Genomic DNA, 55,395 nt, shown 5'->3' with positions numbered 1-55,395 from the left:
GGTGCGCGACAACCTCCGCATGATGACGTTCACCGGCCGCGACCGCGCGGAGATCGAGGACATCGCCTACGAGCGCTTCCCGGTCCTGGGCGAACGCGCACGCCAGGCGGCGGGCACCCTCTCCGGCGGCGAACAACAAATGCTCGCTCTGGCCCGTGGACTGGCCACGGACCCCGCGGTCCTGCTCCTCGACGAACTGTCGATGGGTCTGGCGCCCCTGGTCGTCGGCGAACTGTACGAATACGTGGCGGAACTGGCCCGCCAGGGCGTAGCGGTCCTGGTGGTCGAGCAGTTCGCCACCGCCGTCCTCAAGATCGCCGACCACGCGGCCGTCCTCGTCCGCGGCGGCGTCCAGTGGCAGGGCCACCCCGACAGCTCCCTGCACGCCGAACTGTCCTCCTACTACCTCGGGAGCGCCGCATGACCGCACCGTCCGACCCGACCGCCGCCCGCGCCGACCGCTTCGTACGGGACCTGGCGGCCCTGAAGATCCCCGATCCGGCCACCGCCCGCAACACCCTGTGGCTGCGCGCCGGAGCGGCCCTCCTGCTCGTGGGCCTCGTCCTCGGCGTCCTCACCTTCCCGCTCACCCACGCCACCGAGGACCCCCTCGCCCAACGCGACGCCCTCGCCATCGGGTTGACCGGGGTGGTGTGCGCGGTGGTGGGCGGTGCCGTCTACCTGCGTTACTCCCTCACCGGCTTCCTGAGGTTCTGGCTGGCCCGGCAGTCGTACGACCTGTCGACGCTGGGGGAGCGGATCGCGGACGACGGCCCGGGTGAGGTGCCGGTGGAGCGGATCGCCGTGGACGGCGCGGAGGTCGCCCCGCGCCCGTGATCACCCGGGCGCGCGCAGGACGGGCGGCGGTCGACCTGCGCGCCCTCAGACCGTATAGCCGCCGTCCACCGCCAGATGCTGCCCGGTGATGAACCCCGCCCGGTCCGAGGCGAGGAACGCCACCGCCTCCGCGATGTCCTGCGCGCTGCCGAAGCGGCGCAGCGGGATGTTGCGGCGGGTGACCCGCAGGGCGGCGTCGTCGAGTTCGCCGTCCTCGATGAGGCGGGCCGCGATGCCGTCCGTGAGCATGCCGGGGCCGACGCAGTTGCAGCGCACGCCGTAGCGGCCCTCCTCGGCCGCGAGCGCCCGGACCACCGCCTCCACCGCGCCCTTCGTGCCCGAGGACAGGCCGTCGCGGACGGGGTAGCGGTGGGTGGCCGCGGTGGTGACCGCGACGACGCTGCCGGCTGTCTCCCTGAGCGGTTCGAGTGCCGGGTGCACGAGGTTGTAGAAGGCCTGTGCGTCGGTGTCGAGCTGTCGGCGGTACTGGGCCGGTGGGACCCGGCTGAGGTGCACCATCGGGACGTGCGGGCCCGCCGCGTAGACGAGTGTGTGCAGTGCGCCGAAGCGGTCCACCGCGGAGCGCACCGCGGCTGCGGCCTCTCCCTCGTCCGTCAGGTCCGCCCGCACGGAGTCGACCTGGGCGCCGTCCGCGCGGAGTTCGGCGGTGAGGGCCTGGGCCGCCTCCGCGTTCGAGCGGTAGGTGAACCGCACCGCGCTGCCGCGCCGGGCCAGCGTCCGGACGACCGCCGCGCCGATGCCGCCGGTGCCGCCCGCGACGAGCGCGGTGCCCTTGCGGTCGCCGAAGTCCCGCTCGTTCTCCGTCACCGTGCCAACTCCTTTGCGGTCTGCGGTCTCACAGGCCCAACGACTTCGCGACGATCACCTTCATGACCTCGCTCGTACCCGCGTAGATCCGGGTGATCCGCGCGTCCGCGTACAGCCGGGCTATCGGGTACTCGCGTATGTAGCCGTAACCGCCGAAGAGTTGAAGGCATCGGTCCACGCAGCGCGCCTGCATCTCTGTGCAGAACAGCTTCACGCGCGCCGCGTCCGCCCCGGACAGACGTCCTGCCACCAGCTCCGTGATCGCCCGGTCGAGCAGCGCCTGCGCCGCCTCCACCTCCGTGGACACCGCGGCGAGTTCGAACTTCGTGTTCTGGAACGAAGCCAGTGTGTTGCCGAAGACCTGGCGGTCCTTGGCGTACGCGAGGGTCGTGTCGAGCGCCGCGCGGGACTGGGCCACCGAGCCGACCGCGACCGTCATGCGCTCCTGCGGCAGGTTCCGGCCCAGGTAGGAGAACGCCTTGCCCTCCTCGCCGAGCCGGTTCGCCACGGGGACGCGTACGTCGTCGAAGGCCAGCTCCACCGTGTCCTGCACCCGGATGCCGATCTTGTCGAGCTCGCGGCCCTTCGTGAAGCCCGGCATGCCTTCCTCCACCACCAGGAGGGTGAGCCCCGCCCGGCGGTTGTCCGGGTCGGAGGACGTACGCGCCACCACGATCACCAGGTCGGCCAGCAGGCCGCCCGTGATGAAGGTCTTCGCGCCGTTCAGCACGTAGTCGTCCCCGTCCCGCACCGCCGTCGTGCGGATGCCCGCCAGGTCCGAGCCGGTGCCCGGTTCCGTCATGGCGATCGCCGTCAGGAGGCGCCCGGCGGCCAGCTCGGGGAACCAGCGGCTCCGCTGCTCCTTGTTCGCGTACGCGAGGAAGTACGGGAGGATCACGTCCAGTTGGGTGCGGACCGTGCCCAGCGTGACCAGGGCGCGCGACGCCTCCTCCTGGAGGATCGCGTTGTAGCGGTAGTCGTCGGTGCCCGCGCCGCCGTACTCCTCGGGGATCGCCAGGCCCATCACACCGATGTCGCCGAGCTGCTCGAAGATGTGGCGTGGCATGCGGCCCGCCCGCTCCCACTCCTCGTAGCCGGGCACGACCTCGCGCGTGACGAAGTCCCGCACCAGTTCCCGGAACGCCTCGTGGTCGGCGGTGTAGATGTCTCGGCGCACCCTGTACCAACTCCCGTACTCAGTCCAGCAGTTCCACGATCGTCGCGTTCGCCGTTCCGCCGCCCTCGCACATCGTCTGCAGGCCGTAGCGGATGCCGCGGTCCCGCATGTGGTGGATCAGGCGTGTCATCAGGACCGCGCCGGACGCGCCCAAGGGGTGACCGAGGGCGATGGCGCCGCCCAGCGGGTTGAGGCGGGCGGGATCCGCGCCGGTCTCGGCCAGCCAGGCCAGTGGAACGGAGGCGAAGGCCTCGTTGACCTCGTAGGCGCCGATGTTGGAGAGGGCGAGGCCGGCCCGGGTGAGCACCTGCACGGTCGCCGGGATCGGGCCCGTGAGCATCAGCACCGGATCGGCGCCCGTGACCGCGCCCGCCCGGTAGCGCACCAGCGGCGTCAGGCCCAGCTCCGCGGCCCGCTCCGGCGTCGTGACGAGCAGGGCCGCGGCTCCGTCGGATATCTGCGAGGCATTGCCTGCGTGGATCACACCGTTCGGGTCGAAGGACGGCTTGAGGCGGGCGAGGGTGTCGGCGGTGGTGCCCCTGCGCACCCCTTCGTCGGCGGTGAGCGGGTTGTCGGGGAACGGGGCGAGCTGGGCGTCGAACGCGCCCGAGTCCTGTGCCGCCGCCGCCAGCTCGTGGGAACGGGCGGCGTACTCGTCCAGTCGCCGCCGCGAGAAGCCCCACTTGCGGGCGATCCTCTCCGCCGACTCGCCCTGGTTGAAGCTGAAGTGGTCGTAGCGCTCCAGCACGCTCTGCGTCCAGGGCGCCCCGCCGCCGCTGCGTGCCGCTCCCAGCGGCACCCGGCTCATCACCTCGACGCCGCCCGCCACCACCATGTCGTACTGGCCGGACAGCACGGCCTGCGCCGCGAAGTCGAGCGCCTGCTGGCTGGAGCCGCAGGCCCGGTTCACCGTGGTCGCCGGCACCGTCTCCGGCCAGCCGGCCGCCAGCAGTGCGTAGCGGCCGATGTTCCCCGACTGGTCGCCGACCTGCCCCACGCAGCCCCAGATCACGTCCTCGACGTCGGAGGGGTCGATGCCGGTGCGGGCGACGAGTTCGCGCAGGATGTGTGCGGACAGCTCGCCGGGGTGGACCTCGGCGAGCGCGCCGTTCCGCTTGCCGACGGGGGTTCGGACGGCCTCCACGATCACGGCTTCACGATGGTCGCGTGTCACTGTTCACCCTTTCCGTGGTCGAGTCGTCGTCGGCGACACCGAGTTCGCGCAGGATGGCCTCCGTGTGCTGGCCCAGCGCGGGCACGTCGCCCATCGGGGGCGGTTCCCGTCCCGCGAAGACAGGTGGTGGCAGCGGTGCCGTGGTCCGGCCGCCCGGTGTGCCGATCTCGCGCCAGCGGTCACGGGCCGTGTGCTGCGGGTGTGTGAGGACTTCGCTGGGCGTGTTGAGCTTCGCGTTGCCGATGCCGGCGGCGTCGGCGGTCGCCTGGATGTCGTGGAGGGTGTGCGCGGCGCACCAGGCTGTGATCTCCGTGTCGAGACGCTCGCGGTCCGCGACCCGGTCTGCCGTCGTGGCGAGTGCGGGGTCGTCGGCGAGGTCGGGGCGGCCCAGGAGGTCGCGGGCGTAGCGCCGCCACTCGCGGTCGTTGGTCGTGCCGAGGACGACGGTGTGGCCGTCGGCGGTGGCGTAGGCGCCGTACGGGGCGACGGCGGGGGAGCCCATGCCCACCGGCTGTTGGTCGATGCCGGTGTGCCGGGTGTATGTGAGCGCGTACCCCATCAGCTCGGTCATGGTGTCGAACATGCTCAGCGAGACGGCGGCCGGAGCGGGCGACCGCCGAGGCCGTGCGCGTTCCGCCAGCAGTGCCGTGATGGACAGTGCCGCGTACAGGCCGGTGCACACGTCGGCCATGGGCGGTCCAGGCTTGGCGGGTGCGCCAGGGAGTCCCGTGATCGAGCAGGCTCCCGCCTCTGCCTGGACGAGGAGATCGTAGGCGCGCTTGTGGGAGAGCGGGCCGCCGGGACCGTAGCCGTCGATCTCCATGGTGATGAGATCTGGATGACGGGCCGTCAAGTCGGCGGCTGAGATGCCGAGTTTGCCGGCGGCGCCCGGAGCCAGGTTCGACACGAAGACGTCCGCGCGGTCGAGGAGCCGGTGCAGGACATGTGCGCCGTGGGCCGACTTCAGGTCGAGGGTCAGCGACTCCTTGCCGCGGTTGACCCACACGAAGTGGGCGGCGAGGCCGTGCACCACATCGTCGTAATAGCGGGTGAAGTCACCTACGGGCGCCTCCACCTTGATGACACGCGCGCCCAGATCGCCGAGCGCCCGCGTGCACAGCGGCGCCGACACGGCCTGTTCGACCGAGACGACGGTGACACCTTCCAGGGGCCCCGTCATGCGTCGTCCTCCTGGTAGGACGCGCGCAGTTCGTGCTTGAGGACCTTGCGGCTTGCGTTGCGCGGCAGGGCGTCGACGAAGCGGACGTGCCGTGGCACCTTGAAGTTGGCCATGGTGGCGCGCGACCAGGCGATGACATCGGCGGCCGTGGCCGTCTCGCCAGGCCGGAGCACCAGGTAGGCGCAGCCGACCTCGCCGAGGCGCTCGTCGGGCACACCGATGACGGCGGCCTCGGCGACCGGGCCGTGGTCGAGCAGCAGGCGTTCGATCTCGGCGGGGTAGGCATTGAAGCCGCCGACGATGAACATGTCCTTCTTGCGGTCGACGACCGCGAGATTGCCGTCGGCGTCCAGGCTGCCGATGTCACCCGTGCGCAGCCAGCCGTCGTCCCCGATCGCGGCCGCCGTGGCCTCCGGCTCGTCCCAGTAGCCGCTGGTGACGGTGTAACCGCGGACCTGTATCTCGCCCGTGTCGCCCGCCGGGACGGGCTTGCCCGCGTCGTCGGCGATCCGCACGTCCACGTCCGGGATGCGCCGGCCGTTGGTGCGGGAGACGGTGGCCGGACTGTCTCCGAGACGCGTGGTCGTGACGAGCGCGGAGGCCTCGGTCAGCCCGTACGCGCTCATCACGATGTCGAAGGACAGCTCGTCCTTCATCGCATGGATCAGCTGCTCGGGAATGGTGGTGCCGCCCGTCATGGAGATCCGCAAGGAGGAGGTGTCACGGCGGGCGCGGTCCGGTGCGGCGATCAGGTCCTGGAAGATCGTCGGCGGGCCAAGCATGACGGACACCCGTTCCCGCTCGATGAGTTCCAGGGCCCGGCCCGCGTCGAACATCGCCATCGGGACCACCGTCACCCCGTGCAGGAACGAGGCGAGCCAGCCCGCCTTGTAGCCGAAGCAGTGGAAGAAGGGCGGCACGACCAGGAAGACGTCCCCGGCGCGGAACGTGTACGTCTGAGCCATCCACCCGTACGCGCGCAGCGACTGACCGTGGGTGAGCACCACGCCCTTGGGGTGTCCGGTCGTCCCGGAGGTGAACATGATGTCGGAGACGGTGTCGGGCCCGACCCGGTCGATGGAAGCGTGGGCGGCGCTCTCGTCGACCGTTCCCGCACCCTGCGCGAGGAAGTCCTGCCAGGACAGGTCGGCGTCCCCGCGCTCGGAGCGCAGTGACACGGTGGTGCGCAGGGCGGGCAACTCGGGCTCGTGCTTGCGCAGTTCGGCCACGTAGTCGGTGTCGAGGAACGGCGCCGCGAACAGCGCCTTCGCCCCCGACTTGCGCAGAATGTAGGTGAGTTCGGCCGCCTTGAAGCGGGTGTTGAGGGGGACGACGATGCCGCCCGCGCCCTGGACGGCGAGCGCCGCCACGATCCACTCGGCGCAATTGGGCGCACAGATGCCGACCCGGTCACCAGGGGCGATGCCCAGCGCGAGCGCGGCGCGCACCGCCTGGAGCATGCGCTGTTCGAGGTCGCGAAAGCTCCACCGCGTCGTGCCGTCCACGAGGGCGGGCGCGTCGCCGTGCCGCGCGGCGGCCCGGCGGACGACGTTCGGGATGCTCAGGTAATCCTGGTCGTAACGCATCACGGGCTCCGTTTCCGGCACATGAAGACCACTCATGACACTCGCGAGGCCGACGGCAGGCGCAGCAGCCGTTTGGCGATGATGTTCCGCTGGATCTGGGAGGTGCCGCCGTAGACCGACGCCGCACGCGAGTACAGATACTCGCCGTACACGGCCCCGCCGGCGTCGTACAGCTCCTGCGGCAGGACCTGCAGGGCGGTCTCGTACAGGCGTTGCTCGGCGCGCGTCATCAGCAGCTTGTCGACCGACGACTCCGGACCGGCCGCCACACCTGCGAGGCGTTCGGCGGTGCGGCGGCGGGCATGCGCGACGAGCACCTGATAGTCGACGACACACCGCCCCACCGCGGAGACGAGGCCGTCGGGCAGGGCGCCTTCCCGCGTGCGGAGCTCCTGCCGCAGCCGCTCCAACAGCAGCCCGTACTTGGAGAGATGGCCGGTGTCGAGGGCGTTGCGTTCGTAGTTCACCGTCGTCATGGCCAGCCGCCAGCCGTCGCCCTCCGCACCGATCCGCTCGGCGGCCTCGATCGTCACGTCGTCGAGGAACAGCTCGCAGAACTCGTCGTCGCCATTGGCCGCCTTCAGCGGGCGTACGGTCACGCCGGCCCGGTCGAGCGGGAGCGCGAACGCGGTGATCGAGGTGTGTGCGGGAGCGTCGCGGTCGGTGCGGGCGAGCAGCAGGCAGTAGTCGGAGTACTGGGCGTAACTGGTCCACAGTTTCTGCCCGTTGACGGTGTAGTGCGTCCCGTCCGCGCTGCGCCGTGCGTGTGTTGCCATGCCCGCGAGGTCCGATCCCGCGCCGGGCTCGCTGAAGCCCTGGCACCACACGTCGTCGCCCGCGAGCATGCGGGGCAGCAGCCGGGCCCGCTGCTCGTGCGAGGCGAACTCCAGGAGGGCATGCGCGAGATAGCCGATGCGCGGCACGCCCGGGGCCCGGCAGGCGCCCAGCTCGTCGCTGACCGCCACCTGGTGCAGCGCGGTCAGGCCGCGGCCCCCGTACTCCTCGGGGACGTCAAGGCCCACCCAGCCGCCGGAGTGCAGCATGCGGTGCCAGCGGTGCAGGAAGAGGGCGGGTTCCTCGTCGGGGCGGCGCTCGGGGAGCGGGTGCCGGGCCAGCCAGGCACGCAGTTCCCGGCGCAGCCGCTCCAGACCTGACGGGTCGCCGAAGTCCAAGGGCGGTGCGTGCGTGGTCACTTCGCCTCCGTGGGCTCGGGCGAGGACAGGGCGAGGTCGGAGAGCAGTTCGGCGGTGTCCGTCAGGACCGTGGCGCCGAGGCGGATCCGGCGCAGGTACAGGTGCGCGACGTGCTCCCAGGTCTGGGCGATCCCGCCGAACACCTGCATCCCCGCGTACACCGCCTCCAGGGCGGACGCGTCGACCTCGGCCTTGGCGACGCGGGCGGCGGTGAGCGCGGAAGCGGGGGAGGAGTGGTCGAGGCACCAGGCCGCGTAACGGGTGGCACTGACACACGCCTCGACGGCCACGGTCGCGTCGGCGAGCAGGTGCTGCACCGCCTGATTGGCGCCGATGGGCCGCCCGTACTGCACACGATCGCGCGCGTACGCGGCACTCTGCTCGACGAACGACCCGGCCGCGCCGACAAGTTCACTGCTCACCATGGTCAGGGCCCAGGCCCGCCAGGCGTGCACCTGGTCGGTGGTCAGCCGGCCGAGGGTCAAGCCCTCGCCGGACACGGCGCGGACGGTGCGCAGCAGATCCGTGGTGGGCGCCGGTGCGCCGAGCACGTGAGTGCGTACGGTCCCGTCGGGGGCGATGCTGAGCGCGCGGTCCGCGCCGTAGGCGTCCCAGGCCACCAGTTCGCCGTGGCGGGCGAACCGCAGATCGCGACCGAGTGCCACGGTCGGTGCCCCGTCGGGCTCGCCCGCCGCGAGGAGCCGCAGCGCCTCGGGCGCGAGCAGCGCCGTCCCGAGGAACGAGGCGGTGAGCGGCTGCCTCCCGTACTCCTCCGCGAGCAGCGCACACTCCTGAGCGCTCGCCAAGGGCCGCGGGCCGTGCCGCAGTTCGACCAGGCCGAGCCCGTCGAGCGCCTTCTGGGCCGCCGTCATCTGCGCCGCCGTCGGCTCGGCCGATGTGCACCGGTGGTCGGCGGCGAACGTCGCGAGCGCCTCGCGGACCAGCCGGAACTCTTCCGCGTCCACGGTTCAGCCCTTCGTGCCCGCGCCGCGGCCCGGGCCGCCACCGGTGCCCCGTTCCGCGAGTGCGGAGACGATGCGCAGATAGTCCGGGCTGGTCATGGTCGCCTGCTCGGCCATGAGCGCGGCCTCCATGCCGCCGCGCGACATCTGCTCCACGACGACGGCGAGCGCCGCCTTCGTCGCGCGCAGCGCCTGTGGCGGCTGCGCCGCGAGGCGGTGCGCCAACTCCATGGCCTGCTCGCTCAGGTCGGCGGCCGGTACGACACGACTCGCCAGGCCGAACTCCACCGCCTTGGCGGCCGGGATGCGATCCCCGGTGAACAGATACTCCTTGGCCCGCAGCAGGCTCGTCAGGAGCGGCCACAGGGTGACCCCGCCGTCCCCCGCGACGAGGCCGACCGACACGTGCGGGTCGGCGAGGTAGGCGTCGTCGGCCATCAGCACGAGGTCGCAGCCCAGCGCGAGCGAACAGCCGAGGCCCACGGCCGGCCCGTTGACCGCGGCGACCACGGGCAGCGGAAAGCGGATCATGGCGGTCTGGATCTTCCGGTCGAGCCGGATCGAGCGTTCGCGCAGCGCGGCGTCGCTGTGGTGGCGCAGCAGGTGCCCGAAGTCCCCGCCTGCGCTGAACGCCCGTCCCGCGCCGGTGAGTACGACGGCCCGCGCGTCCTCGTCGGCCGCGATCTCGTCCCAGACCTCGGCGAGCCGGCGGTGCAATTCCGCGGACACACCATTGAGTTGGTCCGGACGGTTCAGCGTGACGACACGCACGTCCTTCTCGGCGGTCACGGTGAGGACGGGGCTTGGGTCGCCGCCCATGAAACCTCCTCGGCTCGAGCTCGGCTGGGGCCTGCGCGCCGAATCACGCTATGGGCACGCCGATGGAGTGTCAATGACCTTACCGCTGTGCGTAAATGGGATTCTCGTTTGTGGAGTGGCCTGTCCGGCCGCCTGGCGAAGGGCTTTCGCGGATGATGAAGCGTTCTGTGCGTGCCGCTGTGTGTGCCGCCGTGGTCGGGGCCTCGGCCTTCGTGACGGGACCGGCCGGGAACGCGGACGCAAGAGGGGAGGCGGCCGCGTCCGTGCCCAGGGCGCCGAGACCTCTGAACATCCTGCTCACCAACGACGACGGCTGGCGTGGGCCGGGCGGCGCCACCACCCCGTACATCGTGGCCGTGCGCGACGCGCTACGGGCCGCCGGACACCACGTGGTCGTGGTCGCGCCGGGAACCGACCAGAGCGGCCAGGGCGGCCGGGTGTCAAGCCGTGGTGAGAAGCTTCGGGTGGCCGGGCCCGAGAAGGACGTGTGGACGGTGACGCCCGGTTCGCCGTCCGACAGCGTGTACTTCGGGATGGACGAGATCTTCCCGCACGGCAAGCCCGACCTCGTCGTCTCCGGAATCAACCCCGGGTTCAACTTCGGCGCTCTCGTGAACCATTCCGGAACCGTCAACGCGGCCCTCACCGGCGTCGAGTTCGGTGTCCCCGCCCTCGCCATGAGCCTGGAGACCCAGCCGGACTGGCCGGAGGGCACCGAACTCGCGGCGGCCCCCGCGGCGGCGTATGTCGTCGACCTCGTCAGACACCTCGAGGCGCGGGCCCGGGACGGCCGACTGATGCCGCGGGGTGTGGCGCTCAACGTCAACTACCCGCTCGTGCAGGGCCCCGCGGACCCTGACACCGGCAGCCACCGACTCGCCGACCCGAAGGGGACCAGGGCCACGACCGTCCAGGGCGGCGCTTTCCTCGTGCCCGACTTCACCCCGGACGACGGCGCGTCCGGCCGCCCCGGCACCTACACAATGGGATACGGGGCCGTCGACACCTCTGCCGATGCGGGAAGCGACATCAGGGCGATTGCCGAGGACTACGTCAGTGTTTCCGCCCTGCAGGACGATCATGATGTGGACGGGCGTACGGAGGGGTGGGTGCGGGCGCTCGCGCGCGGGATGCGGTGACGCGCGGGCCGATGGATCTCAGGCGCGCAGGTATCGGCCCGGCGGCTCACCGTGACGCACGCCTTGAGGGTGCTGAGGGCGCGCCTCACACCTCCCCGCCCTCGATGTCCGCCAGCAGCCCCGTCACCCGCGCCCGGGCCCGCTCCACCACGCCTCCGCCCGGCGCCACATGCACCCGGCCCGCCTCGACGGTGGCGAGTGCCGCCTCCGCGACCTCGCGCGCCGACAGGATCCCGCCCCGGCCCGCAGCCATGCTCCGCATCGAGGTGGGAGCGCTGGCCGGCAGCCGGATCGCGCCGAGCGCGGCCGAGTTCTGCCCGAGCGGGGTGTCGACCAGGCCGGGGCACAGGACGGTCGCGCCGAGGGCGGGGGACACCCGTTTCAGCTCGGCGTCGAGGGTCTCGGTCAGGCCGACCACCGCGTGCATCGTGGTGGTGTACGGGGTCCGGTCGGGGAGCGGCGCGAGGCCGCCGGAGGAGGCCGTGTTGAGGATGTGCCCCGTGCCCCGCTCGAGCAGGAGGGGAGCGAAGGCCCGCACGCCGTGGACGACGCCGAGCAGCTTGACGCGGATCATCCGCTCCCACGTGCCGAGGTCCTGCTCCCACAAAGGGGCCGCCGGTGACACCAGGCCCGCGTTGTTGCACACCAGGTCCACCCGCCCGTACGCGGCCGTCGTCCGCTCCGCCAGTGAGCGCACCGATGTCTCCTCGCCGACATCGGCCACCACCGCGGTGACCTCGGCTCCGGCCTCCGCGAGTGCGGCCCGCGCCTTGGCCAGACCCTCCTCGCGTATGTCGGAGACGACAAGGCGGACGCCACGCGCGGCGAGCGCCTCGGCGAGTCCGTAACCGATTCCGCTGGCACCGCCTGTGATGACGGCGACCTGATCGTGCGTGATGCGCATCCGGACTCCCTGCGTCAGTCGTGGGTGTGTGCCGCGGTGGCGGCCCGGTCGAGCACGATGGTGGCGAGCTGGACGTGGGCGGCGTCGATGAGGCGGCCGTCGTGGCCGATCGCCCCGGTGCCCTCCGCCTCCGCCGCACGGTAGCGCGCGATGACGTCCTCGGCGGCGGACACCTCGTCCTTGGTCGGAGTGAACACCGCGTTCGCCAGGGGGACTTGGGTGGGGTGGATCGCCCACTTGCCGTCGAAGCCGAGCAGTGCCGCGTGGCGGGCCGACGTGCGGTAGGCCTCCGGTTCCCCGTACGCGGGGAACGGGGCGTCGATCGCGGCGATGCCCGCGGCCCGCGCCGCCGTCAGCACCTGGGCGCGGGCGTGGTGCCAGAAGTCGCCGGGGTAGGGGCCGAGCGGGTCGAAGTTGCCGTCGACCCGGGCCCGGAGCGAGACCGACAGGTCGCCCGCGCCGAAGATCAGCGCTGCCAGGCGGGGACTGGACTGCGCGATGGGCAAGGCGTTCGCGAGGCCCTCCGCGTCCTCGATGAGGACCTCCAGGGCGATCCGGTGCTCGCCGAGGCCGAGCTTTCGCTCGAGTTGGGTGAGCAGGACGTCGACCCACCACACATCGCGTGCCGTGCGCACCTTGGGGACGATGACGACGTCGAGTGCGTCCCGTGCTCCCGTGACCACTTCGATGAGGTCGTCGTGACACCACGGTGTGTCCAGGCCGTTGATGCGGACCGCGCGGAGCGTGCTGCCCCAGTCCTGGCCGGTCAGGGCCTTGACCGCGATCGCGCGGGCCGACTCCTTCACCGAGGGCGCGCACGCGTCCTCCAGGTCGAGGAAGACCAGGTCCGCGCCCGCGGACGGGGCCCTGGCACACATGCGCTCGCTGCTCGCGGGGGTGGCCAGTTCGGAGCGGCGCGGACGGTGTGCGGGCGGGTGGGTGCCCATCAGATCGTTCCTTCCTCGCGGAGTTCGGCGATCTTGTCGGGGGAGAGCCCCAGAAGGTCGCCGTAGACACGGTCGTTGTCCGCACCCAGCGCCTTTCCGAGATGTGCGACGTGCCCGGGTGTGTCACTCAGGTGCGCCACCGGTGCCTGGACCGTGACCTTGCCGAAGTCCGGGTCCTGCACGCCGACGAAGGTTCCGCGCGCCCGCAGATGTTCGTCCGCCAGCAGCGCGGGCGCGTCGTACACGGCCGTCGCGGCCGCCTCCGCCGCCTCGAACGCGGACATCGCCTCGTCCAGGGTGTGCCGGGACACCCAGTCGGCCACCGCCGCGTCGACCTCGGCCGCCCGTTCCTGGCGGCGCACGGGATCGATCAGGTCCGGGTCGCACGCCATGTCCTCGCGGCCGATGGCGCGGAACACGCGCGCGGCGATGCTGGGCGAGGCGCTGGAGACGGCCAGCCAGCGGCCGTCCGAGCTGCGGTAGGTGTTGCGCGGGGCGCTCGCCGGGAGCATGTTGCCGGACCTCCCCTTGACCAGGCCCAGTTGGTCGTACGCGAGCGTGCCCGTTTCCAGGAGGCGGGTGAGCGGCTCGACGAGGCTGACATCGACGAGCTGTCCGCCCGCCCCGTGCACGTCCCGGTGGTAGAGCGCCATCATCACCGCATAGGTCGCCGCGAGCCCGGCCACCCCGTCGGCGAGCATGAACGGCGGAAGCGTGGGCGGGCCGTCGGCCTGTCCGGTCTGGTGGGCGAAGCCGCTCATCGCCTCGGCGAGGGTGCCGTAGCCGGGGCGGTCGCTCTTGGGGCCGCCGCTGCCGAACCCGGTGATGTGCGCCATGACGAGGTGCGGGTGGGCCGCGTGGACGGAGTCGTAGTCCAGGCCCCAACGGCTCAGTGCGCTGGGCCTGTTGCCGGCCACCAGGACGTCACTGGCTTCCAGGAGCTGGTGGAGGAGGTCCTGGCCGGCCTTGGTGCGCAGGTCCAGCGTCGTGCACTTCTTGTTGCGGGCGATGCTCTTCCACAGCAGGCCGATGCCGTCCCGCCGGTCGCCCCAGGTGCGCATGGGGTCGCCGGAGCCGGGCTGTTCGACCTTGATGACCTCCGCGCCGAACTCGCCGAGTGCCGTCGCCACGGTGGGCCCGGCGGCGAGGGTGGCGATCTCGACCACACGTAGGCCGTGCAGAGGGCCATGGGTCATGGGCCACCTCCTCAGGTTCCGGTCAGTCGTGCGACCACGGGCGCGAAGCGCTCCGCCTCGGTCTGCTGCACGGTGATGTAGTTGGCGCCGAAACGCTCGCGGCGTTCCCGCAGGCGGTGGACCACGTCGTCCTCGGTTCCGATGAGTACGTTGGGGTGGTCGAGGAGGTCGTCCGGCGGGACGTTCAGGGTGCGGGCCACGCGGGCGGCGGCGGACTCCGGGTCGTCGGTGATCCGGGCGAAGAACGGTGAACTCTCCACCTCCAGCCGGGACATGCGCTCACCCGCCGCCTCTCGCACCAGGCGGTAGCGGTGCGCCGCTTCCTCCGTGGGGGTGCGGCCCGCATCTCCCCGCGTGTCGAACGGCACGTTCGCCAGGCTGACGATGTCCGCCTCGCGCGCCGCGAACGACAGCACCCGGCGCCGGGAACCCCCGATCATGACCGGCGGACGCGGGCGCTGCACCGGCAGCGGCAGTCCCGCGTGGTCGACGGCCGTCACATGCTCGCCACGCAGGTCGAGCGGCTCCCCGCTCCACTGCGCCTTGACCAGTGCCACGACCTCGACCAGCTTGTCCACGCGCCGCCCCGCGGGCGCGAACTCAAGCCCCATCGCCCGGTATTCGGGCTCGCTCCATCCGGCACCGATGCCGAACTCGAGCCGTCCGTCGGAGAGCAGATCGAGCGTCGCGGCCTCCTTCGCCAGCACACCTGGCACGTGGTAGTCGACACAGAACACCCGGCAGCCGACCCGCAGGGTGTCGGTCACCGCGGCGGCGGTGGCCAGCGCCGTGATCGGCGCCAAGTGCTGGGCGGGCCAACGGGCTTCGCGCTGGGCCGGACCCGGCCCGAGATAGTGGTCGGCCAGGAAGAGGGTGCTGTAGCCGAGGTCCTGAACGGAGCGAGCGGTGTCGCGCCACTCCTTCGCGGATGTTGCCTTCGTCGCCTGGACGGCGAACCTGAATGGCTGCACACTTGTCACGCAACTCACGATAACTGTCCAGCAGTTGAGGCGCCATGCCTCCGTCATGGTGACGGGAAACGGGAGGGCACATGGTCAAGCGCGCACGCTTCGCCGAGTACAAGGACCGCTACCGCAACTACCGCTTCGAGCTGAGCGAGGAAGGAATCCTGTTCATGCAGTGCCACACCGAGGGCGACAGTCTGGTGTGGGACTGGAAGGCGCACGACGACATGGCCGACGCCTTCGCCGACGTGGCCGGCGACCGCGAGATCAAGGTGCTCATCCACACCGGCACCGGCGCCAACTACAACGCCGACTGGGGCAGGCTGCCGGACGGTGAACTTCCCGACCCGCCCCTGTACGACGCCATGCCGGGCGTGCGCGGGCTGCGCAAGCTCGACGAGAAGGCCTGGTACAACCGCAACCTCATGTGGAACGTCCTCGACGTCGACGTGCCGATGATCAGCGTGGTCAACGGACCCTGCAACATCCACTCCGAAGTCCCGCTCATGGGCGACATCGTGCTCGCCTCCGACGACGCCTACTTCCAGGATGTCTCGCACTTCCCGCGCGGCCAGGTGCCCGGCGACGGGCAGCACGTCATCTGGCCGTTCCTCGTCGGCCACAACCGCGCCCGCTATTTGCTCCTGACCGGCAAGAAGCTCGGCGCGCAGGAGGCCAAGGAGTGGGGAGCCGTCGCCGAGGTGCATGCCAAGGACGCGGTCCTCGACCGTGCCTGGGAGCTGGCCCGCGAGCTCGCCAAGAGGCCGTATCTCGTGCTGCGCTACACCCGCCAGCTGTTCACCCAGAACCTCAAGCGCGCCTTCCTCGACGAACTCGGCCACGGGCTCGGCCGCGAGACCTACGCCCAGCAGGAGTTCTTCCCCTTCGGCGGTGGCATGGAGCCGCTGGACCGGGTGTACGACCAGAAGCCCTGGACCTGAACCATCCAAAAATGAAAGACAGTTATCTGGCGTACGACGCGAGTAACTGTCTACTATCGACTCACGGTGACAAGAGAACCGAGAGGACACGGTCCATGACGGAACTTCAGGAGCGACTCGCCACCGGCAAGGGCAAGTTCACGCCCGACTACCCGGAACTCGGCACCGGACCCGTCTCGTACGAGGACTGCGTCTCGCCCGAGTTCTTCGAGGCCGAGCGCGCGGCGATCTTCCAGCGGTCCTGGCTCTACGTCGGCCGCGCCGAGCAACTGGCCCGCCGCGGCGCGTACTTCACCCGCGAGTTGCCCGGCAACCTCGCCTCGATCGTCGTCACCCGCGGCGCCGACGGCCAGGTGCATGCCTTCCACAACGTCTGCGCCCACCGCGGCAACAAGGTCGTGTGGCAGGAGCACCCGCAGGAGGAGAGTGCCGGGATGTGCCGGCAGTTCCACTGCAAGTACCACGGCTGGCGCTACGGCCTCGACGGGCAGGTCACGCACGTCACGAACGAGCAGGAGTTCTTCGACCTCGACAAGAAGCGGCTCAGGATGCCGCCGGTGCACTGCGAGGAGTTCGCCGGGTTCGTCTTCGTCAACCTCGCCGACGACCCGGTGCCGCTGCGCAGCTACCTCGGGGACAGGCTCCTCGAACTGGAGCAGTACCCCTTCGAGAAGATGACTCGGCGGCACGGCTTCCGCGCGCACATCAAGGGCAACTGGAAGCTCGCCGTCGACTCGGTGTGCGAGTGGTACCACCCGCCGTACGTGCACGCGCGGTTCATCGACAAGGACGTCGCCAAGGCCGAGAAGATGGTGCCGCCCGTCGACTCCTACCACTACGACCTGTTCACCCCGCACATGCTCACCTCGGTGCCGGGACCGCCGCCGCTGCCGCCCCGCGAGCCCGGCATGCTCGGCCCGGCGCGCAACGACCAGAAGTGGGTGTACCGGCTCTTCCGCGCCGGCCTGTTCGGCCCGGACGACGTGCCCGACCTCGGCGGACCGCTGCCCGAGTTCCTCAACAAGGGGAACATCAGGTCCTGGGGCAACGACCAGTTCTGGCTCTTCCCCAACCTGTCCGTGCAGATCTGGGCCCGCGGCTTCTACATCACGTACACCTACTGGCCCGAGAGCGCCGACTCGCACATCTACGACATCGACCTGTACTTCGTGCCGCCCGAGAACGCCCAGCAGCGGCTCGCGCAGGAACTCGTCGTCGACAGCACCATCGAGTTCGCCATGCAGGACGTGAACACCATCGAGGCCACCCACTCCGGCCTCAAGTCCCGCGCCACCCGCGAGTTCCACCTCAGCGACCAGGAACTGCTCATCCGGCACTTCCACAAGACGATCCGCGACACCGTCACCGCCCACGAGGAGACGCGATGACCATGCTTCCCGAGGGCTTCGCCGAGCTCGAACCGTACGTCGCCGACTGGGCGCTGCCCACGCGCCAGGAGCGCTACGACATGCGCCTGTCCAAGGACATGACGGAACTGGGCGCCTTCTACGACGCCATCGCACCCCGCGCCGAGCAGGCCATCGCCCACCTCGACGGCCATGACCTCGATACCCTGCCTGAGCCCGAACTGCGGCTGCTGCGCCTGCTGTTCTCGATGATCCTCGTCAGTTACGCGGTCAACGTGTTCGAGCAGCCGAGCATCCCCGACGCGGGCGCCGCCTTCTTCGACACCCTCGTCGAGCCCGCGGTGTGAGGGCACGTACGCTCACGCCGATGAATGCGCAGACTCTCGCCGACGTCGACCTGCCGCGGTCCCAGACCGGCGCCAACCCGCAGCACCTGGTGCTCGGCCTGTTCACCGACCACTGGTCCCAGGCCGCCGAACCCCTGCCGTCCGCCGCTCTGGTGGCACTGCTCAGCGACTTCGGCAGCACCCCGGTCAGCGCCCGCGCAGCCATCGGACGGCTCGCCCGACGAGGCGTCCTGGAGGCGGAGAAGCGGGGGCGCCGCACGTACTACCGGATGACGCCGGGCACCGCCCGCGTCCTGGAACAGACCCAGCGCCGCATGATGGAGTTCGGAGCCCCCGGCCGCCCCTGGGACGGGCTGTGGACCACCGTCGTCTTCTCCGTCCCCGACGAACAGCGCGAACTGCGCCACGTCATCCGCGGGCGGCTGCGCTTCCTCGGCTACGCCGCCGTGTACGACGGCGTGTGGATGTCGCCGCGCGCCGACCACGAGCAGACCGCCGAACTCCTGCGCAGCGTGGGTGTGCGCAGTGCCACGGTGCTGCGCTCCACTCTCACGCACACCCAGGGTGACGGTGATCCGCTGGCGGCCTGGGACCTCGACGCCATCGGTGCGGCGTACGAGGAATTCATCGCCCGGTACGAGGAGCTGGCCGGGCGGACGGCCGCGGGGCAGGTGGGGTCCGCCGAGGCGCTGACCGCCCGCACCAAGGTGAAGAGCGAGTGGCTGCACATGGTGAGCACCGACCCCGAACTCCCCGCCGACCTGCTGCCCGCCGACTGGCCGGGGCACCGGGCGCGCGCCGTGTTCGCGCGGATCTACGACACCTTGGGCCCGCTCGCCGAGGTCCGTTTCCGCCAGATCGTCGCCGAGCAGGACCCTGCCCTGGCCGGCGAGGCCAACCACCGCACCACCGACGAGCACGCCAAGGAGCCGTGAGCCATGTCGCGTTCGATGTCCAGTGCCCGGGGTCGTCTCGAAGGGAAGGTGGCCGTCGTCACCGGAGCGGGTTCGGGCATCGGCCGGGCCACCGCGCAGCTGTTCGCCGAGCAGGGCGCCAAGGTCGTCTGTGCCGACCGCAGCGGACAACAGGACGATCTGGCAAAGGAGTTGGGCGAGGACATCGCCCTCGCCGTGCACGCCGACGTCTCGGACTCCGGCGACGTACAGCACATGATCGGCGCGGCCGTCGAACACTTCGGACGGCTCGACGTCCTGTTCAACAACGCCGGATTCGGCGGCCCCCGCAAACCCCTCGTCGACCAGGACGAGGCCACCTTCGACGACGTCATCGCCGTCAACCTCAAGGGTGTCTTCCTCGGCATGAAGTACGGCATCGCCGCCATGCTGCGCACGGGAGGCGGCTCGGTCGTGAACACCGCCTCGTCCGCCGCGCTCGTCGGCTGGAAGAAGCACTCCGTCTACGCGGCAGCCAAGGGCGGCGTCGTCCAGATGACGAAGTCCGCCGCGCTCGATTACGCGACGCAGGGAGTGCGGGTCAACGCCGTCTGCCCCGGCATGACATGGACCGCGCTCGCCGGCGCGAGCACCGAGCAGCCCGTTCCGCCCGCGGACGCCGAGATGAAGGCCCAGCCGATGCACCGCTGGGGCCTGCCCACCGAACTGGCCGCCGCCGTCCTCTTCCTGGCGAGCGACGAGTCGTCCTTCGTCACCGGGGTCGCACTGCCGGTGGACGGCGGCTACGTGGTGCCCTGACCCGGCGGCACCCACGCCGGATCCCGCTTCTCCAGGAACGCCCGCATGCCCTCCCGTGGTTCGGGCGACTCGTCGAGCGCCCAGAACATCGTCTGCTGGTCGATGACCCCGTACCGCTCGTTGAGCATCCGCTTGACGTGCATCCGCGCCATCGGCGGCGTCCGCAGCACCTCACGGGCCGCCGCCACCGCCGCCTCGCGCAGCGACGCGTGCGGCACGACACGTGCGAGGAGCCCGAGCCGCACGGCCTCCGCCGCGTCGAAGCGGCGCGCCGACAGCAGCAGGTCACGGGCGACCGCCACGCCCACGTGCGCGGGCAGCGCCGCCGCGAACGTCGCGTCCGGGATGCCCCGCAGCAGCTCCGGTACGCGGAACACCGCCCGGTCACTGGCCACGGCGATGTCGGCCATCATCGCGATCAGCAGCCCGCCCGCCTGGCAGATCCCGTTCACGGCGGCGATCACCGGGGCACGCGACTCCCGGATGGCGGTGAAGGGCAGGATGTCGTGGCCGATCGCCGACACGTCCGCGTCCCCCGGCTCGGCCCGGCCGCCCAGGTCACCGCCGGGCGCGAACACATCACCCGTGCCCGTGACGATCAGAGCGGCCAGGCCGGGGTCGGCGTTGACCAGGCGTACCGCCCGCTTGATGCCGAAGTACATCGCCGGCGTCAGGGCATTGCGGGCCCGCGGCCGGTCGATGTGACACCAGGCGAGGACACCGTCCCGCTCGAAGCGCAGCCCGGCCGCGCCCAGATCGTCCTTGTCGGAGCCGCTCACGTGATCGCGCCCGCCTCCTTCAGGGCGAGGATGCGCTCCCAGTCCATGCCGAGTTCGAGAAGGATCTGCTCGGTGTGCGCGGCGAACTCCGGGGCCGGGTCCAGATGATCGAGCGGCTCGGCGCCGAACTGCACGGGGCTGGCGACCAGTTCGAGATCGCCGGCCCGCGTCAGGTACTTGTTCGCGCGGACCTGCACGTCCTCGCCCACCTGCACCGAGTCCTGAACGGGCGCCCACGGACCGGACAGTGTCACGAAGCGCTCCGCCCACTCGGCGAGCGGCCGCGCGGCGATGGCCTCCGTCAGCAGCCGCACTCCTTCCTCCACATGCTCGGCGATCGACTCGGCGGTCGCGAACCGTGGGTCCTCGGCGAGTTCGGGACGGTCGATGTGCCGGCACACGTCCGCCCAGTACTTCTGCGGCTGCAGCATCACCAGCGAGATGTGCCGGTTGTCAGCCGTGCGGTAGATGCCGCTGAGCGGGTTCGCCATCCCATTGGGGCCGCCGGGCATCGCCATCACCCACGGCCGCTTCTTCGCGCGGGCCAGCGCGATGCCGTGCCCCATCGCCCACACCCCGCTGCCGAGCAGCGACACGTCCACCACGGATCCCTCGCCCGTACGCTCCCGTTTGACGAGCGCGGCGGCGATCCCACCCGCCAGGTTCGTCCCGGAGATGGTGTCCCCGAACGCGGGCACGGGCAGCGGCAGCACGCCTCCCAGGCCCTCCGGGGTGATGCTCGCGGCGGCCGAGGAACGCGCCCAGAACGCCGTCATGTCGTAGCCGCCCTTGTCGGACTCCGGACCGTTCGGCCCGAACGCGCTGCCCCGCGCGTACACGATGTCCGGCTTGACGGCACGGATGTCCTCGGGCTCGATCCCGAAGCGGTCGCGCGCCCGCGGCAGGAAGCTGGTGAGGAACACATCGGCGCCCGCGACCAGTTCGCGCAGCACCTCCATGCCCTCCGGTGTGGAGATGTCCAGGCCCAGGCTGCGCTTGCCGCGGTTGGCGTGCTCGATGTTCGGGTTGGGTTCGCCCTCCTCGATGACGAACGCACCCGTGCGGCGCAGGCCGCGCTGCGGGTCGCCGTTCACCGCGTGCTCGATCTTGATGACGTCCGCGCCCCAGTCGGCGAGGACGGCGCCGCCCGACGGCACGAAGCCGTACATCGCGACCTCGATGACCCGGATTCCTTCCAGGGGCCTCATGCCGACACCGCCGCTCCGAAGGTCTTCGTCTCCAGGAATTCCGCGAGCCCTTCGAGCCCGTACTCGCGGCCGACCCCGGACTGCTTGTACCCGCCGAACGGGCTCTCGGGCCCGAAGTAGTTGCCGCCGTTGATGCTGAAGGTGCCGCTGCGGACGCGGCGCGCCACGGCGACCGCACGCTCCTCGGACGCGGAGAAGACCGCGCCCGACAGGCCGTACGCCGAGTTGTTCGCGATCCGCACGGCGTCCGCCTCGTCCTCGTACGCGATGACGGACAGGACCGGGCCGAAGACCTCCTCCTGCGCGATCTCGCTGTCCGGATCGACACCGGACAGGAGGGTGGGCTTGTAGAAGAAGCCGGGGCCCGCGCCTGGTTCCCCGCCGCACACCAGCTTCGCGCCGTCCGCGACCGCGCGCCGCACCATCGCGTCCACCTTGTCGCGCTGGCGCTCGCTGATCAGCGGGCCCATGTACGTCGCCGGGTCGGCCGGGTCGCCGACGGGGATGTGCGCCATACCCTGCGCGACCATGTCGACGACGGCGTCGTGGTGCTCGCGCGGGACGAGCAGGCGGGTACAGATGGCACAGCCCTGTCCCGCGTGGCTGCACGCCATGAACGAGGCCATCATCGACGCACTCCGCAGGTCGGCGTCGTCCAGCAGGATCATCGCCGACTTGCCGCCGAGCTCCAGGAACACCCGCTTGACCGTCTCCGACGCCGCAGCCATGATCCGGCGGCCGGTGGCGGTGGAGCCGGTGAAGGTGACGACATCGACGTCCGGGTGGGTCGTCATGACCTCGCCCGCCTCCGGGCCGGAGGAGCTGAGGACGTTGACGACGCCCGGTGGGATGTCGGTGTGTTCGGCGATCAGCTCGCCGAGGGCGAGCGTGACGAGAGGTGTGTCGGGTGCGCCCTTGAGGACGACCGTGCAGCCGGCGGCGAGGGCGGGGGCGAGCTTCGCCAGGGCGATCTGGTTCGGGTAGTTGTACGGAATGATCGCCGCGACGACGCCTGCCGCCTCCTTCTCCACCCAGCGGTGATGACGGGCACCACGTGCCTCGGTGATGCCCAGGTCGCGGCTGAACTCGTACGTCGGCAGCAGGTCCGCGTACCAGCGCACCACACCGATCGGCTCCTCCAACTGGGCGCCCCCGGTGAGCTGGTGCGGGGCGCCGACCTCCGCGATCGTCAGAGCGCGCAACTCCTCCTTGTGGTCGACCAGGGCGCGGTGCAGCTGGCCGAGGCAGTGTGCCCGGAAGTCGCGGTCGGTGGACCACGACGTGGTGTCGAAGGCGTGGCGGGCGGCGGCGACGGCGGCCTCGGCCTCGGCCGGCCCCGCGTCCGGTGCGTGGCCGACGACGGCCCCGGTGGCGGGGTTGAGAGAGGCGAAGGTGGCGACGGTGGTGGTGAGGCGGCCGGCTATCAGCAGCCGCCGGTCGGGGGCCTTGCTGTCGGTCATGGGCGCGGTGCCTTCCTGGATCGGAGTGGGGCGGGGCTGCTGGGGTCAGACCTTGCGGGTGATGCCGCCGTCGACGCGGATGATCGCGCCGGTGGTGTAACTGGAGGCCGCGGAGGCGAGGTGCACGGCGAGCGGAGCCACCTCCTCGGGGCGGCCCATGCGGCCGAGCGGGACGAACGGGGCGTCGTCCGGATCCTCGGGCGCCCAGCCGCGCGACAGGTCCGTGCGGAAGGGGCCCGGGAGTATCGCGTTGACCCGCACCGTCGGCGCGTACGCCTCCGCGAGCCCGACCGTCAGCGCGTTCAGGCCCGCTTTGGCGCAGGCGTAGGGGAGTTCGCGGGTGCTGGCGGTGAGCGAGCCCGCCGTCCCCACGTTGATGATCGAACCACCGTCGTGCCCCGCCATGTGGGTCGCGGCGAGCGCGGCGAGGCGGAACGGGCCCTTCAGATTCACCGCGAGGGTCTTGTCGTACAGCTCCTCGCTGATGTCGGTGAGGTTCTCGTACGGCGGTGACATGCCCGCGTTGTTGACGAGGACGTCGAGGCGTCCGAGCCGGTCGAGCGTCTCGCCGACGAGACGGTCGCAGTCGTCCCAGCGGCCGGCGTGGAAGGCGACCGCCTCCGCGCGCCGTCCGGTCTCCTTGGCGATCGCGGCGGCCGCGGTCTCACAGGCGTCGAGCTTGCGGGAAGCGATGACCACGTCGGCGCCCACCTCGGCGAGAGCGTGGGCGATGGCGCGTCCGATGCCGCGCGAGCCACCGGTGACGACGGCCGCCTTGCCGGTGAGATCGTGGAGTGCGGCCAGATCGCTGCTCACGAGTGGAGGCTCCCTTCGTCGGCCACGCGTACGACGACCTTGCCGATCGCCCGACCGTCCGCCACGCACCGCAGTGCGGCCGCGGTGTCCGTGAGCGTGAACTCGGCGCCGATGTGCGGGCGTACGGTGCCCGCCGCGAACAGGGCGCGCAGCCGTGCCTCGTTCGCCGCGAAGTCCTGCGGCACGTGGGCCGCCAGGTCACGCAACTGGAATCCGGTCACCTGCACGCCCTTCAACAGGACGAGATTCATGGGCAGCCGGGGGATGCCTGCCGCGAACCCGATGGTGACGAACCGGCCGCCCCAGCGCACCGAGCGCAGCGCAGGCTCGGCGAGGTCGCCGCCCACCGGGTCGAGGACGACGTCCGCGCCGGCGGGCAGGGCCTCCTTCAGCGCGGCCCGGAGATCTCCCTCTCGGTGGTCGATCAACACCGTCGCGCCGTGCGTCTTGGCCGCCTCCAGCTTCCGGGCCGACGAGGCCACCGCCGTGACGCGCGCTCCGGCCAGCGCCCCCAACTGGACGGCGGCGAGCCCCACTCCGCCTCCGGCCCCGAGCACCACCAACTCCTGACCGGGCCGCACTCCCGCCACCGTGTGCAGCGCGTGGAACGCCGTGCGGTGGGCGACGCCGAACGCCGCCGCCGCTCCGAGGTCCACGCCGTCCGGTACCGGGGTCACCGACCGCGCCGCCGCCACGGCCCGCTCGGCGAACGCCCCGACCATCGCCGTCCCACACACCCGGTCCCCGACCCGTACTCCGTTCACGTCGTCGGTCACTGCCTCGACCACCCCGGCGAACTCGCTGCCCGGCACGAACGGCGGCGCCACCGGCACCTGGTACTCCCCGGCGACCAGCAGCACGTCCGGATAGTTGACGGCCGCCGCGCCGACCCGGACCCGCACCTGGCCGGGCCCGAGCGGGGGAGCGGGCACGTCGGCGATCCGTACGGCCTCCGGGGGCCCGTACGCCGTGCATTGTGCCGCCTTCACCGGGTCAGCACCCCCGCCACACGGGTGCGCGCTTCTCCATGAAGGCCATCGCCCCTTCCTTGGCGTCCTCGCTGGCGAAGACGGAGCGCTGGAGCTCGCGCTGCCGGGCGGTGGCACGGACCGGGTCGGTGAGCGTCGTGCGCACCAGCTCCTTCGCGGCCGCCAGCCCCATCGGGGCGTTCGCGGCGATGCGGCCCGCCAGTTCGAGCGCTGCCGTGAGCACGTGACCGGGTTCGACCACGGTGTTGACCAGACCGATCTCGCGGGCCCGTGCCGCGTCGACCGCGTCCCCGGTGAGGACGAGCTCCAGTGCGTGCGCCAGCGGAATCCGGGTGCCGAGCGCCGCCCCGCCCCCGGCCGGGAACAGCCCGCGCTTGACTTCCGGGAAGCCGAACGTCGCGGCCTCCGAGGCCACCACCACGTCACAGGCGAGCAGCAGCTCCATGCCGCCGCCGAGGGCACTGCCGTTGGCGGCGCCCACGACGGGCACGGTGCTGCCGCCGTCAAGCAGACGCTGATACGCCGCCCGCCCCGGATCGTCGTCCGACCCCATCCGCGTGCCGGACGCGAAGGCCCGCAGGTCCATGCCGGGGCAGAACACCCGGTCGCCGGTGCCGGTGAGGACGACTGCCCGGATGTCGGGGTCGGTTTCCGCTTCGAGCAGTGCCTCGCCCATGGCGCCCATCAGTTCAGGCGTGAGCGCGTTGCGGGCCTCGGGCCGGTTGAGCCGGGCGACCAGGACGTTCCCGGAGCGTTTGCGTATCAGTACGTCGCTCATCCGCGGTACCCCGACGTCCCGGCGAGTTCGGCGGCCTCGCGCATCAGCCGGAGGATCATCGGCCCGTACGCCTGCAGCTTCGGGTCGTCACCCGCCCGCTGGAAGCCCTGCTCAAGGACGATCGCGAGCTTCCACTTGGCGAGCACGCCGTAGTAGTCGAAGTCGTCGACCTGGCGGCCCGACACCTCGGCGTACCGGGCCAGGAGCTCGTCGCGGGAGGGCATGCCGGTGAGGTCGACGTAGCCGGATGTCGCCGCTTCGGGTGCGTTGGTGTCCTGCGGCCAGGAGTGGAGCATCCACGCCAGGTCGAGCTTGGGGTCGCCGACCGTGCCCATCTCCCAGTCCACGATCGCGGCGAGCCGGGCCGGGGCGCCGTCGCGGAACATGACATTGGCGAACTGGTAGTCGCCGTGCATCAGCCCCGGCACGTAGTCGAGGGGCTTGTGGGTGCGCAGCCAGGCGGAGGCCTCGTCGAGCCCGGGGATGTCCCGGCCGCGGATCCGCTCCAGGAAGCGGGTCCAGCGGTCCACCTGGCGTTCGTGGAAACCGTCCGGCCGGCCGAGTCCGGTCAGTCCCTTGGCCCGCCAGTCGACCTTGGACAACAGGGCGATCCCGTCGGTGAGTTGCTCCGCGAGACCTCGGCGTGCCACCGGATCGGAGGCGAAGGGCTCCGGCCACTTCCTGTCCGTCAGATTCATCGGCGACCAGCCGTCCACGAACCCCATGAGATAGAAGGTGCGCCCGAGGACCGACGGGTCCGTGCACACCGCGACCGCCGGAGTGTGCGGCACATCGGTGCCGGCCAGGGCCTCGATGATCCGCCACTCGCGGTGGATGCCCTCGTCGCGCGATGCGGGCGCGGAGGGCGGCGGGATGCGCAGCGCGCAGTGCAGGGGGCCGCGCCGGATCTCGTAGATCTCGTTCTGGGTGCCGCCGGAGACGAAGGCGTGCGTGAGCGGTTCGCCCTTGCCGGGCAGGTCGAGGCCGTCGAGCCAGCTCGCGAGGCGTTCGATGTCGATCACAGGTCCCGGTCCTCCTCGGGCGCGTACTTGGCGAGGGCCGCCGCGCGGCGGGTGGGGAGGTGGCCGGTCGGCCACGGGCCGTCGGCGGGACGGTGGTCGCGCAGCACCTGGCGAGCCACGGTCACCTTGTGGACCTCGGTCGGTCCGTCGGCCATGCCCATGACCCCGGCGCCGAGCATCATCTTCTGGAACGGCATCTCGTTGCTCATGCCGAGCGCCCCGTGCACCTGGGCCGCGCGCTGGGCGATGTCGTGCAGCACCTGCGGCATGACGACTTTGACGGCGGCGATGTCCTTGCGCACCGCTCGGTAGTCGTTGTGCTTGTCGATCGACCACGCGACGTAGAGCACGAAGAGGCGGAACTGGGTGAGCTGGGCGTAGGAATCGGCGATATAGCCCTGCACGAACTGCTTGTCGGCGAGCACCCCGTCCCTCGTGCGGCGGCCGAGCGCACGCTCGCACATCATGTCCAGCGCCTTCTGCGCGTGGCCGATGGTGCGCATGGCGTGGTGCACGCGGCCGCCGCCGAGCCGGGTCTGCGCGATGGCGAACGCCTGGCCGGGGCCGCCGAGGAGGGCGTCGTCCGGGACACGGACACCGTCGTAGTGGATCAGCGCGTGCGCGCCCTCGCCCATCGGTTCGTCGCCCAGGCCGACGTTCCGCTCGATCCTGATGCCCGGGGTGTCGGACGGGACCAGGAACATCGACATGCCCTCGTACGGTCCCGCCTCCGGGTCGGTCACCGCCATGACGATGAAGAACGCGGCCGTGCGGGCGTTGGAGGAGAAGAACTTCCAGCCGTCGATCACCCAGCCGTCGTCGTCGCGCACCGCCCGCGTCTCGAAGAGCGCCGGGTCGGCGCCCGCCTGCGGCTCGGTCATCGAGTAGCAGGAGAACACCTCGCCGTCGAGGAGCGGCCGCAGGTACGTGGCCTTCTGCTGTTCGGTGCCGAAGTGGGCGATGATCTCGGCGTTGCCGGTGTCGGGGGCCTGACAGCCGAAGATGACCGGGGCCCACTCGGAGCGCCCGAGGATCTCGTTGAGCAGCGCGAGCCTGAGCTGACCGTAGCCCTCGCCGCCGAGTTCGGGGCCGAGGTGGGCGGCCCACAGCCGGTGACGGCGTACCTCTTCTTTCAGAGGGTCGACGATCTTGCGCAGTTCAGGGCCGGGCGGGGTGAACTGCTGCCCGGGGAAGGCCAGATCGAGGGGCTCGACCTCCTCGCGTACGAAGGCGTCCGCCCAGTCGAGCAGCTTCTGGAAGTCGGGATCGGTCTCGAAGTCCCACGCCATGATCCGGTCACTTCCCGTCAGTGCTGGACAGCGGCGCGCCCATGTTGTCCAGGGCGACTCGTGCCTGGTCGAGCACAACTTCCGATGGGGGTGGTCCCTCCGCGAGGGAGGCCATCAGGCTCACGTCCTTGCCGAGCAGCCCGCCCGCCACCGCGCCCATGCGGGTGGGATCGCAGCCCGACGCCGCCAGCCGGCCGAGCGCGAAGCTGGCCGCGCTGCCGTGCCCGGCGACCTCGGCGAACCGCTCCGGCTCGACCCCGAGGCGCCGGCCGAGAGCGAGCGCGCTCGCTGCGAGCCCGAAGTTGGCCGTGAACAGCGTGTTGTTGAGGATCTTCGTGACCTGCCCGGCGCCCAGCGGGCCCAGATGCACCACCGGATCGCCGTACGTCTCGAAGACCGGGCGGCAGCGCTCCACCGCCTCGCTCTCCCCGCCCGCCATGACGAGCAACTTGCCTTCGCCCGCCGCCGGTCCGCCGCCGCTGACCGGGGCGTCCACGACGTGCGCTCCGCGTTCGGCGGCCAGGGCGCCCAGACGTCGGCACGTGTCCGGATGGACGGTGCTGTGCACCGCGAGCACCGCGCCGGGGCGCAGTCCCGCGAGCACACCCGCCTCGCCGAGGACGACCTCCTCGACGTCTGTGTCGCCCACCACGCACACGCCGACCACGTCGCAGGCGGCCGCCAACTCGGCCGGGGTGGCGGCCACGTCGGCCTTCGTCCCGGCGAACGGCTCCAGGGACGCGGCGCGGCGTGCCCACAGGGTCAGGGGAAGTCCGGCGTCCAGGATGCGCCGCGCCATGGGGGCGCCCTGGCTGCCCAGGCCGATGAAACCGGCGTGTGTCACAAGTCCTCCAACGCGAGGGATCCGCAGAGATCCGTACTGATCCGTCAGGCCTTCTCCGACCGCGTGGGCCTCCAGAACGTGCCCAGCAGCCCGGCCGTCGCCACCACCCCGACCCCGAGCGCCACACCCCCGCCCGTCCACCCGGTCACCTCGATGCCGAACGCCGCGTCCAGGGACCACGGACCCGCGCCGAGCACGGCGAGCGCGAGACAGCCCACCCCGAGCACGAGCACGTACTCGTAGCCGTCCTTCATGACGAAGAACCCGTTCGCGCGGTGTGCGAGCAGGCCCGCGACGAGCATCACGGAGATGACCGCCGCGCAGGCCAGCGGCGTGAGGAAACCGGCCGCGAGGAGCACTCCTGCCCCGATCTCCGTCGCCACGCTCAGCCACGCCTGCAGCCGCCCGTTCCGTAGCCCCAGGCTCTCGAACCAGCCCGCGGTGCCCGCGATGCGACCGCCGCCGCGCCAGTGGTTGAGCCCGTGCACGGCCATCGTCGCGCCGATCACCAACCGCAACAGCAGGACGGCGAATGCCTCCGCGCCGCTCATGCGGCCTCACCCCTCTCCGCTCGTTCCCGCTGCACCACGCACTCCTCCGCGAACGCCAGCACCCGCAGGTGATAGCTGCGGGCGGCGAGGCCCAGGCTCAAGTTGTGGCCGCAGCCCGCCTGTTCGTTGGACCGCACGCGCGGCGAACCGGTGAACAGTGCGGTGATCTCGGCGAGTGCGGCGGGCCCCGACTCCCACACCCGCTCATGGTCGCCGAGGCTGAACTGCACCGGAACGCGGACCTCGGCCGCGAGCCGGGCGAAGTCGCGCTCCACCCACACCCGCGCGGGCCCCTCGTAGGCGGGGGAGTCCGAGGCGATGTACGGGGTGTTCCACACGTCCTCGGCGTACAGCTCGGCCGGACCCCACAGTGTCTCGCGGGTGCCGGCCGGGCGTCGGCCCACCCGCCGGCGCGTCACCCCCGCCGCCTCCAGGGCGCGGATGGTGGCGGGCTGATGCCGCAGCCCGGTGCCCGCGATCTCCAGGCCGAGCAGGTGCCGCCCGCGCGGATCGGCCGCCATCCGCACCGCCAGTTCGCAGCCCGCCGAGTGCCCGGCCACGAACACGGCCGGGCGGCCCGGGAGTTGGTCGAGGAAGCGCTCCAGCGCCCGGTACGTCGTCTCCAGGCGGCGCTGCGGGTCGCGGTAGCGCTCGGCGTAGGGCGCGGAGATGCCGTAGCCGGGGCGGTCCATGGCGACGACCGCGTACCCGAGCTGGGCCCCCGTGCGCAGCAGCGAGAACTCCGGCCGCCCCGGGCAGTCGAAGTACAGCGAGGTGGTGCCGCCGCCGTGCAGCGCGAGGACGACCGCGCGGGGCGAGGGTGCCGAGCACACGCGCGCGGACAGCGGGAAGCCGTCCACCCGCACCGTCTTGGTGTGCACGCCCGGCAGCTCGGCCGGGTCGGAGGCCGCCCGCAGACGGCCGGGCAGCGGCGCCATCAGCCGGCCGCCCGCAGCAGCATGACCCCGCTGGGGGTGAGGCCACCGGTGCTGACGACGGCGGTGCGGGCACCGGCGATCTGCCGCGCGCCGGCCTCGCCGCGCAGCTGCGTGATCGCCTCGCGGACCAGGCCCATGCCGTGGGTGCGGCCGTGGGAGAGCTGACCGCCGTGCGGATTCACCGGGAGCACGCCGTCACGGGCGATGTTCTTGCCGCCGTCCAGGAAGTCCTTGGCCTCGCCGATCCCGCAGAAGCCCAACGCCTCAAGCCAGGAGAGGCAGTTGATGGTGAAGCCGTCGTACAGCAGGGCCACGTCCACGTCGTCGGGCCCCAGGTCCGTGCGCGTCCACAGATGCGCAGCCTGCCCCAGCACCTGCGGTTCGTGCGTCGATGTCGTCTGGTCCCACTCCAGGCGCTCGCCGATCTGCGTGCCGACCGCCTCCACGAGCACGGGCGGTTTCGGCAGCTCGCGGGCGGCGTCGAGGGCCGACACCACCACCGCGATCGACCCGTCGCACGGCACATCGCAGTCGTACAGGCCGAAGGGGCTCGCGATGGGCCGGGCGGACAGGTAGTCGTCCATGGTGAGCGGTTCGCGGTAGATCGCCTCGGGGTTGAGGGCGGCGTTCGCGCGCTGGTTCAGGGCGATCCAGCCGAGGGTTTCCCGGGTCGTGCCGTACTCGTGGAAGTGGCGCTGCGCGTTCTGCGCGAGGTGGATGGCGGCGGACTGCGCTCCGTACGGGGCGACCCACTGCGCGCCGTCCGCCACCCGGTCCAGTCGCGGCACCGGCCGCAGCCCGTCGCGCAACTGCTGCGTGTGCGTGGTCTCCCACACCGTACGGAAGCACAGCACGTGCCGGGCCAGGCCGCCCGCGACCGCCAGCATCGCGGCGATCACCGAGCCGGACGGGCCGAAGGTCTCCATGCCGCCGTTGTGCCAGGTCGGCCGGATGCCGAGCGCACACTCCACGGCGGTGGCGCCCCCCTCCCCGAAGCCGGCGCCGATCCCGGCACCCGGATAGGTGGCCAGACCGTCGATGTCGTCGAGGGTGAGCCCCGCGTCGGCGACCGCCTTCTCGCACGCCTCCACGGCCAGCGCCAGCGGCGGCACACCGAGACGGCGGCCGATGCGGGAGGCGCCCGCGCCGGTCAGCGCCGCCCGGTGCTCGAAGCGCTCGCCGCTCACCGGAGGGCGGATCCGAGCCCTGATTCCGTCGGGGCCCGGATCGTCGGGCGGCAGGGCGGGCAGCGGGTCCGGCTGCTCGGCGCACGGCCGGAACAGCGGCAGCCACACGTCCTCCACCTGCTCGAAGACGGCCTCCAGGCGCATTCCGAGGCGCAGTTCGGACGGCTCGCAGTCGACGAGGTTCGTGGTGAGCCGGACCCGCGGATCCTCGTCGACGGCCACCCGCGCCACCACGAACGGCGGCTGGAGACCGGCCGCGGGAAAGCGCTCGTTGACCGTGAAGGAGACCAGCGTGGCCGTGCCCGCGACCTCGGTCACGGTCAGCTCGTGGCCCCGGCAGTACCGGCACACCGGCAGCGGCGGATGGTTCAGCGCGGCGCAGTTGGCGCACCGCTGGAAGCGGAGCCGGCCGTCGGCGCCCGACGTCCAGAAGAACGCGGTGTCGTCGGTGAGCAGGGGCAGGGAACGCCGTGCCACAGGGCCTCCTCCACGGTCGGCGGGCATACGTCAGCGGGCGAACGTGGGGTGTCACCGGATGTCGGCCCGCTGGCCGCGCGCGGTCACCGGAGCGGCCAGGCCCTGCTCGTCGCAGGCCTTCTGGAGCTTGAGCAGCGTCTCGTCGAGCCCGGGCCCGAGCCGGGGTCCCGGCGTGAACGAGGCGGGCAGGTGCCGCATGCCGTTGATGATGCCGATGGAGTCGTAGTGCATCGTCCCCTCGGCCTCGCACACGTAGTCCGGCATCCGGTCCAGGACATGGCAGATCATCCGCTTGAACACCACACGTGCCACGTTGGACCCGATGCAGCGGTGGATGCCGAGGCCGAACGCCTGGTGGCGGTTGCCCTTGCGCTCCATGTCCACGGTGTTGGGGTCCGGGAAGACGGACGGGTCCCGGTTGGCCATCGCCCAGGACAGCCAGACCCGGTCGCCCTCCTTGAACTCCTGGCCCGCCATCTCGCAATCCACCGAGACCGTGCGGCCGTCGCCCACCGCCGGGGTGAAGTAGCGCAGGAACTCCTCGGTTGCCGGGTCGAGCAGCGAGTCGCGCTCGCGGCTCAGCCTCTCCCGCTCCTCGGGGTGGAGCGACAGCCACTCCACGGACCGCCCCGTCAGCGCGGTCGTCGTGTCGAAGCCACCACCGATCAGCAGCGCGAGGACACCCAGCAGGTCCATGTCGGACGGCTTGGTGTCACCGACGTCGGCCGTGAGCACCGCGTTGACGAGCCCCGGCCGCGGATTGGCGCGGATCGCCGCCATCTGCTCGAAGATGTCCCGCATCATGGTCATGTGCAGCTCGCGCACCCGCTCCCTGTCGGGGGAGTCCGGGGGTGTGTAGACCCCGGCGTGCGCGGGCTCGTTGTAGATCTGCCAGTTCTTCAGCGGGATCCCCATCATGGCCAGCGTGAACACCGCGGGCACCGGGTTGGCGAGATCCTCCACGAAGTCGATGCGGCCCGACTCGATCCGCTCGTCCAGGCAGGCCCGGATCAGCTCGTCCAGGAACGGGATCCAGCGCTGCACCGCCGCCGGGGACAGGTACGGGTTGAGGGCCTGGCGGTAGTAGCGCTGCTCCGGCGGGTCCATCTCCAGGAAGCCACCGCGGAAGCCCTGGCCCTGCGGCGGGTGCGGGATGGTGATGCCGTGGTAGCCGCGGCGCTCGCCGTTCACGTCGTGGTCGTTGGAGAGCTTGTCGGCCGAGCGCGCGATGTCGAAGACCGTCTGGTGCCCGGCGGCCACGAAGTGCCCGCCGTGGGTGTCCGACCAGGCCAGCGGGCAGCGGCCCTGCATCTCCTCGGTGATCTCGACGAACCGCTCCCGGTAGTCGGGGGCGTGCCGGTCGAACTCGTAGCGGCGGCTCTTGCGCGCCGCGTCGTCGTCCGTGCTCACGGTGGTGCTTCCTCCCTGTGGGCGGGGCCGGTCAGCCCGTGCTGGTCTCGGTGAGGGAGATGGCCCGCTCGGGGCAGGAGCGCATCGCTTCGCGCGCGGCCTCCTCCTCGCCCGCGGGTACCTCGTCGGCGACCGGCGACGAGTGCCCGTCGATCTCGCTGAGCTGGAACACCTTCGGCGCGATCATGGCGCAGAGGGTGTGACCCTGGCAGCGGTCCTGGTCCACGCTGACCTTCATGAACTCACCTTTCATCGATCGGTGGTGACGAGGCGTCAGCGCCGCCAGTCGTACCACTTGAGGTAGCCGCCCGCGTCCACGCGCAGCTGCACACCGGTGATGTAGCGGGCCTCGTCGGAGGCGAGGAAGAGGACCGCGTTGCTGATGTCGATCGGCTCGACGTACGGGATCGGCATCGCTTGCTGGACGGCGAAGCCGGGCTCGGCGTCCTCGCGGGTCGGGTGCTCCAGGTCGGGGCGGAACGACTTGTACATCGGCTCGCTCTGCAGCATCTGCGTATTGCAGTTGGTGGGGTGCACGACGTTGGCGCGCTGCTTCAACGGGGCGAGATTGCGGGCCAGTTCGTGCATGTACTCGGCGAGGGCACGCTTGGCGTACGCGTATCCGGCGCCGCCCGGGTTGGAGCCCGGGTTGTCGACGATGCCGTGCTCCATGAGCGCGGCCGTCGACGCCGTGGCGATCACCGAGGCGCCCTCGCGCAGCTGCGGCAGGCAGGCCTGGATCGCGTTGATGCTGCCGACCAGGTCCACGTCGACCGCGTCGGACCACGCCTGCAGCGGCGGCCTGCCCAGCAGCGGCGCGATGCCGGCCTGGGCCACGACGATGTCGATGCCGCCGAACTCGGCCACCGTGCGGTCCACCGCGTCCCGCATCGCCTCCATGGAGCGCACGTCGCCCTGGATCGCGAGCGCCTTGCGGCCCACCTTCTCCACGAGCCGCGCCGTCTCCTTCAGGTCCTCCGGCGTGGCCATCGGATAGTCGACCGTCTCGTAGTCGCGGCACAGGTCGATCGCCACGATGTCCGCGCCCTCCTCCGCGAGCCGCACCGCGTGACTGCGGCCCTGGCCGCGGCCCGCGCCGGTGATGAACGCGACCTTGCCCTCGACTCGCCCCATGCCGTTCTCCTCTTGTCGTCAGGTGGTGATGCAGGGCTCCGCGTCATCCAGTGCCGCGTGTGCCGCCGCCAGCGCGCCCAGTCGCGCCCCGATCCCGTCCGCGGTCTCACGGGCCACGGCCAGGTCCTTGTCCACGAACTCCCGTACGTCGTCGATGAACCGGTCCGCCGACCCTCGCGACGCCGCCCCCGCCAGCGCCCGGCTCGCCGCGCTGCCGTGACCGAGCGCCGTGAGCAGCACGCCCTCGTCCACGCCGAGGCCGCGGCCGAGTCGAGCAGCCTCCGTGACGAGCCCCAACTGGGCGGTGAACAGGGCGTTGTTGACCAGCTTCACGCTCTGCCCGGCGCCCACCGGGCCGACCGCGAGCACCGGGTCGGCGTACGCGGCGAGCACCGGCCGCAGCCGCTCCACGGTGGCCTTCTCGCCGCCCGCGAAGACGGTGAGCCGACCGGCCGCGATGTCGTGCGGACCACCGCTGACCGGCGCGTCCAGTACCTCGATGCCCCGCTCGGCGATCTCCTTGACGGTGTGCGGGCTCGCCGTGGTGTGCACGACGAGCACGGCGCCGGCCGGCAGCGCGTCGAGCAGGCCGCTGCCGAAGCACACCTGCCGTACTTGCTGGTCGGTGAAGACGCAGAGCACGAACGCGTCGACGCCCTCGGCCGCGTCCTCGACGCAATCGGCGACGAGCGCTCCTTCCTCGCCCAGCGCGGTCCGGCGCGCCGCGGTACGGCCCACGACGCACACCTCGTGTCCGGCCGTCACCAGGCGGCGCACCATGGGCAGCCCCATGCGCCCCGCACCGGCGAACCCGATCCGCTTCATGGGTGATCCACGCATTGCAAGAACACCCCTTCCGTTTCGCGAGAACTGTAATCTCGCCAAGGGGTGTGCGGAAGGTGTCGGCTGCGACTTTCTGCGCAACACCCGCCCGGTGTGGCCCTGTTGCCCGGCGATCTGGAGAATCATATTCTCTGATTCAGGAAATGAGACATGCGCCAACTCTCCGTCCCAGGAGGCACCGTGGCCCACCCCGAGCCACCGAAGGACGCCCGCGCCATGCGCAGGGCCGTGCTCGGTGACGCCTACGTCGACGCCGCCGTCCGTGCCGCACGGCCCGCCGTGGCCGAGTTCCAGGACTACATCACCGAGACGGCCTGGGGCGTGTGGGCCCGCGGCGGCGCGCTGCGCCCGCGCGACCGCAGCCTGCTGGTCCTCGCCATGACCGCCGCGCTCGGACGCATGGAGGAGTTCCGCACCCACGCCACCGCCGCGCCGCGCGCCGGCGTGACCCGGCAGGAACTCGACGAACTGCCCTTCCAGATCGCCGCGTACTGCGGCATGCCCGCCGGGAACGCCGCCCGCCGCTGCCTCACCGAGACCGAGGCCGCGCGCACCGGCGGGGACGAGGGCTGACCATGGCGACGGTCGGATTCATCGGGCTCGGCAACATGGGCGGCGCCCTCGCCGCGAACCTCGTGCAGCGCGGCCACCGCGTCCTCGCCCACGACAGGGCAGGCCCGGAACGCACCCCGGCCGGCGCGGACATGTGCCCGGACATCGCCGAAGTCGCCCGCGGCGCACACGTCGTGGTGTTGTCGCTGCCCGACGGGACCGCCAGCGAAAAGGTCGCTCGCGAGATCGCCGACACGGCCGGGCGTCGCACCGCGCACGTGGTGGACACCTCGACGGTCGGCGTGAGCGCCGCGCGCCGCGTCGCGGACCTCCTCGCGCGGCACGGCATCGGGCACGCCGACGCCCCCGTCTCCGGCGGTGTCGCGGGCGCCCGCGCCCGCACGCTGACCGTCATCTACGCCGCGCCCGACGAGGTCTGCGCCGCGATCGAACCAGTGCTCGCCGACCTCAGTGAGCGGCGCCGCAGAGTGGGGGAGCGGCCGGGGCTCGCGCAGGCCGCGAAGCTCGCCAACAACTTCCTGTCCGCGACGGCGCTGGCCGCCACGAGCGAGGCGCTGGCCTTCGGCAGGGCGGCGGGCCTGGACGCGGCGGTGCTGATGGACGTACTGAACGCCTCCAGTGGCCGCAGCGGCGCGACCGAGGACAAGTTCCCGCGCCACGTCCTCACCGGCAGCTACGACTCGGGGTTCGCCAACTCCCTGATGGCCAAGGACGTCGCGCTGTACCTGGGGGCCGTGGCCGAGCAGGGCGGGCCCGACGAGGTGGGCGCGCTCGTGGGTGCCCTGTGGCGGCGGTTCGCGGACGCGGAGCCGGGCGTCGACTTCACACGTGTGTCCCCGTTCGTCGAGGCAGCCAACAAGAGGAGCGAGCCGTGACCACCACCCCTGAGGCCGGGACCGCCTCCGATGCCGGACCGATCCGGCCCCGCATCGCACCGCTGCCCGTAAGGCAGTGGCCCCGCGCGATGCACGCCGCCCTGGCCGCCCTGACCCCGCCGCGGCCGCGCCATCCGGTACCGGAGAAGGGCGCCGACCGCCCCAAGGGCCTCAACGCACTCGGCGTGCTCGCCCGCTATCCCGAACTGACCCACGCCTTCAACGTGTTCAACGGTCACCTCCTCTTCGCCACCGCCCTCTCCATACGCCAGCGTGAACTAGTCGTCCTGCGGATCGCGGCCGTCCGTGAGTCCACGTACGAGTGGCGGCAGCACGTGTGGATCGCGCGGAACGAGGCGGGCCTCACGGACGAGGAGATCGCGGGCGTCGCGCAGGGGCCGCTGACGGACGCTCTGAGCGGTGCGGAGCGGGCCCTGCTGCGGGCCGTGGACGAACTGATCGCCGACGCGCGGATCGCCGACACCACCTGGCGCGAGCTCTCGGAGGTCCTCGACGAGCGGCAGCTAATGGATGTGGTGTTCAGCGTCGGCGCGTACGACACGATCGCCATGGCGTTCAGGACCTTCGGCGTGGTACTCGACGACGACCTCAAGGCGTGACGCCGCATGGCGAGTTGGCGTGAACAGGCCGTCGCCCGCACCGTGGACCCGGTGCGGGCGCGGGCCGAGAAGCGGGTGCAGGGATTCCTCGACGCCGCGCTCGAACTGCTCGCGGGCGAGGTGGGCAGGGACTTCACGGTCCAGGACGTCGTCCGGCAGTCCGGGCAGTCCCTGCGCAGCTTCTACCAGAACTTCGGGGGCAAGCACGAACTGCTCCTCGCCCTGCTCGAGGAGTCGGTGTTCAAGACCGCGGGGCGGCTGCGGGAGGCGATCGCCGACGAGCCGGATGCCGTCGGCCGGCTGCGCCGCTTCACCTTGGAGTACCACCGGCTGTGCCGACCGTCCCCGAGGCCGAGCTCCCTGCGGTCCGTCGAGATCCTCGGGATGGCCGAGTTCGCCCAGCAGCTGCTGACCGACGACCCCAAGGAGGCCGCCCGCGCCTTCGCCCCGATCTTCGCGCTCACCGAGGAGATCCTGGACGAGGCGGCGTCCGACGGCGTGCTCCGCGCGGACCTGGACCGTCGTGCGGTGGCCGGGGCCATGCTGCAGGCCATCATGTTCAACTCCTTCGCCCTGACCCTCGGCGGGACGGCGGTGCGCGGCCGTGGCGCGGACGCCGAGGCGCTGTGGGACCTGCTCGCGCACGGACTCATCGCCGAGCGGCGTCCACCCGAAGACGGAAACGTGCTTCTCGGGAATGGAGATGGTTGATATCGTGCGGCGGTACCGCACAGCTCGCTCGGCGCGCGTGAAAGGGGCACACCCGTGAAGGACCTGGAGGAGGTCGACCTCTTCAGCGACGAGGAGGTCGTGGCCGACCCGTATCCGTACTTCGAGGCCTTGCGGGGGCAGTGCCCCGTGCAGCGCGAGAAGCGGCACGACGTCGTCATGGTCACCGGCTACGACGAGGCGGTGGAGGTCTACAACGACACCGACCGGTTCTCCGCGTGCGTCTCCGTCACCGGCCCGTTCCCCGGCTTCCCCGTGCCCCTGGAGGGCGACGACGTCTCCGGCCTGATCGAGCGGCACCGCGACGAGCTGCCGATGAGCGATCAGCTGCCCACGCTCGACCCGCCGGTGCACACGGACCATCGCGCGCTGCTCATGCGGCTGATCACACCCAAGCGCCTCAAGGAGAACGAGGAGGCGATGTGGCGGCTGGCCGACGGCATGATCGAGGACTTCCTCGCAGGGGGCGAGGGCGAGTTCATCAGCGGGTTCGCCGGGCCCTTCACCCTCCTGGTCATCGCCGACCTGCTCGGCGTTCCCGAGGAGGACCGCGCGGAGTTCGCCGAGGAGCTGCAGGGCCGCCCGCGCGGCCGGGGCGCCATCGGCAGCACGGAGCACGAGGAACTCGGCCACACACCCCTTGAGTTCCTCTACGGCCGCTTCACCCGCTACATCGAGGAACGCCGCCGCGAGCCCCGCTCCGACGTGCTCACGGGACTGGCCACCGCCACCTTCCCCGACGGCACGCTGCCCGAGGTCGCCGACGCGGTGCGGGTGGCGGCGAACCTGTTCGCGGCGGGCCAGGAGACGACGGTACGACTCCTGAGCACCGCCCTGAAGATCCTCGGCGAGGACCGGGAGCTGCAACAACGCCTGCGCGCCGAGCGCCAGTTGATCGCCCCGTTCGTCGAGGAGTGCCTGCGTATCGAGTCCCCGGTCAAGGGCGACTTCCGGCTCTCCAAGGTGCCGGTCACTCTCGGCGGCGTCGACCTGCCGGCCGGCACCACCGTGATGGTCCTCAACGGGGCGGCCAACCGCGACCCCGAATGGTTCGACAGCCCCGACACCTTCGACGTGGAACGCCCCGGCGTCCGCCGCCACCTGGCCTTCGGCCGCGGCCCGCACACCTGCCCCGGCGCACCCCTGGCCCGTGCCGAGGCCAGGGTGGCCGTCGAGCGGCTCTTGGACCGCACCGAGGACATCCGGATCTCACAAGAACACCACGGCCCGCCGGACGCCCGCCGCTACCACTACGTACCGACGTACATCCTGCGCGGACTCACCCGCCTCCACCTGGAGTTCACGCCCGCGCGAGCCGAGGAAGGCCGGTGAAGGCCACCGTCGACGACGACCGCTGCCGCGGGCACGGCATCTGCTGCTCCACGTGCCCCGAGGTCTTCGACCTGAGCGACGACGGATACGCGACGGTCCTCGTCGCGGAGATACCCAGCGAGCACGAGAACGACGTACGGATCGCGGCCCGGGCCTGCCCCGAGCGCGCGATCACCGTCGACTGAGGGGGATTTTGCCGTGACCATCAACATCGCCTCCCCGATGCCGGGGAACGCCCGGACGCCGTCCTGCGAGCAACTGCGCGAACTGGACGAAGAGATCATCGAACTCCTGGCCCGCCGCCGCGCACTGGTCCGCGAACTGCCCGCCCCCGCCGGCCCACGCGCCGTCGACCCGTCCTTCACCGGCGCGGTGCGCGACACCGTCACCCGCTACGGCGAACAGCTCGGCAGCGGCAGCGAGTTGGTGGCCCGCGCGATCCTGGTGCTGTGCGACCCGGGGGACCGGGCGTAGCCGCACGGCATACCGAGGTGCCGCCCCTCCCGACGGAGGGGCGGCGCCTCGCTTGTGCGCTTCATTCGTACTCGACCACGACCGACGGCGCGTCCTCGTCCGGAATTGCCTGGCAGGTCAGTACGTAGCCCTCGGCGACCTCGTCGTCCATCAGTGCGTCGTTGGCCCGCATCGTGGCCGTGCCCTCCCGCAGGACCGCCATGCAGGTGGCGCAGTTGCCCGCCTCGCAGGAGAACGGTGGGGCGAAGCCCGCGCGGCGGGCGCTCTGCAGCAGGGTCTCGCCGGGGCGGTGGGTGATCGTCTCGCGGCGGCCGTTCATGACGACGGTGACCGTGCGGGGGTCGGAGGTCGGGGCCGGGGGCGGAGTGGGTCGTGGCCCCGGCGCCGCGCCGCCTCCGAAGCGCTCGCTGAACACCCGCCCCGTACCTGCCAGGGCCGACTCCACCAGCTCCATGAACGGCTCCGGCCCGCACACGTACGCGTCGGCCCCCGCGTCGGCGCCGACGAACTCCTTGATGTCCGCCGCCGCCAGGTATCCGCGGATGTCGTCGAAGTGACGCACCACCTCGACCCGGCCCTGATGGCGCGCGGCCAGTTCGGTCAGCGTGTCGTGAAAGATGGCCTGGCCGCGGTCCCGGTCCGCGCACAGCAGCCGCACACGGCGGTCGGTCGTCGCGAGCGCGCTCTTGGCGAGGGAAAGGACCGGCGTGATGCCACTGCCGCCGCAGAAGCCGAGCAGCGGTGTGTCGGCGGGGCGAAGTGTGAACTTTCCGCGGGCGGCGGTGAGTTCCAGCTCGTCGCCCTCCCGGACGTGATCGTGCAGCCAGTTCGACGCGGCCCCGCCCGGCACCCGCTTCACGGTCGTCGTGATCTCCTCGTCGAACCCGGGCGCGCTGGAGAACGAGTACGCGCGAGGCGCGGGACGCCCGTCGACCGTGATCCGGAAGATGCAGTACTGCCCGGCCTCGTACGTGAGCGGCCCGTCGAGAGGCGTGAGCGTGAAGGTGCGGGCGTCGGCGGTCTCCTGGACGATCCGCGCCACGATCGCGCGCCGGAACAGCGGGGGGCTCGGCATGGGCCTCCTCCTGGCAGCATCTGATGTGGTAACCGGCATCAGTTGCGGGCTACTTGGGCGGGAAGCGCAGCGCGCCGTCCAGGCGGACGACCTCGCCGTTGAGGTAGTCGTTCTCGCACAGGCCCTGGACCAGCGCCGCGTACTCCTCGCTGCGCCCCATCCGCTTGGGGAACGGCACCTGCGGCCCCCAGTACGCCTCCAGCTGCTCGCCGGCCTTCCCGTACGCGGGCGTGTTGATGGTGCCCGGCGCGATGGTGGTGACCCGGATGCCCAGCGGGGACAGGTCGCGCGCGGCGACCAGCGTCATGCTCGCGACGCCGCCCTTGGCCGCCGCGTAGGGGAGCTGGCCGATCTGACCCTCGTAGGCGGCGATGGAGGCTGTTGTGACGATCACGCCGCGCCCGCCCTCCTCCAGCGGCTCCTGGCGGGCGAGTGCGGCCGCGCCCAGGCGCAGCACGTTGAACACGGAGGTCAGGTAGTAGTCGATCGTCGTGCGGAAGCCGTCGAGGGGGAGCGGGCTGCCGTCCTTGCCGACCAGGCGGCCACCCGTAGCGGGCCCGCCGTGCACGTCCACCACGATGCGCAGCGGCCCGGCCGCCTCGGCCTCCGCGAGCGCCGCGTTGACGCTGTCCTCGGCGGTGGCGTCGGTGCGGACGTATCGGATACCGAGCTCCGCCTCGAGCGCCTTGCCCTTCTCGTCGTTGACGTCTGCGGCGACCACCTGTGCGCCCGCGGCGTGCAGCCTGCGCACCGTGGCCTCGCCGAGCCCACCCGTGCCGCCCACCACGATCGCGGAACAACCGGATATCTGCATGTGCGCAACCTCCCCACTCTTGAAAGTCCCGCTCTTCTGAAGTGAGAATAGCACTCTCATGAACATTGCGATGACTCTCGAGATGGCCGCGACGACGGGCGAGCGGCCCGCCGTCACCCTGGGCGAACGCTCCCTGTCCGCCGCCGAGTTGCTGCGCTTGGCACGCGCCGCCGCCGAGCGATTCCGCGGCGCGTCCGCAGTGCTGTACCGGGCTCCGAACCACCTCGCCTACCCGGTGACCCTCTTCGCCTGCGCCCTCGCGGGTGTGCCGTTCGTCCCGCTCAACTACCGACTGGGCGCGGAACAGTTGACGGAGATCGAGGCACGGCACCCCGGTGCCGAAAGGGTCGGACCGGAGGACCTGGACGGCCTGCTGGACGGGCCCGCCGCCCAGCAGGCCGATGACGTACAGGCGCCCTGGGACCAGGACGCCGTCGCCGTCATCCTCTACACCAGCGGCACCACCGCGGCGCCCAAGGCCGCCCTGCTGCGCCACCGCCACCTGCTCGCCTACGTGTTGAACACCCTGGAGTTCGACTCGGCGGCAGACGGCGACGCGGCGCTCGTCGCCGTCCCGCCGTACCACATCGCGGGTCTCACGAACCTGATGTCCAACCTCTACACCGGGCGCCGCGTCGTGTATCTGCCGGCGTTCTCCGCCGCCGAGTGGCTCGCCACCGTGCGCCGCGAGAAGGTCACCCACGCGATGCTCGTGCCGACCATGCTCGCCCGTATCGTCGAGGAGATCCCCGCGGGTGCCGACGCCGACGTGCCCAGCCTGCGCAGCCTTGCCTACGGTGGCGCCCGCGCGCCGCGCACCGTCGTGGAGAAGGCGCTACGGGCCTTCCCCGGCACGGACTTCGTCAACGCCTACGGCCTGACCGAGACCTCCTCGTCGATCGCCGTGCTCGGCCCCGCGGAGCACCGCGCCGCACTCGGGGCCACCGATCCCCTCGTGCGCGACCGGCTCACCTCCGTGGGCCGACCGCTGCCCGGCGTCGAGATCGAACTGCGCACGCCGGAGGGCGAGGTGTGCCCGGTCGGCCGCACCGGTCTCGTGCACGTACGCGGGGATCAGATCTCCGGCGAGTACCGGGGCCGCAGCGTGCTCGACGCGGACGGCTGGTTCCCCACCGGCGACCTCGGGCGCATGGACGCCGACGGCTATCTCTCCATCGAGGGCCGCGCCGACGACACCATCATCCGCGGCGGCGAGAACATCGCCCCCGCCGAGATCGAGGACGTCCTCCTCGACCACCCCGGCATCCGCGAGGCGGTCGTCATCGGGGTGCCGGACGAGGAATGGGGGCAGCGGATCGTCGCCGTCCTCGTCGGAACCGGCGACCCGGAGGAGATCCGACGCTGGGCGAAGGGCCGCCTTCGTACGTCCAAGACCCCCGACGCCGTCGTCTTCCGCGCCGACCTGCCGCGCACCGGCACCGGAAAACTCCTGCGGCGCACCCTGATCGCCGAACTGACCAAGTCGGACCCCCTGGACAACCCGGAGAAGTCCCATGCCTGAAGCCGTCATCGTCTCCGCCCTGCGCACCCCCGTCGGCACCGCCCGCAAGGGGACGCTGCGCGACACCGACGCCTACACCCTCGCCTACCGCATCGTCCGCGCGAGTGCCGAGCGGCTCGGCGAACTCGGCATCGAGCCGGACCGTATCGACGACGTCATGCTGGCCGAGGGCCTGTACGGCGGCGGCGTCATCGCCCGGCACGCCGCGCTCACCGCCGGCCTGACCACCGTGCCGGGCCTTGCCCACAACCGGCACTGCGCCGCGTCGCTGGCCGCTGTGCAGTCGGCCGCCGCCTCCGTCCGCTCCGGCATGGACGAGGTCGTGATCGCGGGAGGCGTCAACTCGGCGTCCACCTCGCCGCGGCTCCACTTCCACGACGAACCCTGGGTGCCGCCCACCCACCCCGACCGCCCCGACGCGCCCAACCTCGACATGTCGATCACCGTCGGGTGGAACGCCGCCGTCGCCGCGGACATCTCCCGCGAGGACATGGACGCCTGGGCCCTGCGCTCGCACCGCAAAGCGATCCGTGCCATCGACGAGGGCCGCTTCAAGGACGAGATCGTGCCCGTCGAGACCCCGCACGGACTCTTCGCCGTCGACGAACACCCGCGCCGTGACACGTCGTTGGAGAAGCTGGCCGGACTCAAGCCGCTGCATCCGGAGATCGACGGTTTCAGTATCACCGCGGGCAACGCCGCCGGTGGCAACGACGCCGCCGCGGCCCTCGCCGTCGTCAGCGACCGGCTCGGACTGCCCGCGCTCGCCACGGTCCGCGCCTGGGCCTCCGTCGGCGTCGACCCGGCCGACACCGGGCTCGCCCCCGTGCAGGCGATCCCGAAGGCACTGGCCCGCGCCGGGCTGCGCACCGAGGACGTCGACCTGTACGAGATCAACGAGGCGTTCGCGTCGATGTGCGTGGCCGTCGTGCGCCGCCTCGACCTCGACCCCGACACGGTCAACGTCAACGGCAGCGGCTGCTCGCTCGGCCACCCCGTCGCCGCGACCGGCGGCCGGATGCTGGTGACACTGGTCCACGAACTGCGGCGCAGGGGAGGCGGCGTGGGTGTCGCCGCGATGTGCGCGGGCGGTGGCATGGGTTCGGCCGTGGTGGTGGAGGTGCCGGCCCCGTGACCGCCCCATCCGCGTCCGAAATCTTGATTACCCATATCGGAGAAGCTAGTTTCCAACCGGATGGGGAAACGGCAGTGAGGAGCCGTCGATGACGTCAGCAGTCCGGGACCTGCGTCCCGGCCTCCAACTGGCCAGCGCCGTATGCGGAGTCCGCGTGATCGTCATCCGGGCTCCGGCCGGTGGCGGCCCGGAGCTCACATGTGGTGGCGAGCCGATGATCCCGGCCGAGACGGCGAAGCCCCCGGACTCCGGCGGCCCCGAGAGCGAGGCCGCCACCCTGATCGGCAAGCGGTACGTGGACGAGGCGGGCGGCGTCGAACTGCTCTGCACCGCCTCCGGACCGGGCGCGCTCGCCTGCGACGGCGCCCCGATGACCCTGAAGGCGGCCAAGGCGCTGCCCGCGTCCGACTGAAAGGCACCCCGCCATGCGGCACGACGACCTCATACTCATCAGCGTCGACGACCACATCATCGAACCGCCCGACATGTTCGTGAACCACCTCCCGGCCAAGTACCGGGACGACGCACCGCGCCTGGAGCACCGCGAGGACGGCACCGACGTGTGGCGCTTCCGCGACGCGGTCCTGCCCAACGTCGCGCTCAACGCCGTGGCCGGCCGCCCCAAGGAGGAGTACGGCCTCGAACCCCAGGGCCTCGACGAGATCCGCCCCGGCTGCTACGACGTGCACGAGCGCGTCAAGGACATGGACGCAGGCGGCATCCTCGCCCAGATGAACTTCCCTTCCTTCCCCGGTTTCGCCGCCCGCCTCTTCGAGACCGAGAACAGCGACCTGTCGTACGCGCTGGTGCGCGCCTACAACGACTGGCACATCGACGAGTGGTGCGGCGCCCACCCCGGCCGCTTCATCCCGATGGCACTGCCCGCGATCTGGGACGTCGACGCCTGCGTGAAGGAGGTGCGGCGGGTGGCCGAGAAGGGCTGCCACTCGCTGACGTTCACCGAGAACCCGGGCGCCATGGGCTTCCCCAGCTTCCACGACCCGTACTGGAACCCGCTGTGGCAGGCGCTGTGCGACACCGACACGGTGATGAACCTGCACATCGGCTCCTCGGGCCGCCTCGCCGTGCCGTCGGCGGACGGGCCGCCGGACACGATGATCACGCTGCAGCCGATGAACCTCGTGCAGGCCGCCGCCGACCTCATCTGGTCCCGCCCGATCAAGGAGTACCCGGACCTGAAGATCGCCCTGTCCGAGGGAGGCACCGGCTGGATCCCGTACTTCCTGGAGCGAATCGACCGCACCTTCGAGATGCACGCCACGTGGACCCTGCAGGACTTCGGCGGCAAGCTGCCCAGCGAGGTCTTCCGCGAGCACTTCCTGACCTGCTTCATCAGCGACCCCATCGGCGTGAAACTGCGCCACGAGATCGGCATCGACAACATCTGCTGGGAGGCGGACTACCCGCACAGCGACTCGATGTGGCCCAACGCCCCCGAGGAACTGCACGGAGTGCTCACCGAGCACCAGGTCCCCGACGAGGACACCAACAAGATGACGTACCAGAACGCCATGCGCTGGTACTCCTTCGACCCCTTCACACACATCAAGAAGGAGGAGGCCACCGTCGGCGCCCTGCGGCAGCGCGCCGCGGGCCACGACGTGTCCATCCAGGCGCGCAGCAAGCGGGTCGTGGAGCCCTCCCAGAAGCTCGAGTCCTTCCGGGCCCGGGCGAAGGCGGCCACGGCGGCCGCCAAGTGAACCGGACCCCCTTCGACCTCACCGGCCGCTCCGCCCTGGTCACCGGCGCGGGCGCACCCGGCGGCATTGGTGCCGCCGTCGCCCGCGCGCTGGCCCGGGCCGGTGCGGCCGTCCTGGTCACCGACGTGGACGGCGAGGCCGCGGCCGGCACCGCGGCAGCCATCCGCACCGACGGCGGCAAGGCCGACAGCGCCGCACTCGACGTGCGCGACCGCGCCGCGGCCGACGAGGCCGTCGCCCAGGCCGCCGCGCTTGCCGACGGCACACTGCACATCCTCGTCAACAACGCGGGTGTCACCGCGCCCGCCATGTTCCCCAAGCTGACCGAGGACAGCGTCCGCGCGATGATCGACATCCACGTCCTCGGCACCTTCAGCTGCGCCCAGGCCGCCCTCGCCCACCTGCCGGAGGACGGCACGGGCCGCATCATCAACGTGACCTCCTCAGCGGGCCTCACCGGCACCCTCGGCCAGGTCAACTACTCCGCCGCCAAGGCCGGGGTCATCGGGCTGACCAAGTCGCTCGCCCGCGAGCTGGCCCGCAAGAACATCCTCGTAAACGCCGTCGCCCCGCTGGCCGCGACACCGATGACCGAGACGATCCGCACGAACGAGAAGTTCGCGCCCGGCATGCTCGCCCGGATCCCGCTCGCCCGCTGGGCCGAACCCGACGAGGTGGCACCGGCGTTCGTGTTCCTCGCCTCCGACGCGGCCTCCTTCGTCACCGGCCAGGTGCTGCCGGTCGACGGCGGCCTGGTCATCTGACACCCAGGTCACCCGGCTCAGCCAGTTCGCTCAGTTCACTTAATTCGCTCAGTTCGCCCAGCTCACCCGGCCGAGGGGACGAGTCATGGAACCGCTGACCCTGCGCGCCCACGCACACCGCACACCCGACGCACCGGCCGTCCTGCTGGACGAGTTGTCCCTCACCTTCGCCGAACTCGACGACCGGTCCGCCCGGTTGGCCGCGGCCCTGCGAGCCGGAGGCCTGAAACCCGGCGACGGCATCGCCCTGCTGCTGGAGAACCACCCGTCCTTCCTCGTCGCGGCCTGGGCCGCCCAACGCTCGGGCCTGCGCTACACCGCCGTGAACAGTCATCTCCACCCGGCCGAGGTCCAGTACATCCTTGACGACTGCGGCGCCCGCGCGCTGATCGCCTCGGAGCGGATGGCGGAGGTGGTGGCGGGACTCGACCTCGACGCGATCGACGTACGGCTGTGCGCGGTCGGCGAACTCGACGGCTGGGCCCGGGTCGACCACGCGGTGTCCGCGCACGAGCCCTTGCCGGAGGCCGACGAGTCCGAGGGCCGCGAGATGCTCTACTCCTCCGGAACCACCGGACGCCCCAAGGGAGTGCGCAAGGAACTGACGGGAGCGCCGTTCGGTGACCCGACCGCGGCGCCCGCCCTCATCGCCCGCGGCATCGCGGGAAACGGGGGCGGCCTGCGCCCGGGCGACGTATTCCTCAACCCCGCCCCGCTGTACCACTCGGCGCCGCTCGTCTACTCCATGTCCATGCATCGCCTGGGCGTCCCCGTCGTCGCGATGGACGGCTTTGACCCGCGCCGCTGCCTGGAGCTGATCGAGCAACATCGGGTCACTCAGGCCCAGTTCGTGCCGACGATGTTCGTCCGCATGCTGCGCCTGGAGCGCGAGGAACGCGCACGGTACGACGTGTCGAGCCTGCGCGTCGTCGTGCACAGCGGGGCGCCCTGCCCGATCCCGGTGAAGCGGCAGATGATCGACTGGTGGGGGCCGATCGTCCACGAGTACTACGCGGGCACCGAGGACATCGGCAACACCGCCATCACCGCCGAGGAGTGGCTGGCGCACCCGGGCTCGGTGGGCCGGCCCGCCACCGCGTGCCACATCGTCGACGAGGGCACAGGGAAGGAACTCCCGTACGGGTGCGAGGGGTTGGTGTACTTCGAGGGCGGGCGCTCCTTCGCCTACCACAACGACCCGGACAAGACCTCCGCCGTGACCGACGCCCACGGCTGGCGCACCCTCGGCGACATCGGCCGGCTCGACGCGGAGGGCTACCTGTACCTCACGGACCGGCGCGCCCACATGATCATCTCCGGGGGTGTCAACATCTACCCGCAGGAGGCGGAGAACGTGCTGGCCGGGCACCCGGCGGTCGCGGACGTCGCGGTCATCGGTGTGCCGGACGCGGAGATGGGGGAGGCGGTCAAGGCCGTGGTCAAGCCCGCGCGACAAGGCGCCGGGACCGCGGAGTTGGCGGCCGAGCTGCTCGCCCACTGCCGGTCCGCACTCTCCTCCTACAAGTGCCCGCGCACCGTCGACTTCACCGACGCGCTGCCCCGTGACCCCAACGGCAAGCTGTACAAACGCCGTCTGCGGGAACGCTACTGGCAGGGCCACGAATCGCGGGTCGTCTGATGGCGGGGGACTGGTTCACGAGCCGCGCGGGGCTGGCCGACACGGTCGCCGTCGTCACGGGCGGGGCCGGCGGGCTCGGGAGCGCGATCGTCCGCGACCTGGCGTCCAATGGTGTCCGCACGGCCGTCGTCGACCGCGACGAGAAGGCGGCCCGCGCCCTTCAGGAGACGCTCCCCGAAGCCCTCGTCCAGGTGGGCGACGTCCGCGAAGAGCCCACGCTGCGAAGGCTCTTCGACGCCGTCGACAGCCGGTGGGGCCGCCTCGACATCCTCGTCAACGTCGTCGGCGGCACCTTCCGCGCCCCCTTCACCGAAACCGGCCCACGCGGCTGGGACGCCCTGATCCGCACCAACCTCAGCCATGTGCTGCACGCCTGCGCCCTCGCGGTGCCGCGGATCCAGGCGGGCGGCCGCGGCGGCAGCATCGTCAACGTGTCGACGATCGAGGCCCACCGCGCCGCGCCCGGCTTCGCGGTGTACGCGGCGGCGAAGGCGGCCGTCGAACAGTTCGCCCGCACCCTCGCGGTCGAGCTCGCACCGGACGGCATCCGGGTCAACAACGTGGCACCCGACTACGTGCCGACGCCGAGCCTGCGACCACTCGGGCAGGAAGGGGACGGCGCCCTGGGCTCGCCGCAGGGGCTCGCCGCGGCCATCCCCATGGCCCGCGCCGGCCGCCCCGAGGACGTGTCCGGCTGCGTCGTCTTTCTGGCCTCCGCCCTCTCCTCGTACGTGACGGGCACGACGCTGCACCCGGACGGCGGCACGCACGCGTCATCGGGCTGGTTCAACTGGCCGGACAGCGGCTGGGCCAACCATGTGCCGCAGCGGCTGCTGTAAGGGCGCCGCACCGTCGTGGACGGTGCGGCGCCGCCTCAGGTGTTGCGCCCGCCGTTGACCCCGATGATCTGCCCGGTGACGTACCCGGCCTCCTCCGACACCAGGAACGAGCAGGCCGCGGCGATGTCCTCGGGCCGCCCGGCCCGCCGTACCGGAGTCACCGCCGCGATGTCCTCCACGGAGTGGCCGAGCAGGCCGCGCCGCTCCGATCCGCGCAGCATCGGGGTGTCCACGAAGCCGGGCGGGATCGTGTTCACCGTGATGCCCTGCGGGCCGAACTCCAGGGCCAGGGACTTGGTCAGGCCGATGAGGCCGGACTTCGACGCGACGTAGTGCGTCATGTACTGCTGGCCCGAATGCGCGCTGGACGACGAGATGTTCACGATGCGGCCCCAGCCGGCGCCGATCATGTCGGGGACGGTGGCCTGGCACAGATAGAACGGACCACTGAGGTTCACGGCCAGGATGGTGTCCCAGGCCTCGTCCGTGATGTTCAGGAACTCCTTGAAGCCCGTCTTCCCGGCGTTGTTGACCAGCACCACCACGGGGCCGTAGGCGCCACGGACCTGCTCCACCGCCGCGTTGACCTGCTCGCGGTCGGACACGTCGACGCCACCGACGGCCATGGCCTCATGGCCGCACTTCCGCGCCTCCCCGGCCACCGCCTCCGCGGCCTCCTTGTTGAGGTCCAGGACGGCGGTCGCGAACCCGTCCGCCGCCATCCGCAGCGCGATGGCCCGGCCGATGCCGGATCCGCCGCCGGTCACCAGTGCCGCCCGCCGCTGTGTCGTACCCGTGTCGGTCATGCGATGGCCTCCTCGCCCGCCAGAGACGTGCGGTGCATCAGCCGCGACGAGGACTGCTCGTACGGCAGCGCCCGGTGCAGCATTCCGGTGTTGTCCCAGATCACCAGGTCGCCCTGATGCCACTGGTGGCGCAGCGTGAACCGTGGCTGCGTGGTCCAGTCGAGGAGGCGCGAAAGGAGCGCCTTCCCCTCCTCCTGCGGCCGTCCGACGACCGCGCCGGCCGTTGTGCCGAGCAGCATCGACCTGCGGCCGTCCTGGTGCGTCCACACCAGCGGGTGCTCGCGGGCCGGGTTGCGGTCCCAGGCGGCGCGTTCCTTGGGCGACGGGTTCGGTGTGACGTGCAGCTGCGAGGCGGCGAAGCTGTGGACGACGCGTACGTCCTCCAGGTCGGCCCGCTCCTCCTGCGTCAGTGCCTCGTACGCGGCGTAGGTGTTGGCGAACTCGGTGTCGCCGCCCCCGCCCCCGCCGCCGTCCACCCGGCGCGCGGTCAACAGCGTCGCCTTGTCCGGCACCTCGCTGGTCGTGCCGTCGATGTGCCAGAAGAACGTGGCCTCACGGTAGGCGGCTAGACGGCTCTTGGACGGGTCGCGGGTGATGGCCTGTACCTCGGGGTGGCCCGGTACGCCCCCGTTCGGCAGCGGCAGGACCTGGCCGAGGAGGCGGCTGAAGGCGACCAGGTCGGCGTCGTTCAGGTGCGCCTCGCGGTAGACCACGACGCCGCGCCGGTCGAGGGCCGCGCGGCATTCCTCGGCGACCGCCTTGTCGACCAGGCGGTCCCCCGCGAGGCCGGTGATCTGCACACCGGTGGTCGGGGTCAGCTCCGTGACGGTGACACTCATCGGTTGCCCCCGGCCTCGTCCGTCACCACTTCCACCTCGCCGAACGTTTTGCGCTCCATGAATTCCTCCAGACCGGCGACGCCCTTTTCCCGGCCGATTCCGGACTGCTTGTAGCCGCCGAACGGGGTGTCGGAGAAGAAGTAGTTGCCGCCGTTGATGCTGAAGGTGCCGGTGCGGATGCGCCGTGCCACGGACAGCGCCCGCTCCCGGTCGGCGCTGTGCACGGCGCCGGAAAGGCCGTAGATGGAGTTGTTCGCGATGCGCACGGCGTCGTCGTCGCCCGCGTCCTCGTCGTAGGGAATCACCGCGAGGACGGGCCCGAAGACCTCCTCTTGCGCGATCTCGCTGTCGGGGTCGACGTCGGCGAGCAGCGTGGGTGCGTAGAAGTACCCGGGATCGACGCGCTGTCCGCCGGTCACGAGCGTGGCGCCGTCCGCGACGGCGCGCCGCACCATCGCGTCGACCTTGTCGCGCTGCCGCTCGCTGATGAGCGGGCCCATGTACGTCTTGGGGTCGTTGGGGTCGCCGACGCGCACCCGCTCCAGGCGCCGGGCCACCTGCTCGACGATGGCGTCGTGGTGGCGGCGCGGCACCAGCATCCGCGAGGTGATCGCGCAGGCCTGGCCCGAGTGCAGACAGATCATGTACGCCGCGTACGTGGCGGCGCCCTTGAAGTCGGCGTCGTCGAGGACCACGAGGGCGGACTTGCCGCCGAGTTCGAGGAAGACCTTCTTCACCGTGTCGCTCGCCGCCGCCATGATGCGTCGCCCCGTCGGGCTGGCACCGGTGAACGTCACCACGTCCACATCGGGGTGGGTGGTGAGCACCTCGCCGACCGAAGTCCGCGACGAGGAGAGGATGTTGACGACTCCGGCGGGGATGTCGGTGTGCTCGGCGATGATCTCGCCGAGAGCCAGGGTGACGAGGGGAGTGTCGGGTGCGCCCTTGAGGACGATCGTGCAGCCCGCCGCCAGTGCGGGTGCCAGCTTGGCCAGGGCCAGCTGATTGGGGTAGTTGTACGGGACGATGGCCGCGACGACCCCGCCGGCCTCCCACTCCACCCATCGGTGATGGCGCTGCCCCTGGTACTCGACCACGCCCATGTCCTCGACGAACGAGTGGTTCTTGAGCAGGTCCGCGTAGTACCGCACCAGCTCGATCGGTTCGTCGAGCTGCGCCGCGTAGGTCAGCATGCGTGGCGCTCCGGCGTCGGCGATCGTCAACTCCCGCAGTTCCTCGCGGTGGTCGACGAGCGCGCCGTGCAGCTGGTCGAGGCAGCGGCGGCGCAGTTCGCGGTCGGTGCCCCAGCCGGTGGTGTCGAAGGCGCGCCGGGCCGCGGCCACGGCCTGGCGGGCCTGCTCCTCGGTGGCGTCCGGCGCGTGGCCCAGCAGCTCGCCGGTGGCGGGATTGGACGAGGCGAACGTGGTGTCGGCACCCACGAGTCGCCCGTCGATGAGTTGACGCCGTGACATGGTCTCCCTTGTCTCTCCCCTGGGGAACGGATGGCGTGGCACGTCGGGCGGGTGCCGGTCAGGGCCGGTACTCCGTGGCGACCTTGAGGATGTGCATGCGCGGCGCGGGGGCCGTGCGCAAGGTGTCCGACATCCCGAGCCTGCCGTCGGCCGCAGCGGCGGAGAGGTTCTTGACCGCCTGCTCCGGGTCGCCCTCGAGCGCGTAGTGGGCGATGTACGGGCCGTCCGGTGCGGTGGGCGTGAAGCGGACGGCGGACACGATGCCGTCGAGCGCCACCACTTCGGGAATGTGCACCTCGTCGTACCAGCGGTTGAACTCGTCCTCGACCTCCGGACTCGCGGGCCGGGACTCGACGTGCAGGACGTATCTGGCCATGGCTGCTCCGTCAGTTGCTTGGATGAGCGTTGATGGTATCCGCATTTCTCTCTACAGAGAACCCGATTCTCACTGCTGCTTCGCCGGCACGCCGAACCGGATCAGCGCATCCCGTCCTCGTGCACCATCCAGTGCACGAAGCGGTGCAGTGGATACATGGCGTCGTGCGGGTTGCCGATGGTGCTCGGCCCCGCCTCGCCGAGGCGCACCACCCGCTGTGCGCCGCAACTGGCCAGCCGGTCGCGGTAGTCGACCATCCGGTCGAAGGGATGGAAGCCGACCGTCTGCGTGGCCACGGTGACGCCTCGCACCGCGTCGTCGAGCGAGTCGACGCGCACCACGTTGGCGACCTTGTTGATGGGGTGGAAGTCCACCGGCTCGTCCGAGCGGATCACCACGCCGCTGCCGTCGGCCCGGCCCCACACCCGGAACTCGTCGTCGAGGAGTCGTAGTGTCTCGATCTGCTCGCGCAGCTCCATGTCGAGGGGCCGGCTGTCCCCGGAGGCCGCCGCCTTCGAGGCGATGTGCGCGTGCAGCCGCGCGCAGAATCGGTCCGCGTCGTCGTGATCCCCCTCCACGTACAGGAAGCGGCTCGCGACACAGGCCTCCTGGCCGAGCACCATCACGTCGGCCGCGGCGAGCTCGGCCGTCCGCTCCAGTGCCTCGCCGGTGACGAAGGCCTCCCGCCCGATCATCGAGATCGAGGTCTTCGGATCGAAGGAGACCAACTGGAAACCGGGGCCGAGATATTTGACGACGTTGTTGATCGCGTCACCGCCGCCCCAGGCCACGATCTTGTCGAAGTACTGCGGGCGGTACAGGACCCGCTCGACGGTCTCGTCGCCGCCGCGCCAGTACGCCGCCGACATGGACGCCACGACGGGGTGCCCGGGCTCGATGCTCGCCATGGTGCGCAGGATCGCGACGGTGGTGAACGGGTCGCTGGACGGCATCTTGAACAGGTTCACGGCCTTCACCAGCGCGCCCTGGGCGATCGACTTCACCGCGACGCCCGGCGAGTTGCCCGGCAGGACGTGGATCAGGCGCGGCGCGAAGGCCCGTACGTAGCTGTGGCGACCGGTGAAGTCCTCCTTGGGCACCCAGGTGTCCAGCGCCGCGGGGTCGGGGAAATTCTGCTCCACCACGGTGCGCAGCAGCCGCGCGTCGAGATAGGCCGAGGCGTGCCTGACCTGCTCTTCCAGGACCTCGCGTGGCAGGGGATGGGTGACGGCCATGCGCTCGACGCAGTCGGCGACGAACGCGTTGTCCGGTGCGCGCAGCCGCTCACCGGTCGCCACGAGGAAGTCGATGATCTCGGCGAGTGGCACATCGAGCAGGGGCGGCACCTCGCCGCGCGGATGCACCGCCCCGTCGAGGTCCAGGGCGGGCGTGGTGAAGGCGACGCCCAGGTCGCGGGAACGGTGGGTGCGGTCCTGGCCCTCGTAAAGGCGGCCACGCAGGAAGAACGGCGCCGACACACCCGCAGCGACCGCCGTCACGACACACCTCGCACATACGCGTCCACGGTGCCGGCGCACCCGATCTTGTCGTCGCCCGCGAGGTCCGCATAGCGCACGATGTCGTTGCGGATCGACGGACCGGCCGCCCCGCACGCGCACGGATCGAGGTCCAGGGCGATGCGGTCGCCGGTGATGACACCACCCCAGCGCCCGTCGAGCGCGAGGTCGAAGAACGCGGCCCGCCCCTCGACCTCACCGCGCTCATGCGGCAGTAGATGCTCCCCGGACTCGTCGAGCACGAACGGCACCACCCACGGCGGAACGTGGTAGCGGTCGCCCTTTCGGCACTTGGGCATGCCGGAGTTCAGTTCCTGCATCGAGTAGTTCTGGAAGTTCCGATCGGCCGGTATGCCGAACGTCTCGTGCACGAACTGCTGGTAGTCCGGCGGGAGTTGAGCGCGCTTGAGGCCGCCGCCGACGTACAGACAGTTGTCGGGGTGGAAGTCCTGACCGGAGTGGCCCATGTCGCGCACGAGCCGTGCCACCTGGTGCAGCGCGTTCCACATGCCGGAGATGTAGAGCTTCTCGGCGCGGTGCTCGATGAGCGTCTCGGCGGCCGTCACCATGGCCCTCTCCAGGGCCTCCTGGCGCTGAGCGGCGGTGCGCTCGAACTCGGCGAGCTCCTCCGGCGGCGCGGTTCCTTCGGCGATCTTCTTGCGGAGCAGGACGGTCCGCGTCAGGGAACCCACGGTGATCGGTGGCAGCGGCAGCCGGAAGCGTGGCTTGGCCGGGTCGCCGAAAGCCCGCTCCTGTGCCTCGGCGATCACCATGTTCTTCGGTACGGCGGTCGTCGGCGCGATGCCGATCATGCGGCGGTCGCCGGTCGGCAGCACACCGGAACCCCACGAGAACACACCCACCGTGTCCTTGCGGGACCAGTTCATGTCCCGCTCGGTGGCGAGGAGCATCGCCGACTTTCCGGTCGTGCCGCTGGAGCAGGAGACATGGTGGCCGTGCTCGCCGAGCCGCGCGATCCACTCGTCTATCCGGTCGCTGCCGTCGAGGTCCGAGGTGTCGACCGGAGTGAGAGGGTACGGCGACACGGTGCCCAGCCACTTCGCGAGCCGGTCCCAGCGCCCCTGTGTCAGGAAGTTCTCCGGGTAGCTCTTGTAGACGCTGTGCGGAAACAGCAGGGGCACGACGTCGGGCAGGTCGCGGATCTCGACGATGCCGGCCTCCTGGGCGCGATGGCCCAGCAGCCTGATGCGGCCCTTGCGGTCCTGGAAGCGTTCGTTCAGGGCCGCGAGCTGGGTCGACCGCAGGTCGTGGGC

General features: G+C 71.4%; 58 protein-coding genes (2 of these 58 running past the window's edge). 22 read left to right on the top strand and 36 right to left on the bottom strand.

Translation table 11 applies throughout. The annotated features are described in order from the left end of the window. Both RBJ65_RS31910 and RBJ65_RS31905 read left to right on the top strand, forming a co-directional pair. Positions 1–424, top strand: partial view of an ABC transporter ATP-binding protein gene (locus tag RBJ65_RS31910; RefSeq protein ID WP_306320104.1) — the 3' portion only. It extends 284 nt beyond the left edge of the window; only the last 424 of its 708 coding nucleotides appear in the window; its start codon lies off the left edge, out of view; it ends in the stop codon at positions 422–424. Beyond that, positions 421–837 carry a hypothetical protein gene (locus tag RBJ65_RS31905; protein WP_306320103.1) on the top strand — a complete coding sequence of 139 codons (417 nt, stop codon included), beginning with the start codon at positions 421–423 and terminating at the stop codon, positions 835–837. Before RBJ65_RS31910 ends, RBJ65_RS31905 begins: the two co-directional genes overlap by 4 nt. Before the next feature lie 45 nt (positions 838–882). Here the strand turns inward: RBJ65_RS31905 and RBJ65_RS31900 are convergent, their stop codons facing one another. From RBJ65_RS31900 to RBJ65_RS31865, 8 genes are read right to left on the bottom strand one after another with little or no spacing between them, the layout of a single operon-like run. Next, on the bottom strand, positions 883–1,665 hold the full coding sequence (locus RBJ65_RS31900; RefSeq protein WP_306320102.1) for an SDR family NAD(P)-dependent oxidoreductase: 783 nt from the start codon (positions 1,663–1,665) through the stop codon (positions 883–885). A gap of 28 nt (positions 1,666–1,693) precedes the next feature. After that, positions 1,694–2,842, bottom strand: a complete 1,149-nt coding sequence (locus tag RBJ65_RS31895) for an acyl-CoA dehydrogenase family protein (protein ID WP_306320101.1) — start codon at positions 2,840–2,842, stop codon at positions 1,694–1,696. Between the two features lie 19 nt (positions 2,843–2,861). Next, positions 2,862–3,992, bottom strand: coding sequence for a thiolase family protein (locus RBJ65_RS31890; protein ID WP_306320100.1), 1,131 nt, complete (start codon positions 3,990–3,992; stop codon positions 2,862–2,864). Positions 3,993–3,996: 4 nt separating this feature from the next. Beyond that, complete coding sequence (locus RBJ65_RS31885) at positions 3,997–5,196, bottom strand: CaiB/BaiF CoA-transferase family protein (protein ID WP_306320099.1); 1,200 nt, start codon at positions 5,194–5,196, stop codon at positions 3,997–3,999. Next, positions 5,193–6,782 (bottom strand): FadD3 family acyl-CoA ligase, encoded by a 1,590-nt coding sequence (locus RBJ65_RS31880; RefSeq protein ID WP_306320098.1) that lies wholly within the window; start codon positions 6,780–6,782, stop codon positions 5,193–5,195. The genes RBJ65_RS31885 and RBJ65_RS31880 overlap by 4 nt, the downstream gene beginning before the upstream one ends. Positions 6,783–6,814: 32 nt before the next feature. Next, positions 6,815–7,975, bottom strand: a complete 1,161-nt coding sequence (locus RBJ65_RS31875) for an acyl-CoA dehydrogenase family protein (RefSeq protein WP_306320097.1) — start codon at positions 7,973–7,975, stop codon at positions 6,815–6,817. Next, complete coding sequence (locus RBJ65_RS31870; RefSeq protein ID WP_306320096.1) at positions 7,972–8,940, bottom strand: acyl-CoA dehydrogenase family protein; 969 nt, start codon at positions 8,938–8,940, stop codon at positions 7,972–7,974. The genes RBJ65_RS31875 and RBJ65_RS31870 overlap by 4 nt, the downstream gene beginning before the upstream one ends. Before the next feature lie 3 nt (positions 8,941–8,943). Further along, positions 8,944–9,756: an enoyl-CoA hydratase/isomerase family protein gene (locus RBJ65_RS31865; protein ID WP_306320095.1), complete on the bottom strand. Its 813-nt coding sequence runs from the start codon at positions 9,754–9,756 to the stop codon at positions 8,944–8,946. 263 nt (positions 9,757–10,019) lie between these two features. Between RBJ65_RS31865 and surE the strand changes: the two genes are divergently transcribed. Continuing rightward, a complete protein-coding gene (gene surE / locus RBJ65_RS31860; RefSeq protein ID WP_306320094.1) occupies positions 10,020–10,895 on the top strand; it encodes a 5'/3'-nucleotidase SurE in 876 nt (291 codons plus the stop codon). Positions 10,896–10,980: 85 nt separating this feature from the next. On the opposite strand, the gene RBJ65_RS31855 is transcribed toward surE, so the two are convergent. Genes RBJ65_RS31855 through RBJ65_RS31840 form a run of 4 tightly spaced genes read right to left on the bottom strand, consistent with a single transcriptional unit; the run spans position 10,981 to position 14,922 of the window. Beyond that, complete coding sequence (locus RBJ65_RS31855) at positions 10,981–11,799, bottom strand: SDR family oxidoreductase (protein WP_306320093.1); 819 nt, start codon at positions 11,797–11,799, stop codon at positions 10,981–10,983. Between the two features lie 14 nt (positions 11,800–11,813). After that, positions 11,814–12,746, bottom strand: a complete 933-nt coding sequence (locus tag RBJ65_RS31850; RefSeq protein WP_306320092.1) for a CoA ester lyase — start codon at positions 12,744–12,746, stop codon at positions 11,814–11,816. Further along, entirely contained in the window at positions 12,746–13,942 is a 1,197-nt protein-coding gene (locus tag RBJ65_RS31845; RefSeq protein ID WP_306320091.1) for a CaiB/BaiF CoA-transferase family protein, read from the bottom strand. Before RBJ65_RS31845 ends, RBJ65_RS31850 begins: the two co-directional genes overlap by 1 nt. Positions 13,943–13,953: 11 nt before the next feature. Further along, the gene (locus RBJ65_RS31840) at positions 13,954–14,922 is read right to left on the bottom strand and encodes a TIGR03621 family F420-dependent LLM class oxidoreductase (RefSeq protein WP_306320090.1); all 969 of its coding nucleotides are present in this window, start codon (positions 14,920–14,922) and stop codon (positions 13,954–13,956) included. A gap of 71 nt (positions 14,923–14,993) precedes the next feature. On the opposite strand from RBJ65_RS31840, the gene RBJ65_RS31835 reads away from it, so the two are divergent. From RBJ65_RS31835 to RBJ65_RS31815, 5 genes are all read left to right on the top strand, one after another. After that, the gene (locus RBJ65_RS31835; protein ID WP_306320089.1) at positions 14,994–15,848 is read left to right on the top strand and encodes an enoyl-CoA hydratase/isomerase family protein; all 855 of its coding nucleotides are present in this window, start codon (positions 14,994–14,996) and stop codon (positions 15,846–15,848) included. A 95-nt stretch (positions 15,849–15,943) separates the two neighbouring features. Next, positions 15,944–17,236 (top strand): aromatic ring-hydroxylating dioxygenase subunit alpha, encoded by a 1,293-nt coding sequence (locus RBJ65_RS31830; RefSeq protein WP_306320088.1) that lies wholly within the window; start codon positions 15,944–15,946, stop codon positions 17,234–17,236. Further along, positions 17,233–17,562 carry a hypothetical protein gene (locus RBJ65_RS31825; RefSeq protein WP_306320087.1) on the top strand — a complete coding sequence of 110 codons (330 nt, stop codon included), beginning with the start codon at positions 17,233–17,235 and terminating at the stop codon, positions 17,560–17,562. The genes RBJ65_RS31830 and RBJ65_RS31825 overlap by 4 nt, the downstream gene beginning before the upstream one ends. 20 nt (positions 17,563–17,582) lie before the next feature. Continuing rightward, a complete protein-coding gene (locus tag RBJ65_RS31820) occupies positions 17,583–18,497 on the top strand; it encodes a PaaX family transcriptional regulator C-terminal domain-containing protein (RefSeq protein ID WP_306320086.1) in 915 nt (304 codons plus the stop codon). A gap of 3 nt (positions 18,498–18,500) precedes the next feature. Continuing rightward, entirely contained in the window at positions 18,501–19,274 is a 774-nt protein-coding gene (locus RBJ65_RS31815) for an SDR family NAD(P)-dependent oxidoreductase (RefSeq protein WP_306320085.1), read from the top strand. On the opposite strand, the gene RBJ65_RS31810 is transcribed toward RBJ65_RS31815, so the two are convergent. The 16 genes from RBJ65_RS31810 to RBJ65_RS31735 are packed head-to-tail and all read right to left on the bottom strand — an operon-like array spanning position 19,259 to position 34,996. Continuing rightward, positions 19,259–20,053: an enoyl-CoA hydratase/isomerase family protein gene (locus RBJ65_RS31810; protein WP_306320084.1), complete on the bottom strand. Its 795-nt coding sequence runs from the start codon at positions 20,051–20,053 to the stop codon at positions 19,259–19,261. The two genes, RBJ65_RS31815 and RBJ65_RS31810, sit on opposite strands and share 16 nt — an antisense overlap. Next, positions 20,050–21,261 carry a CaiB/BaiF CoA-transferase family protein gene (locus RBJ65_RS31805; RefSeq protein WP_306320083.1) on the bottom strand — a complete coding sequence of 404 codons (1,212 nt, stop codon included), beginning with the start codon at positions 21,259–21,261 and terminating at the stop codon, positions 20,050–20,052. The genes RBJ65_RS31810 and RBJ65_RS31805 overlap by 4 nt, the downstream gene beginning before the upstream one ends. Continuing rightward, positions 21,258–22,721 carry an aldehyde dehydrogenase family protein gene (locus RBJ65_RS31800; RefSeq protein ID WP_306320082.1) on the bottom strand — a complete coding sequence of 488 codons (1,464 nt, stop codon included), beginning with the start codon at positions 22,719–22,721 and terminating at the stop codon, positions 21,258–21,260. The genes RBJ65_RS31805 and RBJ65_RS31800 overlap by 4 nt, the downstream gene beginning before the upstream one ends. Before the next feature lie 45 nt (positions 22,722–22,766). Further along, positions 22,767–23,537, bottom strand: coding sequence for an SDR family NAD(P)-dependent oxidoreductase (locus RBJ65_RS31795; RefSeq protein WP_306320081.1), 771 nt, complete (start codon positions 23,535–23,537; stop codon positions 22,767–22,769). Further along, positions 23,534–24,526 carry an NADPH:quinone oxidoreductase family protein gene (locus tag RBJ65_RS31790; protein WP_306320080.1) on the bottom strand — a complete coding sequence of 331 codons (993 nt, stop codon included), beginning with the start codon at positions 24,524–24,526 and terminating at the stop codon, positions 23,534–23,536. The genes RBJ65_RS31795 and RBJ65_RS31790 overlap by 4 nt, the downstream gene beginning before the upstream one ends. A gap of 4 nt (positions 24,527–24,530) precedes the next feature. Beyond that, complete coding sequence (locus RBJ65_RS31785) at positions 24,531–25,304, bottom strand: enoyl-CoA hydratase-related protein (protein WP_306320079.1); 774 nt, start codon at positions 25,302–25,304, stop codon at positions 24,531–24,533. Next, a complete protein-coding gene (locus RBJ65_RS31780) occupies positions 25,301–26,326 on the bottom strand; it encodes a phosphotransferase family protein (protein ID WP_306320078.1) in 1,026 nt (341 codons plus the stop codon). The genes RBJ65_RS31785 and RBJ65_RS31780 overlap by 4 nt, the downstream gene beginning before the upstream one ends. Further along, positions 26,323–27,615: an acyl-CoA dehydrogenase family protein gene (locus tag RBJ65_RS31775; RefSeq protein ID WP_306320077.1), complete on the bottom strand. Its 1,293-nt coding sequence runs from the start codon at positions 27,613–27,615 to the stop codon at positions 26,323–26,325. Before RBJ65_RS31775 ends, RBJ65_RS31780 begins: the two co-directional genes overlap by 4 nt. Before the next feature lie 7 nt (positions 27,616–27,622). Continuing rightward, positions 27,623–28,459, bottom strand: coding sequence for an NAD(P)-dependent oxidoreductase (locus RBJ65_RS31770; RefSeq protein WP_306320076.1), 837 nt, complete (start codon positions 28,457–28,459; stop codon positions 27,623–27,625). A 44-nt stretch (positions 28,460–28,503) separates the two neighbouring features. Then, entirely contained in the window at positions 28,504–29,010 is a 507-nt protein-coding gene (locus RBJ65_RS31765) for a DoxX family protein (protein ID WP_306320075.1), read from the bottom strand. Then, on the bottom strand, positions 29,007–29,948 hold the full coding sequence (locus tag RBJ65_RS31760) for an alpha/beta hydrolase (RefSeq protein ID WP_306320074.1): 942 nt from the start codon (positions 29,946–29,948) through the stop codon (positions 29,007–29,009). Before RBJ65_RS31760 ends, RBJ65_RS31765 begins: the two co-directional genes overlap by 4 nt. Continuing rightward, on the bottom strand, positions 29,948–31,612 hold the full coding sequence (locus RBJ65_RS31755) for an OB-fold domain-containing protein (RefSeq protein ID WP_306320073.1): 1,665 nt from the start codon (positions 31,610–31,612) through the stop codon (positions 29,948–29,950). Before RBJ65_RS31755 ends, RBJ65_RS31760 begins: the two co-directional genes overlap by 1 nt. Before the next feature lie 51 nt (positions 31,613–31,663). Further along, positions 31,664–33,022 carry a cytochrome P450 gene (locus tag RBJ65_RS31750; RefSeq protein WP_306320072.1) on the bottom strand — a complete coding sequence of 453 codons (1,359 nt, stop codon included), beginning with the start codon at positions 33,020–33,022 and terminating at the stop codon, positions 31,664–31,666. Between the two features lie 31 nt (positions 33,023–33,053). Further along, positions 33,054–33,260 carry a ferredoxin gene (locus RBJ65_RS31745; protein ID WP_306320071.1) on the bottom strand — a complete coding sequence of 69 codons (207 nt, stop codon included), beginning with the start codon at positions 33,258–33,260 and terminating at the stop codon, positions 33,054–33,056. 35 nt (positions 33,261–33,295) lie between these two features. Further along, positions 33,296–34,156 carry a mycofactocin-coupled SDR family oxidoreductase gene (locus RBJ65_RS31740; RefSeq protein WP_306320070.1) on the bottom strand — a complete coding sequence of 287 codons (861 nt, stop codon included), beginning with the start codon at positions 34,154–34,156 and terminating at the stop codon, positions 33,296–33,298. 18 nt (positions 34,157–34,174) lie between these two features. Further along, complete coding sequence (locus tag RBJ65_RS31735) at positions 34,175–34,996, bottom strand: NAD(P)-dependent oxidoreductase (protein ID WP_306320069.1); 822 nt, start codon at positions 34,994–34,996, stop codon at positions 34,175–34,177. 183 nt (positions 34,997–35,179) lie between these two features. On the opposite strand from RBJ65_RS31735, the gene RBJ65_RS31730 reads away from it, so the two are divergent. From RBJ65_RS31730 to RBJ65_RS31700, 7 genes are read left to right on the top strand one after another with little or no spacing between them, the layout of a single operon-like run. Continuing rightward, on the top strand, positions 35,180–35,572 hold the full coding sequence (locus RBJ65_RS31730; RefSeq protein ID WP_306332188.1) for a carboxymuconolactone decarboxylase family protein: 393 nt from the start codon (positions 35,180–35,182) through the stop codon (positions 35,570–35,572). A 2-nt stretch (positions 35,573–35,574) separates the two neighbouring features. Next, complete coding sequence (locus RBJ65_RS31725; protein WP_306320067.1) at positions 35,575–36,447, top strand: NAD(P)-dependent oxidoreductase; 873 nt, start codon at positions 35,575–35,577, stop codon at positions 36,445–36,447. Further along, positions 36,444–37,067, top strand: a complete 624-nt coding sequence (locus tag RBJ65_RS31720; RefSeq protein WP_306320066.1) for a carboxymuconolactone decarboxylase family protein — start codon at positions 36,444–36,446, stop codon at positions 37,065–37,067. Before RBJ65_RS31725 ends, RBJ65_RS31720 begins: the two co-directional genes overlap by 4 nt. Positions 37,068–37,073: 6 nt before the next feature. Further along, positions 37,074–37,778 carry a TetR/AcrR family transcriptional regulator gene (locus RBJ65_RS31715; protein WP_306320065.1) on the top strand — a complete coding sequence of 235 codons (705 nt, stop codon included), beginning with the start codon at positions 37,074–37,076 and terminating at the stop codon, positions 37,776–37,778. 54 nt (positions 37,779–37,832) lie between these two features. Next, complete coding sequence (locus RBJ65_RS31710; protein ID WP_306320064.1) at positions 37,833–39,128, top strand: cytochrome P450; 1,296 nt, start codon at positions 37,833–37,835, stop codon at positions 39,126–39,128. Further along, complete coding sequence (locus RBJ65_RS31705; RefSeq protein ID WP_306320063.1) at positions 39,125–39,313, top strand: ferredoxin; 189 nt, start codon at positions 39,125–39,127, stop codon at positions 39,311–39,313. Before RBJ65_RS31710 ends, RBJ65_RS31705 begins: the two co-directional genes overlap by 4 nt. Before the next feature lie 13 nt (positions 39,314–39,326). Next, entirely contained in the window at positions 39,327–39,602 is a 276-nt protein-coding gene (locus RBJ65_RS31700) for a chorismate mutase (protein ID WP_306320062.1), read from the top strand. A 61-nt stretch (positions 39,603–39,663) separates the two neighbouring features. Here RBJ65_RS31700 and RBJ65_RS31695 read toward each other — a convergent pair whose 3' ends face one another. Together RBJ65_RS31695 and RBJ65_RS31690 are read right to left on the bottom strand one after the other, a co-directional pair. Further along, positions 39,664–40,677, bottom strand: a complete 1,014-nt coding sequence (locus RBJ65_RS31695) for a ferredoxin--NADP reductase (protein WP_306320061.1) — start codon at positions 40,675–40,677, stop codon at positions 39,664–39,666. 49 nt (positions 40,678–40,726) lie between these two features. Then, entirely contained in the window at positions 40,727–41,491 is a 765-nt protein-coding gene (locus RBJ65_RS31690) for an SDR family oxidoreductase (RefSeq protein WP_306320060.1), read from the bottom strand. A 70-nt stretch (positions 41,492–41,561) separates the two neighbouring features. On the opposite strand from RBJ65_RS31690, the gene RBJ65_RS31685 reads away from it, so the two are divergent. From RBJ65_RS31685 to RBJ65_RS31655, 7 genes are all read left to right on the top strand, one after another. Next, positions 41,562–43,013: a class I adenylate-forming enzyme family protein gene (locus tag RBJ65_RS31685; RefSeq protein ID WP_306320059.1), complete on the top strand. Its 1,452-nt coding sequence runs from the start codon at positions 41,562–41,564 to the stop codon at positions 43,011–43,013. Continuing rightward, positions 43,006–44,148 carry a thiolase family protein gene (locus RBJ65_RS31680; RefSeq protein WP_306320058.1) on the top strand — a complete coding sequence of 381 codons (1,143 nt, stop codon included), beginning with the start codon at positions 43,006–43,008 and terminating at the stop codon, positions 44,146–44,148. The genes RBJ65_RS31685 and RBJ65_RS31680 overlap by 8 nt, the downstream gene beginning before the upstream one ends. 88 nt (positions 44,149–44,236) lie before the next feature. Then, the gene (locus RBJ65_RS31675) at positions 44,237–44,560 is read left to right on the top strand and encodes a hypothetical protein (protein ID WP_306320057.1); all 324 of its coding nucleotides are present in this window, start codon (positions 44,237–44,239) and stop codon (positions 44,558–44,560) included. A 13-nt stretch (positions 44,561–44,573) separates the two neighbouring features. Then, on the top strand, positions 44,574–45,869 hold the full coding sequence (locus RBJ65_RS31670) for an amidohydrolase family protein (RefSeq protein ID WP_306320056.1): 1,296 nt from the start codon (positions 44,574–44,576) through the stop codon (positions 45,867–45,869). Then, a complete protein-coding gene (locus RBJ65_RS31665; RefSeq protein WP_306320055.1) occupies positions 45,866–46,633 on the top strand; it encodes an SDR family NAD(P)-dependent oxidoreductase in 768 nt (255 codons plus the stop codon). Before RBJ65_RS31670 ends, RBJ65_RS31665 begins: the two co-directional genes overlap by 4 nt. An 85-nt stretch (positions 46,634–46,718) precedes the next feature. Next, positions 46,719–48,272: an acyl-CoA synthetase gene (locus RBJ65_RS31660; protein WP_306320054.1), complete on the top strand. Its 1,554-nt coding sequence runs from the start codon at positions 46,719–46,721 to the stop codon at positions 48,270–48,272. Beyond that, positions 48,272–49,111, top strand: coding sequence for an SDR family NAD(P)-dependent oxidoreductase (locus RBJ65_RS31655; protein ID WP_306320053.1), 840 nt, complete (start codon positions 48,272–48,274; stop codon positions 49,109–49,111). Before RBJ65_RS31660 ends, RBJ65_RS31655 begins: the two co-directional genes overlap by 1 nt. 35 nt (positions 49,112–49,146) lie before the next feature. Here RBJ65_RS31655 and RBJ65_RS31650 read toward each other — a convergent pair whose 3' ends face one another. The 6 genes from RBJ65_RS31650 to RBJ65_RS31625 all read right to left on the bottom strand — a co-directional run. Continuing rightward, positions 49,147–49,917: an SDR family NAD(P)-dependent oxidoreductase gene (locus tag RBJ65_RS31650; protein WP_306320052.1), complete on the bottom strand. Its 771-nt coding sequence runs from the start codon at positions 49,915–49,917 to the stop codon at positions 49,147–49,149. Further along, the gene (locus RBJ65_RS31645) at positions 49,914–50,756 is read right to left on the bottom strand and encodes a TauD/TfdA family dioxygenase (RefSeq protein ID WP_306320051.1); all 843 of its coding nucleotides are present in this window, start codon (positions 50,754–50,756) and stop codon (positions 49,914–49,916) included. The genes RBJ65_RS31650 and RBJ65_RS31645 overlap by 4 nt, the downstream gene beginning before the upstream one ends. Next, positions 50,753–52,228, bottom strand: a complete 1,476-nt coding sequence (locus RBJ65_RS31640) for an aldehyde dehydrogenase family protein (RefSeq protein WP_306320050.1) — start codon at positions 52,226–52,228, stop codon at positions 50,753–50,755. Before RBJ65_RS31640 ends, RBJ65_RS31645 begins: the two co-directional genes overlap by 4 nt. Before the next feature lie 58 nt (positions 52,229–52,286). Next, on the bottom strand, positions 52,287–52,604 hold the full coding sequence (locus RBJ65_RS31635) for a DUF4286 family protein (RefSeq protein ID WP_306320049.1): 318 nt from the start codon (positions 52,602–52,604) through the stop codon (positions 52,287–52,289). A 101-nt stretch (positions 52,605–52,705) separates the two neighbouring features. Then, entirely contained in the window at positions 52,706–54,103 is a 1,398-nt protein-coding gene (locus RBJ65_RS31630) for an acyl-CoA reductase (protein WP_306320048.1), read from the bottom strand. Next, positions 54,100–55,395, bottom strand: partial view of a hypothetical protein gene (locus tag RBJ65_RS31625; protein ID WP_306320047.1) — the 3' portion only. The gene runs 69 nt beyond the window's last position; only the last 1,296 of its 1,365 coding nucleotides appear in the window; its start codon lies off the right edge, out of view — the gene reads right to left on this strand; the stop codon is at positions 54,100–54,102. The genes RBJ65_RS31630 and RBJ65_RS31625 overlap by 4 nt, the downstream gene beginning before the upstream one ends.

The sequence above is a fragment of the Streptomyces sp. KL109B genome, from assembly GCF_030766935.1.
In the GTDB taxonomy this organism is placed as follows: domain Bacteria; phylum Actinomycetota; class Actinomycetes; order Streptomycetales; family Streptomycetaceae; genus Streptomyces.
This window is presented reverse-complemented; position numbering and strand designations above follow the sequence as displayed.

What these genes read in the sequence shown, in the direction of transcription:
- RBJ65_RS31905 (WP_306320103.1), top strand. Translation starts at nt 421, where the DNA reads ATGACCGCACCGTCCGACCCGACCGCCGCCCGCGCCGACCGCTTCGTA.
- RBJ65_RS31885 (WP_306320099.1), bottom strand. Translation starts at nt 5,196, where the DNA reads ATGACGGGGCCCCTGGAAGGTGTCACCGTCGTCTCGGTCGAACAGGCC.
- RBJ65_RS31880 (WP_306320098.1), bottom strand. Translation starts at nt 6,782, where the DNA reads ATGCGTTACGACCAGGATTACCTGAGCATCCCGAACGTCGTCCGCCGG.
- RBJ65_RS31865 (WP_306320095.1), bottom strand. Translation starts at nt 9,756, where the DNA reads ATGGGCGGCGACCCAAGCCCCGTCCTCACCGTGACCGCCGAGAAGGAC.
- RBJ65_RS31855 (WP_306320093.1), bottom strand. Translation starts at nt 11,799, where the DNA reads ATGCGCATCACGCACGATCAGGTCGCCGTCATCACAGGCGGTGCCAGC.
- RBJ65_RS31850 (WP_306320092.1), bottom strand. Translation starts at nt 12,746, where the DNA reads ATGGGCACCCACCCGCCCGCACACCGTCCGCGCCGCTCCGAACTGGCC.
- RBJ65_RS31845 (WP_306320091.1), bottom strand. Translation starts at nt 13,942, where the DNA reads ATGACCCATGGCCCTCTGCACGGCCTACGTGTGGTCGAGATCGCCACC.
- RBJ65_RS31835 (WP_306320089.1), top strand. Translation starts at nt 14,994, where the DNA reads ATGGTCAAGCGCGCACGCTTCGCCGAGTACAAGGACCGCTACCGCAAC.
- RBJ65_RS31830 (WP_306320088.1), top strand. Translation starts at nt 15,944, where the DNA reads ATGACGGAACTTCAGGAGCGACTCGCCACCGGCAAGGGCAAGTTCACG.
- RBJ65_RS31825 (WP_306320087.1), top strand. Translation starts at nt 17,233, where the DNA reads ATGACCATGCTTCCCGAGGGCTTCGCCGAGCTCGAACCGTACGTCGCC.
- RBJ65_RS31820 (WP_306320086.1), top strand. Translation starts at nt 17,583, where the DNA reads ATGAATGCGCAGACTCTCGCCGACGTCGACCTGCCGCGGTCCCAGACC.
- RBJ65_RS31815 (WP_306320085.1), top strand. Translation starts at nt 18,501, where the DNA reads ATGTCGCGTTCGATGTCCAGTGCCCGGGGTCGTCTCGAAGGGAAGGTG.
- RBJ65_RS31805 (WP_306320083.1), bottom strand. Translation starts at nt 21,261, where the DNA reads ATGAGGCCCCTGGAAGGAATCCGGGTCATCGAGGTCGCGATGTACGGC.
- RBJ65_RS31800 (WP_306320082.1), bottom strand. Translation starts at nt 22,721, where the DNA reads ATGACCGACAGCAAGGCCCCCGACCGGCGGCTGCTGATAGCCGGCCGC.
- RBJ65_RS31785 (WP_306320079.1), bottom strand. Translation starts at nt 25,304, where the DNA reads ATGAGCGACGTACTGATACGCAAACGCTCCGGGAACGTCCTGGTCGCC.
- RBJ65_RS31775 (WP_306320077.1), bottom strand. Translation starts at nt 27,615, where the DNA reads ATGGCGTGGGACTTCGAGACCGATCCCGACTTCCAGAAGCTGCTCGAC.
- RBJ65_RS31765 (WP_306320075.1), bottom strand. Translation starts at nt 29,010, where the DNA reads ATGAGCGGCGCGGAGGCATTCGCCGTCCTGCTGTTGCGGTTGGTGATC.
- RBJ65_RS31760 (WP_306320074.1), bottom strand. Translation starts at nt 29,948, where the DNA reads ATGGCGCCGCTGCCCGGCCGTCTGCGGGCGGCCTCCGACCCGGCCGAG.
- RBJ65_RS31745 (WP_306320071.1), bottom strand. Translation starts at nt 33,260, where the DNA reads ATGAAGGTCAGCGTGGACCAGGACCGCTGCCAGGGTCACACCCTCTGC.
- RBJ65_RS31740 (WP_306320070.1), bottom strand. Translation starts at nt 34,156, where the DNA reads ATGGGGCGAGTCGAGGGCAAGGTCGCGTTCATCACCGGCGCGGGCCGC.
- RBJ65_RS31735 (WP_306320069.1), bottom strand. Translation starts at nt 34,996, where the DNA reads ATGCGTGGATCACCCATGAAGCGGATCGGGTTCGCCGGTGCGGGGCGC.
- RBJ65_RS31725 (WP_306320067.1), top strand. Translation starts at nt 35,575, where the DNA reads ATGGCGACGGTCGGATTCATCGGGCTCGGCAACATGGGCGGCGCCCTC.
- RBJ65_RS31715 (WP_306320065.1), top strand. Translation starts at nt 37,074, where the DNA reads ATGGCGAGTTGGCGTGAACAGGCCGTCGCCCGCACCGTGGACCCGGTG.
- RBJ65_RS31695 (WP_306320061.1), bottom strand. Translation starts at nt 40,677, where the DNA reads ATGCCGAGCCCCCCGCTGTTCCGGCGCGCGATCGTGGCGCGGATCGTC.
- RBJ65_RS31690 (WP_306320060.1), bottom strand. Translation starts at nt 41,491, where the DNA reads ATGCAGATATCCGGTTGTTCCGCGATCGTGGTGGGCGGCACGGGTGGG.
- RBJ65_RS31685 (WP_306320059.1), top strand. Translation starts at nt 41,562, where the DNA reads ATGACTCTCGAGATGGCCGCGACGACGGGCGAGCGGCCCGCCGTCACC.
- RBJ65_RS31680 (WP_306320058.1), top strand. Translation starts at nt 43,006, where the DNA reads ATGCCTGAAGCCGTCATCGTCTCCGCCCTGCGCACCCCCGTCGGCACC.
- RBJ65_RS31675 (WP_306320057.1), top strand. Translation starts at nt 44,237, where the DNA reads ATGACGTCAGCAGTCCGGGACCTGCGTCCCGGCCTCCAACTGGCCAGC.
- RBJ65_RS31670 (WP_306320056.1), top strand. Translation starts at nt 44,574, where the DNA reads ATGCGGCACGACGACCTCATACTCATCAGCGTCGACGACCACATCATC.
- RBJ65_RS31660 (WP_306320054.1), top strand. Translation starts at nt 46,719, where the DNA reads ATGGAACCGCTGACCCTGCGCGCCCACGCACACCGCACACCCGACGCA.
- RBJ65_RS31655 (WP_306320053.1), top strand. Translation starts at nt 48,272, where the DNA reads ATGGCGGGGGACTGGTTCACGAGCCGCGCGGGGCTGGCCGACACGGTC.
- RBJ65_RS31650 (WP_306320052.1), bottom strand. Translation starts at nt 49,917, where the DNA reads ATGACCGACACGGGTACGACACAGCGGCGGGCGGCACTGGTGACCGGC.
- RBJ65_RS31645 (WP_306320051.1), bottom strand. Translation starts at nt 50,756, where the DNA reads ATGAGTGTCACCGTCACGGAGCTGACCCCGACCACCGGTGTGCAGATC.
- RBJ65_RS31640 (WP_306320050.1), bottom strand. Translation starts at nt 52,228, where the DNA reads ATGTCACGGCGTCAACTCATCGACGGGCGACTCGTGGGTGCCGACACC.
- RBJ65_RS31635 (WP_306320049.1), bottom strand. Translation starts at nt 52,604, where the DNA reads ATGGCCAGATACGTCCTGCACGTCGAGTCCCGGCCCGCGAGTCCGGAG.